This window comes from Microcoleus sp. FACHB-831, assembly GCF_014695585.1.
Lineage (GTDB): Bacteria > Cyanobacteriota > Cyanobacteriia > Cyanobacteriales > FACHB-T130 > FACHB-831.
Map to the genome: position 1 here is coordinate 57672 of NZ_JACJON010000025.1, position 57671 is coordinate 115342.

Sequence of the window (57671 nt, forward strand, 5' to 3'; positions counted from 1 at the left end):
ACCGCCGGGAAGCGGATCGGAGAAGAAGGGCGGATTCCCAATTACCCAATCAAACCCCCCAGTCATGCTCACTATAGACTGCCATGACTGGTGCAAAGTCATATCAAAGTGAAAATCAGCCTGCTGCTGGGCGTCAATGTCGTTGGTAAATACTTGGATGTTATTCGAGAAATCCTTGATGACCTTGGCGATCGCATTGTCTTGAGCGCAGGGTTCCAGAATCACATCCCCATTTTCTAGCGGCAGTCTGGGGAGAAGCTCTGCTGTTGCCCATTCAGGAGTCGGGTAAAACCACAGATGTCCTGATGGTCTCACAACCCTTAGCTGCTCCGTCATAACCATATTATTAACCATGAGATTTTCACGCGCGAGGTGTCACATACCTCTACCAGTATCAGTTCACTGGTTAGAAAATCAATCTGGGGTGGATCGGGGGTGTTTTCTCCCGATGCGCGTCAAGATCGTTGAAAATAGAAAATGGGTGCATTTGTTATGTTCTTTAGTTTTAATGTATATAGTCTTACTCCCCCACCTGCCCTCATCGAGACCGCTGGCAACCTAGTTGCATCTACTTCAGTTTCCACCAATAAGGCTCTTGTAGCCAAAGGATGCAGCGAAGTCAAAAGATGGTATGCGTGGACACGATGCGGTACTGTGACGTGTTGCAAACTATTCATTGCTTGCTCAGATGGGACAATAGTTACTCAAACGGCAGACGCCACCAGGTGCAAATAACGTCTGCCGTACCGGGGATCATCCTCAAACTGGTATCAATAGCTCTACTGCTGGTAACTTCTATGCCGAAAGAACAATCACCAGAGGTTCGCCTCACTGCAATATTGCAGGAACAGCAGAGATTAGTAACCGAGCTAAAGGATGCCTCCCCCGCAAGACAGCTACAAATCCAGGCTGAGATTGTGGCGCTCTCTGAAGAGCAGTCGCACTTGCTTCAGGAAGCTGGGGCAGTTACCTGCTTCATTTTTAGTACCTCTGGGGTACGCGGAACTGGCTGGATAGAAGAAGAGCGAAACTTCGACGGTTCAGTTAGACAGTATCGATACGGTTATTACCGCAGTGGCAAAAGTAACCGCCGATACGTGCCAAAATTGCTGGTGGGCGACGTGCAGCGGATGATTGCATCTGGTGCTAAACCTCCTTCGATTCTTGAGTTCCTAGAAAAAGCCAAGACGCGCGTGGTTACGTCTTAATTTATCAATGGGTGCATCCACTAAACAAAAATATGTCTGGAGACAGAGGAAGCCTGTCAATTTTTCAACAAGCTCTAGACATACACACTAGGAGACATTTTACCCGCGTCTTTAGTTCCTATTACCGTTAAAAAAGCTATGGGCTGCTTTAGTGGGGGGCGATCGCCATACATTAAGTAATAACTCGAATATCTTTATATAAATTTATACAATTAGCCTAATTAAAAAAATTCTTAGCTCAGATGCAATCGTGCCAGAAGCATAAAATCTGTGTATGCCCCTTGAGCAGGCGCATACACAGGTGTGATGCTCCCAGCATTAATAAACGTAGAAGTTATCCTTGATAATTCATAAGAGCATACATTTATGTAAAACTACCCTAAACGACATACAGAAACTGATGCTGATGGATGCAGATGAACTGCTAACGCGCTACGGAGCAGGCGATCGCGATTTTAAAGGGGCAGACTTGATTGGAATGTCCCTCAAGGGAGCGAATTTGAGTGGGGCAAACTTTAGGGAGGGCGCTTTTAGCGAAGCCGATCTAAGTGGAGCCAATCTCAGCGAAGCATTCTTGAATGAGGCATCTCTAAGCGCGGCAAATCTCACGGGGGCTAATCTCAGAGCAGCCAACTTAAATGGAGCGAATCTGTTTAAAGCAAAGCTAAGGGAGGCTGACTTGCGCGGAGCAAATCTAAAAATGGCAGACCTCACCCAGGCAGACCTTACTAACGCTAACTTGGAAGGCGCAAATCTCTGGGGTGCTTCTCTCACGGGAGCAAAACTCGAAGGTACGGTGATGCCTGAACAAGCGGAATGATCTGCACAAATCCACGCCGCTGAAAACTCTACTGTACCAGTGGAATCTCGATAACAAATTCTGTTCCCTGTTCTGGTACAGAATTACACCTGAGATTGCCGTGATGTTTTTCCACAACAATTTGATAACTGATTGCCAGACCTAGACCTGTACCTTTGCCTACAGGTTTGGTGGTAAAGAAGGGGTCAAATATCCGCCCCTTGACTTCTTCACACATCCCAGGCCCATTATCAACAATCCGGATAGCCACCCAGTCGCGGTCTATAACTTCGGTGATAATCCGGATTGTGCTGGGATGTTGTTGCATTTCTGCGGGTGTTATCCCATTTCCTCCACAGCAGTTTCGCTCATTGTTGTAATCATCCAAGGCCTCAATCGCATTAGACAAAAGATTCATGAAAACTTGATTGAGGAGTCCTGCATAACACTCCACCTTGGGCAAATCGCCGTACTCTTTGATCACGCAAATCCCCGGATTTGCAATTCCTTTGGGTTTAATCCGGCTGTGCAGAATTAGCAGCGTACTATCAATACCTTCATGAATATCAACGGGCTTCATCTGAGCCTCGTCAATCCGCGAGAAGTTCCGCAGCGACTGGACAATTTGCCGGATGCGGTCGGCTCCCACTTGCATCGAAGATAGGGTTTTAGGAAAGTCTTCTTTGAGGAAATCGAAATCTATGTTTTCGGCTTCTTCCTCAATCTCAGATATGGGATTGGGGTAGTGTTGCTGGTAGAGCTGTATGAGGTTTAGCAGATCCTGGCCATATTGGCTGGCATGGATGAGATTGCCGCAAACAAAGTTGACGGGGTTATTAATTTCGTGGGCGACACCCGCAACCAGTTGACCCAGACTGGACATTTTTTCGCTCTGAATTAGCTGCCCTTGGGTTTGTTGAAGTTCGTGCAGGGTGTGTTCTAGCTGTTCTGCTTGTTGTTTGAATTTTGCTTCCGATTGGCGCAAGGTGTCCTCAACGGATTTGCGCTTGGTGATGTCGGTGACGAAACCTTCGGAGTAAAGCAGTTTGCCTGTGCGATCGCGCACTGCCCGCGCATTCTCAGAAATCCAGATTATGCTGCCGTCTTTGCGATATACCTGAGACTCGAATTCAGACACTCGATCGTTTTCTTCTAGCAGGCGCAAGAACTCCTCTCGCCGTTTCGGATCGACGTAAAGCTGCCGCCCGATATCTTGTAGATTCTCGCTAAGTTCCTCTGGGGAATCATAGCCGTAGATGCGTGCCAGGGCTGGATTAGCGCTGATATAGTTCCCAGCAGGCGTACTTTGGAAGATACCCTCTACGGCATTCTCAAAAATGCTGCGATACTTTTCTTCCGCTTGCCGCAAAGCAGACTCCATCAATTGCCGTTCGGCAATTTGTTTGGCTAAATCTCGGTTGGCAAGTTGCAACTCTTGGGTGCGGTTGATGAGGTTTCGCTGGACTTTTTCAAAGCGCTCTACCCAGCTGGAAGCCTCAGCTGGCAAACTGTTACGGCTTAGGAACATGGGATTTCTCAGTATTTAGTCGCCCAACTGCCAGTATTGCACTTTCCGTGTTTTTACTGGGTGATGCCCCTATCTTTAGTATTGTGATCTCTAAGTAATTACTCAGTGACCTTAGTCCGCGTGTTTTGCGATCGCATAGGCAAAATGTTGCGATCGCGATCGCTGACGTAGCTAAAATTACTGATAAAATATCCAGCGCATGCATCCGCATTACCTAGCGTTCTGGGATGGGTAACGGCAGATTGCGAACAATTATGAAACTCTTAATTCATTCATCATTACTTATTCATATTTAGCCCGTCCCTAGCCAAAGCCCTACTTAGCAATATTTAACTCTTCGCAATCAAGGGCAAACGATCTCAGAATTTAGACACAAATAAAGGGCAAACATCATAGCGGGTTTCATACACACCGCAGCTAACGAGGCAGATAAACGTGCATCGTGAGGAAAATTATCGATTTCCCAATTGCTCAAGCTTTTATAATTGCGCTCAGGCAGTACGATTATCGTGAAGTCAGGTTTGATTGCAACTTTTACTTTAAAAGCGATGAGGCCAGAAAAATTGGTATTGCGAATTCGGCCTAGTGTGGGTATCTTGGCAACTCTTGCTACAGCCAGCGCGATCGCAGGGGTAGCAGCGATCTCCAATCCACACCTTGGAGCGATCGCCAAATTCAAGTTAGCGGCGACTGGGACGCAGCTGACTGACTGGCGATTTGACCCAGCCGCAAGTCAGTTGGAAATAAATTTAAATAAACAAAGTACCCCCCGCTACTTCCTGCTCTCTCAACCACCTCGCATTGTTCTGGATTTACCCAATACCCAGATGGCAAGCGTTGACAAGCAAGAAAGTTACGCTGGTATTGTTCAACAAATTCGGGTATCGCAGTTTCAGCCCGATGTGACGCGGATTGTATTAGAACTATCCCCAGAAGTGCTTTTGGGCGACGTACTGGTGCAACTGCAACCGTCAGAAACTACATCTGTGGGGAATCGGTGGATCTTGCGATCGCTAATTGCCGATTCCAGGACATCAGCAGCACCCGATTTTTCAACAACATTACCACCAGCCAATTTCCGCACCCCCCAGACATCCCGCGTGCAGGTTCCCCCTATCAGTACAGGCGATCGCCCTACCGGGGGACAAGAGGGAGAAAATTCTCAAGTCCCACTAAGCACTCTTCCCCAAACCGCAACCGCCTCCACGCTACCCCCAGCTACTTTTAAGACTAATCGCACAGCAAGCATCAGCGTCCCTCCCCTGAAAACCGCCACAGCCACGACGCGAGTTATTGAATTTGGCCAACCCCTGCCTGGTGGGGAGAATACCCCAGTAGTTCCAGCAGTCGTTAGTAGAGTCTCCAACTCCCAGCCAGTGGTAGAACGGCAGGCTCTCCCCAGTTCCGAGTCCTCAATATCCAAACCTCAAGGAGTTGCCGTAGTAGTGCCTCGGCTTGTTCCAAGGGTTGCCCCACTTCCTACCGTTACGGCGGCGGCAGCAAGTATAGAGCCTGCATTGCCATCCTTGCAACGTCCGAGCAGCGTCTCGCCCGTCAGACAACAACCGACAGTGGCGGTAGCGCCGCTTGGATCGAGAGTTGCCCCCCGCGCTAGTGTTACGGCGACGATGGCAAGTATAGAGTTTGGAGTCCCGCTTCCATCGTCGCCGCGTCCGGGCGGCGTCTCATCGCGCCGACAAAGACCGACTGTGGTGGTTCCTCCGCTTGCGCCAAAGGTTGCTGCTGTTAGAGAACGGCAAAGCAGTAGGTCAAGTATAGACTTTGAAGCCCCAGTTCAGCCCAAGAGAGGCGCTGCGTCGGCGCGGCAAAGAGCTAGCGTGGTGGTTCCGCCGCTTGGATCTAGGGTTTCCACTCGGCGCAAGGTTACGGCGGCGCAAAGAAGTAGGACAAGGGTAGCAGTTGGCTCCCCAAAAAGGCAGTCAGTCGCCAAACGCCGACGCGCAAAATTGGTGGCTCAAAGGAGTAGGTCGAGGGTGACGCCACAAGCGAGGTCGATCGCGCGATCGCGCCCAGGTGCGGAGGCACTTTTGCTGCGTCAGACTAATGCAATTTCCACCGCTACTTTATTTAAAGCAGAATTTCCAGATGTGTTGCTGCCAGAGGGGGCTGTGCTGAGCTTGATCTATCCCGGTAAAAAGCCTCTAACTATGAAAGCGGGTACTCAGAGGCAAGAAGTGTTGCTGCTTACTGAGGCAATACGCGATCGCTCAGGTCAAATTGTCGTCCCAGCAGGCTCCCACATCATCGGACGCTTTGAAACAAATTCTCGCGGCAGTCGCTTTATTGCCCAAGCGATCGCCCTCGGTAGCCGCAATGTTCCTATATCAGCCGAGTCAGAAGTTCTAAAACGCAAGCGGCGGCTCTCACCAAATCAAATTCTACAAGTTCAGCTCAAAGAGGATTTACGCTAACAATGCATTACGAATGATGAATGTTAAATTGCCTCATTCATCATTCATCATTTATTTAGAATTTATCCGTTTCTGGCGGCGGTGCGCCAACCCCCGGTTGATTGATGAAGAAGTTCTTGGCAGCTTCGTTTTGATAGACGCAATTAATCTCCGGTTTGCTCTCAAGCGTGCCAGTGAAGCCAAATGTGTTCATCCGGTTTTTGCACTCGTTAACCTGGTCTGAAGTTACAAGTTTTTGTTGCTCTAAAACCGCCCAGTTATTGGTACGCAATACACAACCAGGGCGCATAGTTGGCTGAGATACATACACGTTGAAAGGATTCAGCGTCACGTAGATGCGGGCGTCCGTAACCATAGCGCTGGCTCCATACTGAACGCAAAGCTCTGGATTCGGCGCAGCCCTATCAATGAAATCGCGGGATGCGACGTTTTGCGGGCTAAAAGTTGCCGTCGAGCTAAAGCCAATTCCAACCCCAACCCCCAGAATAAACACGCCTGCTAAGATTGCTATGGAGGTGTAGTTAAAGGGGGAAGATTTAGAGCCGGAGGATTTAGAGGCTGAGGGTCTAGATTTATTTCTCATCGTTGCTTAGTCACTTTCACCACAATCGCGGACAGTCTCCTTCTCCTAGTATGACGATACTAGCTCCCAACTGGGTATTACAGAACGAGCAGTTTTACTTTCCAGGTTATAACTGAGTGTTTTTGCTCTCGTTGAGTAGTTGGAAATAGGCACTAGCAACTTCTTTCATATTTTGATACTCTTCTTTGGCGTGCCGATACTGCCAATCAAAATCACCCTCTAGAACCTTAGCACTTTCAGGATTGTAATCGGCAATCATGACGCCAATGAGTACTTCTCGAATTAGGCAAACATAAACGTTTTCTAATTTGCCAGCTTTTCTTACTAAATTCTTTATTTGTGCTAATCCTTGTTCGTAAGTATCTACATTGGCAGCATAGATATGCGATTTTGCAACTAATTTTGCAAGTTTATCAATTTGACGGTATTGGTCTTTAAGCGCTGAAACGTTCGGCTCAATTTGCAAATGGTATTTGATCAGCGGAGCTAGCTCTAAAATAGTGTTTAGCTTGGTATCTCTTGGGTTTAATCCCCGATTTGGTACTTCTAGATCGCTGATATCGTGCCAGGAATATATATATTCAACATCTCCTGATTCTGTCAGCTTAGGAAATATAACTTGAGCTAGACTTCGCTGCTTAATTTTTATGGGAATGCCATAATTTTTTAATGGCAAACTATCATAGCGAGCTGGGGCATTATATACACAAACAACAGGGCTGCTTTTGATCAGCCGAACCTTGCTGCTGCGTTGTTCAATGAAGGTAAATGCCACTAACAACGATACAGCTATAAAAGTGAGTCCTAGAAATGCCAGCACTTGAGAAACTCCAGAGATTCCAGAGCAGGAATTGTCTTGATTTATTTTGACCGATTTTGCTAGGCTTGGCGAGAGGGGAGCGGGGAAGGCGAGAAATTGCTAATTTACAATTTACAATTGGCTATCTGTCCTTGCCCATGACCGATCCCTAGCATCGGTCGGCGATCGCGTTGATCTCATTTATTTGTAATATTGCACTTAATATCAACCTCTCCTAACGTATCCTCAGTAGGCGAATGGGGTAGTAAGTGCGAAGTTACCGCCCGTCTAACCAATGATTTGTCACTTTTACTAATAGAGACGCGATCGCTCGCGTCTCTACAACTTGGCTCAGGATAACATCTTGGGTGGAACTTTCTCAGCTACTTAATTCCAATCCCACATAACAGGATTATCATCTATACTGTCGGTGACAGTCCTGCCTATTGCGTCAATTTCTTTTAGTTCATCGACAGACAATTTAACATCGCCTGCTTTGGCGTTATCTACAGCTTGTTGGGCATTTCTTGCACCCGCGATCGCATTAGCTTGTGGCTGGGCAATTAACCACGCTAACGCCAACTGCGCTAAAGTACAGTCATGGCGTTCTGCAATCGGTCGCAACTGGTTTAAAGCTTCCTGCGCTCGTTGGTAATTTTCTCCTTGAAATAGTTTATTTTTAGCGCGGTTATCGGCTGGGTCAAATTTATGACCAGGTTGAAATTTACCAGTCAACAATCCTTGTGCTAAAGGAGAATAAGCAATGATTGAGATCTTGTTATCTACGCAATAAGACATCGCTTCTTTTTCTACCCAACGCCAAAATAAAGAATAGGGCGGCTGCAAACTATCAATACGCCCGTATTGGGATGCTTCTTCTAATTGGGCGCGGTTGAAATTAGAAACGCCAATTGCTCGAATTTTACCTTGTCTTTGCAGATAATTTAGAGCTTTCATTGTCTCCTCAATGGGGACAAGTTCAGTTTTGAAAGTACCAGAAGGCCAGTGAATTTGGTATAAATCGATATAGTCAGTTTTCAAGTTTTTGAGGGAGCGATCGCATGCCTCAATTACTTGGTCATACTTGAGATGGTTGGCAAACACTTTTGTTGCATAAACAACTTTGTCACGAATATCTGACAATGCATCAGCAACAATCTGCTCAGAGTGTCCATCACCATAAACTTCAGCGGTATCAATTGTAGTTATACCCGCATCAACAGCCGCCCGTATTGCCTTGATAGTGTCGGAGTCTTCAATTCCCACCCACATTTTTTTCCCAGCTTGCCAAGTACCCATGATGATGGGCGTGATTTGAATTCCAGAATTACCGAGCGATCGCGTTTCCATTTTTAGCTCCTGACTTTATTTGATTCATCTTAAATTGTGGCGTTTTTTAACCTTATGTGGTTAAACTTTCGAGCTTATAGTCATATCATCCGCAAGAGAGTTGATAACGCTTGACTATCCTGATATTTTCGAGCATTCTAAATTACAGCAACCTATAACGGGGAAACAAAGAATGAGCCAGCATGAAAGCAAAGATCGCCCCTTATGGCAGCGGATTCCGCTATACTTGCAGATTGCGATCGCTCTCGTTATTGCAGTAGTGGTAGGAGTTCTTCTTGGTGCTGGCAACCCTAACCCGAATAACGTTGACACAATAAAGAACCTGGCAATCCCCTGTAACCTAATACTCAAGGCTTTAAAAGCCCTCGCCACCCCTTTAATTCTGCTGGCAGTACTCCACTCATTTATGACTGCCACAATTCCCGGAAGATCGGGGCGTCGTCTGGCTATTTTGCTGCTTACAAATACCCTAGTAGCTATCCTTATCGGCCTTTTGGTTGCCAATGTCTTGCAACCAGGTAAATGGGGTAGCTTCGGTGACGCCGCCTTAAGCACGGGGGAAGTCAAAAAAACTCTCGATCCTTGGGGATTGCTGCAAGATGCTGTGCCAGCATCTATTCTCCAGCCTCTGGTTGATAATAATGTCATTCAACTAATTGTTGTTGCCCTTTCTTTTGGGATTGTGCTGCGTGCATTGAAATCAGAGCAAACTGCTGAAGGGAAAACAGATTATTTGCCAATTCAGCAGCTAATTACTATTTTGTTTGAAGCAGTAATCCGCATCTTGCACTGGGTTATCGCTTTAGTGCCGCTGGCAGTATTTGGCATTGTCGCCAGTACGGTTGCTCTTAAAGGCTTCGCACCGTTTAAATCTTTGGGTGCGTTCATCATTGCTGTCTTAGTGGCTTTGTTACTGCAATCTTGCTATTACCTAACTCGCGTATATTTCGGTTCGTGGGTGAAACCGAAGAATTTCTTAATTGGAGGTTCTGACGCGCTATTTACAGCATTCTCCTCGGCTTCTTCAACAGCCACTATGCCTATAACTTTTGAGGCTTTAATTCAAAAAATAGGGTTGCGGGAATCTTCTGCTTCTTTAGGCGCTTTAGTCGGCAGCAATTTTAACAACGATGGTACGGCTCTTTATGAGGCTATGTCTGCTTTGTTTGTTGCCCAAGTGCTTAATTTGAATCTTTCTTTGCCACAGCAGTTAATCGTTATTCTTACTTCCATCGTCGCGTCTGTTGGTGCTGCGGGTATCCCGGAAGCGGGTTTGGTGACGATGACACTGGTGTTCACTTCAGTTGGCTTGCCTACTCAGTACATCGCTTTGCTGGTAACTGTTGATTGGTTCCTCGATCGCTGTCGCACTGCTATTAATGTAATGGGAGATATGACTGTTAGTGCTTTGATCGATGGCAAGCAACGGCAATCTCAAGCTGAAGAATTAGCAATAGAGTCGATTATTGAAGAATAGTGGAAATTTAACCCTCCTTTTGAGGGTTAAGTGTATCAACAATTACTCCAGTTTTGTTATGATAGGTATAAAATTAAAGCATACAAATTTATTCACAAGCTTGATTTCCTAGTAGCTAGTCTTTGTCGGTTTAAATATAGCAGTAGAGAAACTTAGGATGTAAAGATAATATCAACATTTGGTATATTAAATTTAAATTATAGAGAATATTACTGACAGTCATACGCTTGCTCGGTAGGGAGCCAAGGTGTGTGCCTATACAAATGTGTTCCAGCGAATTGAAAATGGCGATCGCTTGTTATCTTTTAATTAAAAAACTGGTGATTTATGGAATCAACAACTACTCACGCGCTAAAAGAATGGGCTGTTGCTGTGGATGCCTTAAACGAAGGCAAAACTATCCTGTTGCTGCGTAAGGGCGGTATCAAGGAGGAGGGAAACCGATTCCAAGTGGCTTATGAAAAGATTTTGCTTTATCCGACTTACGAACATCAACAGCCGAATTTGCTAAAGTCTGAGTATGCGGAAAAAGTGACAACTGTAGAATCAGGCTGGCATCCAGAAACCATCAAAATTGGGGCTTATGCTGAGATTACAGATGTTTTGGCAGTCAGCGAGGAATCAGCGGTGAAAGCGCTGCTACCTTATCATATTTGGAACGAGAAATTTGCGAGCGATCGCCTGAAATGGAAGCCGCGCCAGCCAATTTATTTACTACTCTTACGCACTTACAAACTCGCCCAAACTCACGCCATTTCCTACCGTGCGGAATATGGCGGCTGTAAATCTTGGATTGATTTAGCAGAACCAATTTCAATTGCGGGTGCAGAACCAGTTTTGGATGACAAAGACTACGCCCAGCAGGTAGGTGCAATCCGTAAAATTTGTGATGCAAGTTCGCTGGTTACTAAGGGATGATGGCGAGACACGATTAGGAATTAGCAATAGTTTAGTGGACGGGAAGTTTCATAGGTAACTCGACAGTAAAAACAGTCAGGTTAGAACCACTATCTACTTCAATAGTGCCTCCCAAATGTTGTGCGAGTTTCTTCACTAGAGCCAATCCTAAACCCGTCCCGCCCTGCTTCCAACGGTCAGCACGGGGAATGCGATAAAACTTTTCAAAAATGCGCGACATCTCGCTGGCGGCAATTTCAACACCAGAATTGCTCACCTGCAATTGTATTTTTTCCTCCTTGGCACTTGCTGTCAGCGCGATTTGTTCTCCTGCTGGGGTGTATTTGCAGGCATTGTTTAGTAACTCAGCGAGGACTCGCTCTAGACTTGCTGAATCAGAGATTATGGGGGGCAAATCGTTAGGGATGTCAACCTTTAAGAGTTGCTGGCGTTGCTGAATGCGGGATCGGAATGGATCGATGATTTTAGGCAACCGTTCTAGCAGGTTAATCGACTCAGCCAGAAAGGTAGGATAAGAGGCAGCTTCTAGGCGTTGTAAGTCTAGCAGATCGTTGATTAGCTCAGTTTCTCGGCTGCACTCAGCTTGTAATATTTCCAGATAGCGCTGAGTTTTTTCCGGCGATCCAGCAGCAACTTTTAGCATCTGGATTGCCATTTTCATGTTAGCCACAGGCGTCCGTAATTCGTGGGAAACCGTACTTAGAAAGTCATCTTTGAGGCGATTGAGCGTTTCCAATTGCTCGACTTGCGCTTGCACAGCTTGGTAGAGTCGAGCTTGACGAAGGGCGATCGCGCATTGATTTGCCACCTGCTGCACCAATCGGATCTCTAGATTGTTAAAAGCATAAGTTGTCCGATGCAGCAACCACAGATCCCCTAGCAATCCTCGATCGTCAGACATCGGACAAACCAGCATAGCCGCTTGTCCGCCCATAGGGTTAGAAGCAAGCGGGCAAAATTGGAAACACTGGCTTTGCAACAAACGAGCGTAGAGTTCGGGGAATTCTGCCATCTGCAACACGCGACCGTCAGAAGAGGGCATTGCGGTGGTGTGTTCATAGCAGACAGTAGCAGTATCTTGTTCCAGGTTGTATAGCGATGCATGGCAACTGCCCACATTTAGCGAGAGCGCTAATTCGCGGACTGCGGTTTGTAAAATTTGCTTCTCATCAAGGCTATCGCGCACTTTGTCGGCGATGCGTTTCAAGACGGCTTCAAAGCCGAGAGATTTTTGTAACTGGGTGGTACGCTCTTGCACTTGGCGTTCCAGATCGGTATTGAGTCTAGCAAGTTGTTGAACCAGCTTTTCGCGTTCCTCTTCCGCCTGCAAGCGCTTGGTAATATCCCTGAACACAAAAACCACACCTTTGGTGTTTCCTTGTTCATCTTTAATGGGTGCAGACTGGTTTTCAATTGGTATTTCTACACCATTTTTACTAACCAGCGCGGTTTGTTCTTCTAAACCAACACTAACGCCTGAGTTAAGAACTTGCGTTATAATTCTTTCGCTCAAGGCTATATTGAATACTTCTGTTACAGCGCTACCTAATGCATCTGCCTGTTGCCATCCAGTGAGCGCTTCGGCAACAGTATTCATAAATGTCACTTTACCGTTGCTATCTGTAGTAATTACAGCATCGCCGATGCTTTTTAGGACTGTAGTCAGCCATTGTTGGTTTTCTTTTAATTTCCTTTCCATTTCATGTCTGGAAAGGGTTATTTCAATAGTAGTTTGTAATTCTCGTTCTTTAAAAGGTTTAAGTATGTAACCAAATGGCTGCGTTACTTTGGCTCGCGCTAAGGTATTAGCATCGGCATAGGCAGTGAGATAAATTATCGGCACGTTGAAACGTTCGTGGATTTCTTTAGCAGCTTCCACGCCGTCCATGTCACCTTTGATTCTAATATCCATCAGCACCAAGTCTGGATGATTCTCTGCTACTTTATTAATCGCTTCTTCTCCGGTCGATGCGATCGCAGGAACGTAATAGCCAAATTTTCTCAGTCTGCTTTGTATGTCCTTGGCGACGATGCTTTCATCCTCGACAACTAGAATATTTGCATTCTTCATTGTCCGCTCCACCTTGAGGGAATTGAATTTTGGAGATTTTCTGGAAATTTCAGCTTAAACTCTGTTCCTATATCTCTATTAAGCTCAATATTACCGTCTAGCTGATTGGTTAATGCAATTACTAATTGTAACCCTAATGATTCGGTATTTTTGAAATCTACATTTTGGGGGAACCCAATGCCGTTGTCGCTGACGCTAAGTATCAATTCTGTGTCATCTTCCCAATGCAAATCGATGATAATCTCCCCCGAACGTCCTGAAGGGAAAGCATATTTTAATGAATTAGAAACCAGTTCATTGATAATCAAGCCGCATGGAATGGCTGTATCAATACCCAGTTGAACGTTATCAACATTTATGGTGAGAACGATATCTTTTGAACCAGCTTCATAGGAATAATATAAATTAGAGGCTAATTCTTGGATGTATTCACAAAATTCAACTCGATCTAAATTCTCAGATTGATACAGTTTTTCATGGATAAGAGCCATTGAGTCTATACGGTTCTGGCCTTCTTTAAATATATCCAGAATTCGGCTATCTTTGATAGATTCCGATTGCAAGTTGAGCAGGCTGGAAATAATTTGCAAATTATTTTTGACCCGGTGGTGAATTTCTTTTAAGAGAACTTCTTTCTCTTTGAGGGATGCTTTAATTTGCTCCTCCGTCCGCTTGCGATCGCTAATGTCTGCGATCGCAGAAATGAAGTATTTCGGTTCGCCCAAACCATTACTCCCTAAAGAATCGGTACTTCTTACCAGCGACACCGTTAAATTAATCCAGATGTAAGAACCATTTTTGTGCAAATAGCGCTTCTCAATTGAGTGCGTTTGAATTTCCGATGCCAACATTTGGCGGACGTACTCACGATCTGCATCAAGGTCATCGGGGTGAGTAATATCTTGGAAAGTTAACAGTTCGAGTTCTTCGGGCGTGTAACCCACAATATCGCAGAGTTTTTGGTTGACTAATAGCCACTTTCCATCGAGTCCTATGTGGGCGATGCCAACAGCAGCCTGATTGAATGTAGCCCGGAATCTCTCTTCGCTCTCTTGGATAGACGCGAGCAATCGCGTCTTTTCCTCCTCTGCTCGCTTGCGCTCGGAAACGTCAACTATGACACCCATGCTGCCGTATACATTGCCTTTGGCGTCGCGCAATGGTGCGGTGGAGAGGCTAACGTCAATTAGTGAACCATCTTTCTTTTGGCGACGTGTTTCCACGCTAGAATTTGCTTTACCCTCTAACGAATCTTTGAGTAAAGCAACCATCTCAGCTTGTTTGTCTATAGGAACTATAGTAATCGGGCGATTTAGCACCTCATCCTCAGTCCAACCAAACATCCTCTCAGCCGCCTGGTTCCACATTTTTACGTTTTGCTGAAGATCCAGAGTAATAATAGGCAGCGGTGAAGCTTCAACCATCGTTTTAAGCCTTTCGCTAGTTTCTTGCAAGCCCTCTTCCGCTCGCTTGCGATCTGTACTATCGAAGCGGATCGCTAAATATTGAAATGGTTTTCCTTGCTCGTTTACAAAAGGAACAATGGTGGTATCCACCCAGTAATAACTTCCATCCTTGGCTCTGTTCTTAATTTCTCCCCGCCAAACTTCTCCCCTAGAAATTGTTGACCAAAGATTTTTAAAGAATTCTGGTGGATGATAACCTGCATTGATGATGCGATGTGTTTGACCTATCAGTTCTTCTCTGGAATATTGAGATAGTTTGCAAAATTTATTATTAACATAAGTAATTACTCCTCGCGCATCTGTTATCGCCACAATCGCCGATTGATCTAGAGCAAATTTGATGTCTGATAATTCTTTAAGCGATTTGCGTAGCGTGTCGAATGCTTTGCGTATTGCGTCCTCGGTTTGTTTGCGATCGCTTATGTCGCGCGTTACGTTCGAGAAGCCTTGTAGATTGCCCTCCTTGTCTCGCAATGCGGTAATGACAACATTAGCCCAGAACCACGAGCCATCTTTGCGGACGCGCCAGCCTTCTTCTTCATACCGCCCTTGAGAACAAGCGACTTGCAATTCTCGCTCTGGTTTGCCATCTTCTATGTCTTGAGCGGTGTAAAAGCGGGAGAAATGCGATCCCACGATCTCTTTTTCACGATAACCTTTAAGTCTTTCCGCCCCTGAGTTCCAACTGGCTATATGCCCGCTAGGGTCGAGCATGAAGATCCCATAGTCTTTCACACCGTCGATCAGCAAGCGGAAGCGCTCTTCACTAAATCGCAGACTGGTTTCCGCTTTCTTACGGGCTGCGTTGAGCCAACTGATCAGGAGCGATACTAAGGTGAATACGGTTGTCAGCAACAGTTCGGGGAAACCAAAGCTCAATGTATAGGTCGGCGCCTGAAAGAAGTAGTTAATGCACAAAGCAGATAATATAGTGGCTAGCAGACCTGGCTTAGTGCCGCCATACCAAGAACTGAGCATTACAGCGGCAAAAAAAAGCGGCGTAGGGGTACGAGCGAGCAGTGGCGATAGCAGCATTGTCAACAGGAGGGCGATCGCTACTGTTAATAAAGCCAAGCCGTAGTTTTGCAAGTGCGATCGCTTTGCATCTCTTTTGGAGAATCGCATAGTTTCTGCGCTCTTAGCTCCCAGCATCAGATCGAGCCTCCTCACATAGTTCCTGGTTAAAAATTAAATATACTTGCTACATTTTGTTAATTGAAATTCATCTTCGCTCCTTATTCATAACATGGGTTAGCCATTAGGATTCGCCCTCTTCAAATTGGAATAATATTGGTATTAGCAAACATATATTTGCAATTACGGTTGGCAAACAAGGCAGCAGCTATCACTTGCGACCTAATAAGTTTTGCTTTATAAGGTAACTTATCACCCATATTTAGATAAATTATTGCTTAATTCACCTACAGCCCTAGTTTCCTAAACTAAAAACTAGATAGCAAGTTCCGGCGCGATGCTACGCCAGAAAGCGCGATCGCCATGCAGCACCTACACTCCAGGGAGGTTAACGCCCTAGCGTTTGGCTCCTTATAAGTATTAACTCCTACTATAGGTTGATATCTAAAGTTGTAGGGTCTACCACAAATTTACCCTCTCGGACGGATGTAAATATTGACAAAGCTTTGCCATGATGCAGATAAGTTGAGCGGTTTAAAAACAAGGCTAGAGAGACGCTAACCAATCGCCTCTTAACAAGTAATAACCCCGCGCGGCGTAAACATTTTCAACAACTTACGGCCTGCCTAAACGAGCCAAAAGATTGCACAAACTGAGTAAGTTGCGATCGCATTACCACTCGCTTTTCTGCAAGCGAACTGGCATCCATTTACTCAAAAGCAATTCTTGGTTGCAGAAGCAGCTAATTTTAAAACATTTAGCAATTATAACAATTTTTTGGAGGTAGATTATGGAGTCCGGTCAACCAATCGAACTTTCATACGAGCAGGAATTTCACCTCAAATCTTTTGAGTATCAAATTCAACCAATCAACCTGGAACAATCGCGGGAACTTCTGGTTGAATTGTATAGACAATTGTTGCTAAGGGAGTCTTACTGTAAAGAAGTTTTAAAACAAAATCTGCTTGGCGAAAACTCACCCTTTTTATTTGAATAGAGGAGTTGGCAATGCTGAGACAAATGTGCTGGTTATCAAAGTTTGGTGGTGATGGCGAAAAGATGTTGCATTTGCAGACTGCAAGCCATGAACCTTGGAGACCATACACCGCTTTTCCGCAATATGCCGTACCAGACTACCGCGAACCTGGCGGTTCTAAAGGTTGGGCAACTTACCAAAAACTATTGAAAGCAGGCTGGACTTTAATACCTAGCGCACGGGCACAGGAGTTTGTCACAGCAGGTGCCCAGACGGAGGTAGTTAAGTAAGTGGTTAGTTGTTAGTAATTAGGCGCAGACAGTTGAGCGGTCACAATAATAGCTCATTGCCTATTTCTCTGACTTAAATCGACTATTAATCTTTTGCGCCTAGTTCTACTAAAAATAAATTAATAACCATTAGGGGAACCTTCGCCGCGTGCGTCAGCCGCACCTTCTAAAAAGCCATCCGGTGTAACTACTATTGCATTAGCATTACCCCAAGGATTTGTTTCTTCTATTTTGTGTCCTCGGCGTCGGAGTTCTTCAATTGTTGCAGCGTCAAAGCCAAATTTATCCATTCTCGATTGGTCGGGAAGCCATTGGTGATGCAGGCGCGGCGCAGATACGGCAGAACTGGCATCCATGCCATATTCTAAGACATTAAGAACAACCTGCAATACTGTTGTAATGATGGTGCTGCCCCCAGGCGAACCAGCAGCCATACGCAGCTTGCCATTTTCAGTCACAATTACTGGCGTCATGCTGGATAGGGGAATTTTAGCAGGAGCGATCGCATTCGCTTCTCCTCCTACTAATCCAAACACATTTGGTACTCCGGGTGCAGCGGCAAAATCGTCCATCTCGTCATTTAATAGAATCCCCGTACCCGGTACAACCACGCCCGAACCAAAGCCATAATTTACAGTAAAAGTTAGGCTAACAGTGTTGCGTTGTTCATCAACGACAGTTAGGTGAGTTGTATCTTGAGATTCTTTGCTATTAGCAAAACGCTGTATAATTTCCCTAGTGCCTGCTTTTACTTCGCTTGATTGCCGCGCCCTTTGCATATTGATTTCCTGGCGTCTGTTGGCGGCGTAGGCAGGGCTGATGAGTGCGTTAACAGGTACTTTAACAAAATCTGGGTCGCCCAAATAGACGGCACGATCGGCATAAGCAATCCGCATCGCTTCTATCATTAAATGCAGCGTGTCGGGGTGATGCCAGCCCTTAGATTTTAGATCCGTATTACCAATAATATTTAATATTTGTAGCAGGTGAACTCCACCAGAAGAAGGCGGCGGCATGGAACAAATTTTAGCTTTACGGAAGTTGCCGCAGACGGGTTCGCGCCAAGTTGTTTTATAAGATTTGAGATCTTCAAGAGTAATTATGCCGCCATTTTTAGCCATATCATCAGCAATGGCACGGGCGATATTTCCAGTGTAGAAGTTTTGGGGGTCGCGAGCGATCGCCTGCAATGTCTTGGCTAAATCTTTTTGTACCAGCCTATCTCCCCCTTGAAACATAGCGCCGTTGCGGGTAAAAATTTGCCGCGCTGCTGGGTTTTTCAGGAGGGCATCTTTGCGTTGTTCAACTCTAGAGACAAAGCGATCGCTAATAATAAAACCTTCGTCTGCTAACTTAATCGCAGGTGCGATAACTTCTTGCCAAGGTAACTTGCCGTACTTGCGATGTATTTCGTAAAGTCCCGCAACCGTTCCCGGAACCGCAACAGAAAGATGCCCATCCACGCTAACATTTGGGCGCACCTTTCCAGTTGCATCTAGATACATATTGCGCGTCGCTTTAAGCGGTGCGCGTTCGCGGAAGTCGAGGGCTTTCATCTCGCCAGTTTGCGGCAAGTGCAACAGCAAAAAGCCACCGCCGCCGATGCCAGCCGAGAAAGGTTCTACAACTGAAATAGCAAAAGTTGTCGCAACTGCTGCATCTACAGCATTACCACCCTTGCGTAACATCGCCACCCCGGCTTCGCTGCCGAGGGGATGGGCAGATACAACCATACCCTTTTTAGTTCTGAGGGGTTGAACAAATGCTGCTGGTGCTTTGTTGCACCAATATACAGAAATAGAGACAACAATTGTGACAAATGCTAGGGAGAAATGTTTATATCTGTGAAAGTTACGCATAGTTTCACGACGCTTGCTAGCAAACAACCCTAGCACATATTAACTAGCAACTAAGTATCCGCAACAGCTTTAACAAAGGGTATTTTAATTGCTGCAAACTTAGGGATTACCGCTTCGTCCGACAAGGTTGGCAACGACGGCGGCTAACTCGGCTGGATTAACTGGTTTGGGGACGTGTAGCTGAAAGCCTGACAGCAAAGCCTGCGTTCTGTCTTCAGCCCTAGCATAGGCTGTCAGCGCCACAGCCGGAATCCGCCCTCCTTGCGCTGCATTCAGCATCCTCACTTTGCGAATTAAGCTGTAGCCATCTTCTTGTGGCATTCCGATATCGCTCACCAGTACATTCGGGTTTAACTGTTGCAGTGCCTCAAGTGCTGCTGCGGCGGAATCAACAGCAGTAACATCGGCTCCATACTGTGCCAACATCGTAGCGATTAATTCACGCGCATCAGGCTCATCATCGACCACAAGCACCCGCAAACCCTCAAGGGAAGGGGGGGAGATTTCACGCGCTTCGTCCTCGACTGTCGGTTGCGCTTGATGAGGCTCGCTAGTCTGCGGACGAACAGCCATGAGCGGCAGAGTTACAATAAATGTCGCTCCCTTTCCTTCGCCCTCGCTCTCGGCGCGGACTGTACCACCGTGCAGTTCTACCAAGTGACGGACAATAGCCAAGCCTAAGCCTAGTCCGCCATGCGATCGCGTCGTTGCTCCATCTGCTTGACGGAAGCGTTCAAAGACATAAGGTAGAAAGTCGGGGCTGATTCCTTGTCCCGTGTCGCTAACTTTAATTTGGATCTGGGAATTACTGCGCTCCAGTATTATCGCAACGCGCCCCCCTTTGGGCGTGAACTTAACTGCATTCGAGAGTAAATTCCATACAACCTGCTGCAATCGGTTCGCATCGCCCAAGACCGCTCCTGCTGAATGGTCTAGTATAGGCTCGATTTGAATGTTTTTAGCCTCAGATGCGGGTGCGACAGTTTCAATAGCCGCCTCAATAACTGAAACAAGGGCGACAGGACGAACGTTAAGACGCAGTTTGCCTGTAATAATCCGCGAAACGTCTAGGACATCCTCAATTAGTTGCGCTAGCGACTTAGTATTGCGATCGATTGTCTCCAACGCCCTTTGGCTCGTAGTTTCATCAAATTTTCGGGTGCGGAGTAGCTGAGTCCACCCCAGCATGGCATTAAGGGGGGTGCGAAGTTCGTGGGAAAGGGTGGCGAGGAATTCATCCTTCATGCGGTTTGCTGCTTCTGCTTCAGCCCGCGCAGCCTGCTCCCTGGCAAGTAGCTGTTCGCGTTCTGACTCTGCCCGCTTGCGTTCGGTAATGTCAATCATGAATCCACGCAACAGCTTTGGCCCATCCTCATCGCGAACAACATTCACGAGGTCATACAACCACAGAGTTTGTCCATCGGCTTTCAGCATTCTGTATTCAAATTCATAGTTATCTAGATGAGCCGAGGAGTCTTTACAGAATTGGACGACCCACTCGCGGTCTTCTGGATGGATGCGATCTTCCCAGAAGTTATCGGCGTACCAGTCTTCTAGCGGATAGCCAAGTAAATCGACGCTTTGCGGGCCGACATAGCTGAATCGCCCGCTCATAGGATCTGACTCCCAAGGAATGACGCGCACCTTTTCGCTGAGTTTGCGAAAGCGTTCCTCGCTTTCTCTTAATGCTTTTTCCGCTTGCTTACGCTCCGTCGCGTCGCGGGAAACAACCACCACCCCCTCGATGCTTTTATCCCGATTGTAGAGCGGGGACATGATGTATTCATAGTATTTAACGCCACTGAAACTTAAGAATTCGTTGTCATTTCGTACTGGTTCGCCAGCGGCGATTACATCTTTTTTGTGGGTTTCAAATCGTTCTATAGTTTCTTCGGGCAATCCTACATCCCGCCATGTTTTTCCAACGAGATCGCTAGGATTAAAACCTATGACTTTTGCACCGCCAGCACTCACATATTTATACCGACCTTCACGGTCAAAAATATAGATATGATCTACAGATGCCGAAAGAATAGCCTCAAGTGTATTGGCTTGTTCTTGAACTTGTTTAGCCAGTTGGCGAGAGTTTTCCTCGGCTTGTTTGCGTAAGCGAAGCTCGGTGTAGGCATCGCTTAAGTCCAGTACAAAACCTACACCCGTGTCTTGCGGTTCGCCCAGATACGCAGTCCCCACCAATACTGGTACGCGGGAGCCGTCTTTGCGTATGTATTCTTTTTCAAACGGGGTATGGGTTCCTGTCAGTAGCATCTCCTTCATCGCCTGTCGATCGAGATAACGCTGCTCTGGTGGTGTTATTTCTATCCAGTTCACCTTTCCTGATAGCAGATCTTCTCGCGTATAGCCGATAATCTTTAAAAAGGCGTCATTTACTTCAACGATATTGCCACTAAAGTCCCCGAAGATAACTCCAATAATATTAGAATCTACCAACCGCCTCGCCCGTTCTTGACTTTCCCGTAACGCCTTTTCTGCTAGTTTGCGATCGGTGATGTCGCGTTGACTCCCCCACGCTCTTATTAAAAGATTATTTTCAATAATTCCTACCAGGTTATTCAAGAAATATTTAGAATTTCCCAACTTATCTATTTCCTGAGATTCTGCATCGTTCATGCGGTAGCCAGAACGGATAAAGGCACGCAGGTATTCAATATTATTTGTATTTGACCTAACTAGGAAGTCTCCTAGCCTTGCTCCTACAATATCTTCGGCACGTTCAAAGCCATACATTTGTGCCATTGCATTGTTGCATTCAGCGAGGTAGCCATACTGATAACAATGATCTATTTGTTCATCTTCTGGACGGTCTAGCGAGAGCGATCGCTCAAGTTCAAAGCGCCAAATTCCTTCGGAACTTTGTTCAATAAACGCCCGGTAGCGCTCCTCGCTTTCTCGTAGTGCGACTAATGCTTGCTTTCGCAATGTAATATCGCGAATAATACTTAAAATAACTCTTTCGTTGCCAATCGTAGAACCTTTTGCACTTACTTCTACAGGAAATAAGGTTCCATCTTGGCGGCGATGAATTGTTTCAAATAAAATGCCCTGAGCGTCGGCTTGCTTCATTTGTTCGGCTATCAACGCATGAGTTGGCGGCTCCCGCAGAGCGTCAATTTTTAAGGAAAGCAACTCTGCCTTATCGTAACCATAAGCTTTAATGGCAGCATTATTAGCTTCGATGATTTGACCATCACAGCGCAGAAATAAAACAATGTCACGACTATTTTCGGAAAGCAGTTGATACCTTTTTAATTCTTCTTCTGTCTGCTTGCGCGAGGTGACATCAGTGAGCATGGCGATCGCGCCTTTAAACTCACCCTGTTCGCCCATAATTGGATTGGCGGAGACAATCACCCACAGATCGGAACCATCTTTGCAGCGGTAACGGAAGTCAAATTGCTCTTTAATTCCTTGCTTCCATCGCTCGATTAGTTGCTCTGCGGCGATACGCTCCTCGCTATTAACAAACTCAAAAATAGAGCGTTCGGCCATTTCTTCTACTCTGTAACCCAACATCTCAGCCATGCGCTGGTTTACATAGTCAGTCTTTCCTTCGGCGTCAATTATCCAGATACCTTCATAGGCAGTTTCTATAATGCGACGATATCGCTCCTCGCTCGCTCGTAACTTTAATAAACTTACTTCGGCTCGCTCTTTGGCGGCGCGTGACTCGGCGCTGAGTGAGGTAATTACCAGTGTCACGAAGAGGAACACGCCCAACCTTACCAAGGTACTCACGCCAGTCATAGCCAGCGAACCTTGGGGAGCCATGAAGAAGTAGTTGATGGCTAAAGTAGACAAAGCGGTAGCTAACAACCCTGGCTTCATACCGCCATACCAGCTACTCAACGCTACGGCGGCATAAAACAGCGCGAAAATAGCTGGAGACAAAACTTGATCTAGCAACCAAGTATTTAGCAATGCGATCGCCACAGCCATGACTGCGACAACATAGGGCTTCAGGTGGGCGCGTATTCCTCTAGTGGACATCTTCCGTTTTCCTTTGGGGCAGTCAGTAGGACTGATTTGTCTGGGTTATAGAAGGCGATCGCCTGCTTTTCTATATATTCTGGTAATGCCACCTAATAAAGCATTTATACCTAGATTCAGCGATTGAGCTATTTATATTGCCAGGACTCTTCTAAAATTATCGTGTCAATCCAAAATTTGACTAACTAATGGCTCGTACCCCCACTTTATCCTTTGACCGGGGCACTTTAATTTTGCATCCGCCACCCAGAGGCAAAGCTTGGGTGGAATACGCTACTTGGGATGACAGGGTAGAAAAATTCCGCATTCTGGCTATTCACTATCGCCAACTGGTGGAAGCACTGCAAGCAGAAGAAACAAATTTTATAGACGAGGCGAAGGCATTTCAACCGCTGGAACTTGTCCCTAGTTTGGAAATGGAACCTTACCCACATCAAAGCGAGGCGCTGCTAGCTTGGAAGCAGGCGCGAAGGCAAGGGGTTGTCGTGTTACCAACTGCGGCGGGTAAGACTTATCTAGCACAATTGGCTATGCAATCGACTCCCCGCAGTACCCTGATTGTAGTTCCAACTCTAGATTTGATGCATCAGTGGTACGCTCATCTTAAGGCGGCTTTTCCTGATGCTGATGTGGGTTTGTTGGGAGGCGGTTCGTGGGATAAAACGCAAATTCTTATCGCTACTTATGATAGTGCGGCAATTCATGCAGAAACTTTAGGCAACCGCTACGCTTTGGTAGTTTTTGATGAGTGCCATCATTTACCTACTGATTTTAATCGCGTTATTGCTGAATATGCGATCGCTCCCTATCGTCTCGGTTTAAGTGCTACGCCGGAACGTTCTGATGGCAAGCATGCTGACTTAGATACTTTAATTGGTTCTACAGTTTATAGTAAGACGGCTGAGGAATTAGCAGGAAAGGCGCTAGCCCAGCATGAGATAGTTCAAATTAAAGTTAAACTATCGCAACAAGAGCGCGATCGCTATGCGGAATTAATTAAACAGCGCAACGATTTTTTGAGACTATCTAATATTACTTTAGGCAGCATTCAAGGTTGGCAGATGTTTGTCCAAGCAAGTGCGCGATCGCCCGCGGGACGTAGAGCTATGTTAGCGCATCGAGAAGCTAAGGCGATCGCCCTCGGTACAGATGGCAAACTTCGCATTCTTGCTGACATTCTCAGCCAACATTCCCCCGAACGCACCCTTATCTTTACCGCCGATAACGCAACAGTCTACCGCATTTCTCAAGATTTACTAATACCAGCAATTACTCATCAAACTCCAGTTAAAGAACGTCACGAAATACTAACTCGATTTCGTGAAGGTGAATATAAAACTCTAATCGCCTCCCACGTTCTTAATGAAGGTGTTGATGTACCAGATGCTAGAGTTGCTATTCTGCTATCAGGTACTGGTTCCCAGCGCGAGTTTATTCAGCGTTTAGGTAGAGTCCTCCGCCAAGGTAAGGATAAAGATAAGTATGCGATTCTCTACGAAGTGATAGCCGAGGATACGAGTGAGGAAGGTACTTCTGTGCGGCGGCGTGGGTTGGAGAAGAAAAGCGAACCCACTTCGCGCACGACGCGCCAGGGAAGAGAGGAGGAGAAAGAACGTCAGTTAGAGATTATTCCCTCTCCACCAAAGCCAAATCGCAAGTCTAAAAATCCTCCCAAGCCTATTTACGAGTTTCCTAGTAATACTAAACGCGCTGCTGAGTCGCCTGCAAAATGGCGAGGGGATGATGAGGATATTCCTGAAGATCGCTCGCATTAGCTAAATTGGCAGTTTTACAGGGTAAAACTGCCAAAAACTAAATTCTGCCCTATTTTAGGGTTAAGCAGTAAACACCACTCTAAAATCCCAACTTGAGAGCCTAGCTTCCTCCAGCAATATCTGTAATAAAAGTTAATTAATTAGCAACCTTAATATTAAGAAATATTGTTTAAGTAATATTGCGTATATTCACTATTAAAGTTACAAATATACAAAGTTGAACCCTGTGTAAAGTTACGATAAAAGTAAGATGGGCTTTAGTCAAGTGTGTGTAAAAATTACGATATTTTGCTAAAGCAATGAAAATTTATTAGTATTAAATGTACTATTACTGATAGTAGAGACCAAAAAGTTTTGAGAAACGATTTTGGATATTCGCTGTTATCAAAAGCGATCGCATTAGTAGGTGTGTCTCACAGTTGCCCTTATGGGGTATATAAATACGGCCTTGCTAAATAATGCTGAGGCTGTACAAAGCAGAGCATTTCAGCCAAAAATTTGGAGGATATAAAGTATGTTAGTATCGCTTGGTTGCTCGGTTGTGGTTTTTTACCTGAGTATGATGATAGTTGCCAATTTTGGCGATATGGGGATGTAATTCCAGGTGAATCACTTGTGTCTGAAGGGACTTAGGCATAAATTGCGGACAATTATCTATGCGTAAGTCCCGAACGAGGAAAAAGCCAAGAATTTAAGAGAGAACCTTTTCTTTTGGCTGTTCTCGCTGGAATCTAGGCTTCCTAATTTTTTTCTTACCTTTAGGGAATCCAGGTAATTCGTGGAACAAGGTATAGAAACAGGGAATAATAAACAGAGCTAGTACTGTTGCTACCGACATACCAAAAAACACTACGATTCCTAGCGGTTGCAAGAACTCCGAACCTTCGCCAAGTCCTAACGCTAGAGGGAATAAGCCTAAAACCGTAGTGATGGTAGTCATCATAATCGGTCGCAGGCGTTGGGGAGCCGCTTTGAGAATAGCGGTTTTGCGGTCAACTTCCTCGCGTTCGCGGATTTGGTTGGCGAGTTCTATCATAATGATGGCGATATTAACTACAATCCCCACCAGCAGTACGGCACCTACTAGAACGGTTGCGCCAATAGCTGTCTTAGTGATGTAAAGCCCAAAAATTCCCCCAGCCAATGCTAACGGGACGGTGAGAATAATTACGAGTGGGTCAATTACAGAGTTGTATTGTAAAGCCATCACCACAAATACTAGGAAGGCTGATAATCCTCCTAACACCTTGAGGGAGTCTTGCAATTGTTTATTCGTTTGGGCGGCAGCACTGGGAAGGATGCTAACGCCTTGAGGCAATTTAACTTCAGCTAACACTTGGTTAACCTGTGTAAGGGCATCGCTAAGGTTGGCTCCCTTGTTCAAATTACCAGCGATCAAGAAAACGGTTCGCTGGTTAATGCGCTGCACTTCGCCTGGGGCTTGACCCTCATTAATGCTAGCGACATCAGCTAAACGAATCGAGCGATTATTGTTGGTAAATATGGGTAGTTGCTTTAATTGAGAAGCCCGCGATCGCGATTCTTCATCCAATTGCACTCGCACATCAATTAAGCGTTCTCCCCTTTGCAACTGTGTCGGTACGGAACCCTCAATCGCTGTTTTGACCGTATCGCCAATATCTTGAGTATTCAATCCAAACTCAGAAAGGCGTTCCCAATCAGGTCTAATTTGTACTTCTGGTTGCCTCTGATCGGCATCAGGTCGGAAACTGGCGCTTGGAACTTTCTCCTCTAACGCAGCCAAGATTTGCCTTCCCGCTTGTTGCAGCGTCTTCTCGTCATTGCCTTGCAGGATGATATCAACATCAGCCCCCCGCACTGGGGAGTTTGTAAGGATAATCCCCCGCACCTGACCAGGATTTAGCCGCAGACGAATTCCAGCGAGGTTGAGGGTGTCAAGTTCTTTAGTAACCCGTTGCACGTAAGATTGGACATCAGTACCTTGCTTGAGGTTAATTGTGCTGGAAGCACGCAGCGGGTTAGAAGTGGTAGCGCTACCGAATAGAAAACCTCCAGCCGTTGTAAATACCGATTCTGTTTCTGGCTGTTTGATGAGGATTTCGTCAACAATTTTCATTACTTGACGGTTGGTATCCACGCTGATGCCGGGAGGAAATTGGGCAATCAGGTTTGCTTGACCCGTGTTGATGCGGGGGAGAATTTCTTGAGGAATTTGACCAACCATCCACAGACTGCCACCACCGAGAATTAACAGCGCCGCAGCGATCGCAATTATCCTAAAACGCAGTACAAAGGCTAACGTGCGGGTGTAACTGCCAGTCCCCGCCTCAAACATTTGGTTAAATTTCCGCAGCAGCCAAAAATTACCTATTCCACTCGACCAACGAATAGCCAGCAAGCGAGAAGTTAACATCGGCACAATTGTCAGCGCCACTAACAAAGAAGCTGCAACTGCAAAACAGATTGTGAGAATTAATTCATTAAATAAGAGGGAGAAAAAACCACCAATCAGCACGAATGGCAGGACTGATACTAAGTTAGCGCCCGTCGAAGCAACCATCGCGCCTTCCACTTCCTGACCGCTGGTAATAGACTGGTCGATCATCTCCTTTGTAGTCTGCGGTCGCTGGCGATGGTTTCCTGGTGTCATGCCAGCACCTTCGGCTATGTTCTCCAAGATGACTACGCTGGTGTCAATTGCTTGACCAATTCCCAATGTTAGACCTGCCAAACTGAAGACATTGAGTGAGAAGCCAGAAAACTTCATCAAAATCAAAGCGGTCAAAGTACAAAGGGGAATAGTCAGGGAGATGATGAAAGTTTGCCGCAGCGAACCTAGAAAGAAGAGTACGGCGATCGCAGCTAATAATGCTCCAGAAACCCCCGAACTAATAACATCGTTTACAGAATTACGAATAAACCGCGATTCGTCTGAAGTTGCAACCAGTTTCATATCTTCGGGAATCACTCCCGACTGCTTCAGTTGCTCGATCCGGTTTTTAACACCTTCCACCACACTGATGGTATTTGCATCCGGCTGTTTCTGAACGCTGAGTTTAACCGCCTGTTCCCCGTTGAGTGACACGAAGACTCGCTGATTTTCCGTGCCATCTATTATTTCAGCTACATCTCGCAGGTATATGCGGCGCTGCGGCCCCCCTGTACTCCCCGTTTGGGAGGAGGAAGAAGATGCCCCCTCTTGGGCAGGGGAAGGCGAAGAAGCGACGGTAAGGGAGATATTACGAATTTCTTCTGCATTCCTCAAGCGTCCCACCGTGCGGGTTAGCGGTTCTGATTCGTTACCTTGCAGGCGACCGCCCGAAATGTCTTGGTTACGTTCTCTCAACGCATTCAACACATCTGTTAAACCTATGCCCAATGCTTGCAAGCGCCTCAAGTCAATTTCAACTTGCACTTCTTCTCGCAAACCACCTGCAACATCGACAGAGGCGACACCTGGAACCACGCCGAGTTCGCGGGATAGTTCTTCATCGGCAAATACGCGCAAATCTACATCTTTCAAGGAGGCAGATTGTAGCGCTACTTCGTAGACGGGTAACTGCGAGGGGTCTACTTTAAAAAGGCGCGGCTCTTCGACGATATCGGGGAGGTTGGCTCTAGCACGGTTAAATGCGGCGGTGGCATCGTTTAGTGCTTGGTCGATGTCGCCCCCTGGTTCAAAGAATAAGTCTAAACTGACTTGTCCTTCGCGGGTTTGAGAATAAACTTGAACAACTCCCTCGGTTGCGCTTAAGGCTTCTTCCAATGGTCTGGTAACTTCATCAACTGCTACCTCTGGGGAGACTCCAGGAGCATTGACGCGCACGCCGATGCGGGGATAGGTGATGGAGGGTAGCAAATCTACTTGGAGTTGTGTGAGGAAGAAGATACCCAGCACCAAAACGGTGAGGGTAAGCATGAGCGTACCGACGTGACGGCGAATAGCGATCGCGCTTAAGCTAAACCCAGATGTCTGCATCACTGCTGTCCCTTTTGCTGGTTTTGCTGATTTTGTCTATTTGTTTGCGAGAGAACGCTCACTCGGACTTGTTCTCCATCTTTGAGGGGTTTGCCACTGCGAGTAACAAATCTTTCACCGGGCTGTAACCCTGATAATACTTCTACTTTGCCAGACACGCGCTCGCCAACGGTCACTTGCCGTGCTGCCACTTTAGCTTCTTTCCCTTCACCCGTCACTACGAAAACCACAGAAGGTTCTGGGGTTTGGGTTTTGGGGCTTGGAGATTCCGGACTCCTGACTCCGGCCTCCTGACTCCTCTTCTCCCCCGCTTCTTGCAACGCCGTTTGCGGTATTATTACGCGGGGCGCTTCTGTGGTTGCAAAGCTAACTCGCGCAAACAGTCCGCTGCCAATTCGCCCGTTACTGTTGGGAATTGTAACTTCTACGGGAATTTGACGAGCTGTTGCATCGGCTGCTGGGTTAATGCTAGTCACTTGGCCGGTAAAAGTCTGATTTTCAAAAGCGTCTAACCGCACTTGTACCGCTTGCCCGATTCGCACATCAGACAATTCCAACTCAGAAACAGGAACCTTTACTTTGACGCGGCTAAAGTCTCCTAGCTTTAATATTTCACCTCCAGGTTGCACTAAGTTGCCCGGTTCGGTAATTTTCTGCGTGACAACGCCATTAATGGGGGAACTAATCAACGAGTATGACTTACGCTCCAGACTTTGGGCAATAGCTGCCTGTTGCGCCGCAACCCTTGCTTGTGCGGCGGCGACTGCTTGCTGTTCGGTACGGATTTGTTCTTCAGCTGCTCGCAGAGTTTGTTGGGCTGTTCTGGCGGCTGTTTCGGCTAGTTCTGCGTCTTGCTTTGCTATAGCACCTTGTTGAAAAAGTTGAGTCCGCCTAGCTGCGTCTCGCTGTGCTTGCTGAAATTCCAGGCGTGCTTCTTCGGCTTTCGCCCGCGCATTGCTAACCTGGGTTTGGGCGCGTGCTACTTCCGATTTACGACTTTCTAGTTCGGCTTGCGCTTCGGTGACAGCTGTCTGCAACAAGGCATTATCTAGTTGGGCGAGTATTTGCCCTCTAGTAACTTTTTCGCCGACATCAGTATTCAACTTTAGCAAGCGTCCTTCGACTTGGGAACGGACGGACACTGCCCGCGCTGGTTCAGTATTGCCGACGAATTCTATCTTTTCTTGTAGCAACCCAGTACTAGCGATCGCTACATCTACCGCAGTTAGTCCTCCACCTGCTTGCCCTCTGGCGGCTTTAGATTGCGCCTCGGCTTCGGCTTTGGGAACAACGTCACACCCGCTCAAGGCGAGCAGGCACAAAGCAACGGCCAAATAATGAACTTTCACTGTTTATTTTTAATTTTAGAATTGACTTATTACAAAGCTTAATATTTATCATTATAGAGCGATCGCTCCACCTGTAATATCTGTCTCCCGTAGTAAGTCACCATTATCCAAATGGTCTCCCCAGAGCAATTTATATCTGCCTCTACATTCTGCTTGCGACTTAAACTTTAAGCTAATGGTTCAATTAATTGAAAAAAATTTATGTAAGGGCGATAATTAGCCCTTTTTAAGAGGCTTTAGCTATCAGACAAGGAATTTATTGCCTGACCTGGTGCCAGCGCAGGCGCTGGTTTGAGCAGATATCGTGTTGGGAATTTTGCATTCAGGCCAAAAGCCCAGCCCAATTCCTTGCTAGAAACATACAGAAAAGAAATTATGTAACTATAAATACTTTTATCCAGCCTTGATTAATTTTATAATTACAAAGAATATTAATAATATTCTTTGTAATTATTATTTAGTTTGTTACCTTTTTCAAATACGAATCCGTAGTGATTTTTAAGATAAATAAAAAACTAATTTTAATTTGTTATCTGCCTTTTTTATATTATTGCTTAAGCTAAGTAAGCTTAAAATTTCATATTTTTATTGTCAGTATGAAAGCCTATCATTAGGAGTATAAATAATTCTTATAACGTTTTAATTCATAGCCTTAATTGTTTCCAATCAGCTAATACTGTTAAATTTCCAGCTACCCTATAAACTTTTTTAGCCAGCAACCGATAAAACAGATGCAAAGTCATTGGCTGGGTTTGTTTGCAAAACTGAAAGCCCTAAGCCTTGACTAAACCTGGAGATACACCCTCGTGTTGCTTGAGAGACAGCTTAAAGATTGAGCGATCGCGGATAATTATAGCAAACGTAATAGCACACCCAAGTATCTACATAACCTACCAATCAATTCGAGAATTAGATATTTCAGCATTGGCAGATCTGGCAATAGGTCTGCAAATTTGGGGGTATTGGGTAAATATGCCTAATTAATACCTAATTTACCTATACAGCTAACAGTTTTCGTTTATTTTTGCTTCCTAGCTTAGCGGAGTCCCGCCGCTTTATCAAAAACTTACAACAAAATATATCTGTAGACATACCTCTCTAGAGGAGTAGCATATTTTTAACTAGCCAGAGTTTAACTTTAGACGTACATCTTTCTTTATCAAAACTTCACTTTGGGTATAAACCTTTATAAAATCTTTGCATTTTAATTTGGAGAGGTCTAAACCCAATAACAGCAAGTGGGCAAACCAATGTTAAAAAGTAAGCTTCCCGAAAAATCGCATATGAGAGTATTGCTTTTTGCTTATGCCTGTGAGCCTCATTGCGGTTCCGAAGCAGGAATAGGCTGGAACTGGGCATGGAATCTAGCGGAATTGGGTCACGAAGTTTGGGTATTGACTCGATTTGATGGCAAGAATGCAATTGAACGGGAACTGGCATCGAACCCGATGCCCAATCTACACATTATTTATGTTGATGTTCCTAATTGGATAAAGCGTTACGTTAGAGGCCGCTTCATTGAACTCTACGCATATTACGCACACTATTTGGGATGGCAGAAAGCAGCTTACGATATGGCATTGAGCCTAGATCGAAAATATGATTTGGATCTCGTCCATCATGTAAGTTGGAGTGGGTTAAACACTGGCTCTTGGCTTTCTAAGTTCAATAAACCATTTATTTTTGGGCCAATTGGCGGCGGCCAAATCGCTCCTTCAGGTTTCAAAAAATACTTCCTGAACAATTGGAAGCATGAATTTATACGCTCTTCTATGGTGAAGCTGATAACATTAAACCGCTTCGTGTGCAACACTGTTAGGCGGGCTGATTTAGTATTGGCAACAAACCGCGACACGTTGAATCTAACCAAGGAACTTGGGGCAAAGCGGGTAGAAATGTTTCTGGATGTTGGTATACCGGAAGACTATTTTCCCGAGCAACCTCCAATCCGGCCAAGTTCGGAAGAGTTGCGGCTGATTTGGGTTGGTGGTATATACCCAAGAAAGGGTTTACGTCTTGCCCTCGAAGCTCTTTCCCAAGTTAAGGATATAGTTCCTTTTAAAATGACCATTTTAGGTGGTGGTCAGTTAAGCGATTGCGTACCTGGCTGGATAGAAGAATTTGGGTTAGAAGATCGCGTTATATATCGCGGTAGAGTCTCCTGGATGGAAGTAAAGCAGGAATATCTAAACAGCGATGCTTTCCTGTTTACGAGTTTACGCGATTCTTTTGGTATGCAATTAATCGAGGCAATGGGCTTGGCGCTACCAATAATCACGCTAGATCATCATGGAGCAAAAGATTTTGTTCCCCAGAAAGCTGGAATTAAAGTTCCTGTGACAAGTCCTACTGAGGTAGTAAAGGGGCTGGCTCAAGCAATCCAATATATGTTTGAACATCCCCAAGAACGTTTACAAATGGGTCGAGTTGGCTATGAGTTCGCCAAGACGGAAAGCTGGAAACAGAAAGCGATAAGAATGTCTCAGTTGTATAAGAAAGTTGTAGTTGGGGAACAGGTGACTGCACGAGAACCAGGGAAAGTACCGCAACTCAGCAATACATTGGCAGCTGCCGATGCGGCTCAATAGGCTATCCACTTGTAGCTAATGAAGAATACTGTTTTAGCCTGTAAAATTCAGTATCTCTTGCTTGCATATGCTGTGTAAGCACTAATTACCTAAACCCTTAGATTGCAAAAATTCACGCGCTACGTCTTCTACCTTGCGAAACTCACCAACTACCTGAAAGTTTAAACGTTGCATTTCTTTTTCAGAAATTAATCCCCCCAGTTGCTCGAATACTTGGCGTAGCTGGGGGTATTTTTTCAATATTTCTTGACGAACTATAGGTGCAGCTTCGTAGGGGGGAAAATATTTTTTGTCATCTTTTAACACCACTAGATTGAGTTTTTCAATCAATCCATCCGTTGAATTTCCTGCCACCATATCGACTTTATTTTCAGCTAACGCCCGATACATTAGCCCTAAATTCATAGGTTGGGGTGGTTTTCCAAACTGGAAGCCATAAGCCTTGACTAAACCGGGAAAGCCATCTTCGCGTTCGATAAATTCATAGCCAACACCAGCTTGCCATTGCGGGGTATATTTTGCAGCTTGGGATAGAGTTTGTATATTGAGCGATCGCGCATCGCTACCGCGTATAATCATTGCAAAGGTATTTTCAAAACCTAATGGTTTTGTCACCTCAAGTTTGAACTTATCGGCATATTGTTGTTTAACTTGTCGATAAACTTCTTTAGCATCAGTAATTGGTTTTTCTTTCAAAATAGCAGTGAAAGAAGTACCAGTATATTCAACATAAGCGTCAACCTTACCAGCTACGATAGATTGGTGGCAAAGGGAACCCGCTAAACCGAGGCTGCGGTTTACTTTTAACTTAGTTGTCGCTTCGATGTGCTGCGATAGAAGTTCTCCAAGGATGAGTTGCTCGGTAAAGTTTTTCGAGCATATAATAATATCGCCGCTGCCAGCTTGTTGTGTAGTTTGGCAGGATGCGATCGCTACTGTCAATAGTAAACTAAAAAAGAATACGCCCAAAGCGCGAGAATGATGTTTTGCCCTAGCTATTTGATTTTTGTATATCTGCTCATATTTTAATAAAAACGAACCTACCCCCCGCAGAGAATGCAGAGAGAAAAAAATAGGAAAGGCAAAAAACAATAAGAAATTTTTCCCGGTATGATTTTTTATGTTTGGCTTATTCATTTGCGGTTTTTCCTAAGTCCAATTGGTGTGAGGGAATTTTCAAGCAAACCAATACCGAAATCTGCAAGTAAAGCCATCACCGCCGCAGGTACTGCACCAGCAAGAATTAGCTGATTGTTCACCGTCTCCACGCCCCTAAAAATTAGCACGCCCAATCCACCAGCGCCAATTTCAGCTGCAATTGTAGCAACGCCAATTCCAATAACTGCTGCTACACGCACCCCACCCAGAATAACTCCCAAGGCGAGAGGCATTTCAACTTGAAATAACAACTCATTATCTGTCATGCCCATACCGCGCCCAGCTTCGCGGATAGATGGTTCAACCCCAGAAATGCCAAGGTAGGTATTGCGAATAATCGGCAGCAAGGAATATAAAGTCAGGGCGATAATAGCTGGTGTATTGCCAATTCCTCCCAGAAAAGGTACAGAAATTAGAAAGCCCAATAGCGCCAAGCTGGGAATAGTTTGCACGATATTTGCAAAACCCAAAATACCCTTAGTTAGTCGCGGTTGGCGGGTAATTACAATGCCAAGAGGAATCCCTATAAGGGTGGCAATACCAATAGAAATCAACACCAGCAGCAAGTGTTCTAAACTGCGCCCTGCTATTTCCGGGGCATAGCGAAATAAGAAAAAATCATTCATGTAAAACTATGAATTAGGAATTTTGAAGGATGAATATTGAGCGAGATATGGTATAGCTTATTTACAATATCATAATTTTTATTAAGGAACCGCGAAGAAAGAAGAACGCGAAGAAAGAAAGGAGAAGAAAGAGGTAGTTTTGTAGCAGGAATAAAGTAAGCTTGTTAGTCGTGTAATTTATTTAAATTCATAATTTCTCGTCTGTAGGCATTGTAGGAAAGCACGCGCTTCTGGTTCTTGAGATTGCAAAAATTCATCGGGCGTCCCTAAAAAGATTAACTTTCCGTCATGCATTAAGCCAATTCTCGATGCTAAATTCAAGGCTTCTTGAATATCATGGGTAACAAAAATCACGGTTTTACCTAATTCTTCTTGCAAGCGGCGAAACTCGCGTTGAATGTCGAGGCGGGTGATGGGATCTAGTGCCCCAAAAGGTTCATCCATTAACATAATAGGAGGGTCGGCTGCTAGTGCGCGGGCAACACCAACTCGCTGCCGTTGTCCGCCAGAAAGTTCGTGCGGATATCTCTGTGCAAATTGCTCTGGATTTAAGCCTACTAGCTGTAGAAGTTCATAAACGCGGGTTTTAATCTGCAAAGGTTTCCAACCTTCTAGTGCTGGCACTATTCCCACATTGCGTTCAATAGTGAAATGGGGAAACAAGCCAATTTCTTGAATAACATAACCAATCCGCCGCCGCAATTCGATGGGGTTCCATTGAATAGTTGATTTTCCTGCAACTTTTACCTCCCCACCAGTTGGTGTTAGCAGGCGATTTATTAATTTCATTGTTGTTGTCTTGCCGCTACCGCTACGCCCTAGCAATATCAGCGCTTCTCCCTGTCGAACTGTGAAATTTAAACCTGAAACTAAGGGGCGATTGTTTGGATTATATCTAAGTTCAACGTTACTAAATTCGACAGCAATTTGATTATCCTGCGGCATAATTTACTCTTCTCTTCCTTCTCTTCTCTGCTTCCTATTGGCGGGGCGGGTTCGTTCTTCTCTCTCCTTTCCTATCGGCGGGGCGGTTCATTTCTACCTTAAACTTAACGAGATATTGGGTATTAGACAAAAATATGTTACCGACAGACTTGTTAATTCACCGACAAACTGGAGAAGCGATCGCACCTAAACGACTAGATATAGATGATAAGATGCGTGCGATCGCCACTCAACTCATCACCTGTTTCCAAGAATGCCTCGGCAATACCCAAGGCGAACTAGACCGCCAACTCTTAGAATTAGAAGGCGACAGTCCCGATTATCGCCTCAAACGGGGACTCGCCCACATCCTCAAAGGCTTATCTACGTTTGAAATCGTCAGTCCCCTAGAACCGCCAGATTTGCGAAAACGAGTTTTTGCTTTATCTGCTGAGTCTGTTCCCAGTACCCGTGCATCTATTGCAACTCTCGATAAGTTAGCAATGCAACTAACTGAGGAACTAAATCGCGAAGTTTTGCCAGTAGAAATTCGCACTGGGCTATATGCAGATTTAGCCGAGAATCGCATACTGACGCAATTTGATATACCGACGCCGGAAGAGTTATTGCATAGATACAACTTGGCGCAAGTACAAGGCGTTTTTTACCGCGCCAGCAGCATCACTCTTAACGCACATCGCAACGTGCCGGGGGAGTACAAACTTTTATTTCGCTATCTCAAACTGTTTCAGTTGATGGCGTATATCGAAGGCGACGCAGATCACGGGTTCACTATTACTGTAGATGGCCCGACGAGTTTGTTTAAGGCTAGCACGCGATATGGATTGGCGATCGCCAAACTCCTCCCAGCTTTATTGCACGTCACTAAATGGAGTCTCAGTGCAACCTTACATTGGAAAGACGAGTACGCGAAAACCTATAAAAACGGACGCTTCACCCTCAACTCAGAGTGCGGCTTGGTGTCTCACTACCCACCAGGTAAACCTTACGACAGCATGCTAGAGGCGTCTTTTGCCGATAGGTGGGATTCGCTGAAAAGCGAGTGGGTGTTAGAACGCGAAGTTGACCTTATCCCAATTCCAGGCAGCGTGATGATTCCCGACTTTCGCCTGGTACATCCCGATGGTCGCAACTTCCTGTTAGAGATTGTAGGCTACTGGCGACCGGAATACTTGCAAAAGAAGTTTTCCCAGGTGCGACGCGCCGAATGCGACAACCTAATTTTAGCGATTTCCGAGCGCCTAAATCTGGAAAAGGCAGGCGTGAAGGTGAAGGATATACCAGGGCGGCTTATCTGGTTTAAGGATAAACTTTCGCCCAAAGCCGTCCTAGAGGCGCTAGAGCAGCCTTGACAATCGCAGAGTGGTTCAGTATAGTGTACTAGAACAAATGTACTATCCGCTTCAGACGTTCCCTTTCCTACTCTATTTGCAATATTGACAAATTTAGAAATCCGTTTTCTTAAGAGTTAACGGATTTCTGACAGCGTAGCTTTGCCCATTTAAGGAGAATAAGCATGAATAAACTTGCGCCCAAAGACAGTAAAGAGCAGATTATTGCAACGTTTCAGCAACTACTTGCTCAAAAGAAGAAAATAGAGTCTAAGATAGCAACAAAAGAAGAGGAAGCAGAGAAGGCGAAGAATAAGCAAATTCTCGAAACAGCCTCTACATATACTATCGATAGTATTGTTAAAGGTCTGGCTGACTTGCAATTGGAAGTTGGCGGTATTGTAGGCGGATTATCTGAAAAATTAACAGCAGAAGCTAACAAGTTAGACGAACTTAAGCGCGGCATAGAGATTGAAAAGGATCATTTGCAAGAGCTTAAGGAAATCAGGATAGTAGCCGATGCTCTATATATCTTAAATCAAGAACACCAGGAAAATTTAAAGTTTGTTGAGCAAGAAGCAGCCAATCAACGCGAAGCCGTTGATAAAGATATGGCTGATAAGCGCAAACTTTGGCAACGAGAGCAGGCGGAGTATGAAATTGCCATCCGCGAACAAACGGAAGTAACAACAAGAGAACGCCAACAGGAACAAGACGAGCATCGATATAAGTTAGAACGTACTCGCAAAATAGAAGCGGATGAGTACGAAGAGAAGAAGCGGAAATTAGAACGCGAACTGCAAGAAGCCAATCAAGAAAAGGGCAAACAATGGGCAGAACGCGAGAAGATTCTTACAGAGAATCAAGCAAAGTTTGAAGAGAATCAAAAGAAAGTGGAAGCGTTCCCTGCGGAGTTGGAAACAGAAGTTAAGAAAGCCAGGGAAGAGGCAATTAAGGAAGCGACTAATGAAGCTAAGGTGAAGGCTGATTTAGCCGAGAAAGAGTGGGAAGGTACTAAACAGGGTTATGAAATGAGAATTCTATCCCTGGAGGCAACAATTCAGCGACAAGTTGAACAAATTACAGACTTGTCTACACAGTTGCAAGCTGCGATGAAGCAAGCACAATCTTTGGCAATGAGAGCTTTTGAAAGTTCTAATGGAACTTCTCCGGCAAAATCAAATAATTAGAAACGTAGGGTGGGCAATGCCCACCTGACTAGCCTGGGTTACGAAAACGAGAAACTAGAAGTTTATTAGGAGGTTAGTAATGGTAAAAAAACCAGGTGAAAGAGCTACAAAGGCTCAAATATTTGAAGCTTTCGATGAATTAATGGAAGAGAAGAAAGCTGTAGAGACGCAGCTTAAGCAAATACAGAAAGAAGCACAAGCAAAGCCATCTGTCGCAGTTAAAGAAAAGCAACCAGTAGTAGAGGCAACTAAGGTGATGAGCCAGACTCAAATTATTGAGAATAAAATGAATTATACGCTGGAAAGCCTGGCGAAGCTGCAAGCTGGCTTTGGCAGTACTGTCAGCGAGTTATCGGAAAAACTGACATCGGAAGCATCTAAATTACAAGAACTCAGGGGGTTTGTAGCTACTGAAATCCAAGCCTTAAAAGAACTGCACGATTTAGAAGTTGCAGAAGGGATGGTTGATACGCTGATAGAAACTTATGAAACAAGTTCTAAGGCGTTTAAGGAAGAGTTTACCGACAGAAAGGAAACTTTAGAACAACAAACGCAAGATCGCCGCAAGGCTTGGGAGAAGGAGCAGGAAGAACACAAGCGCACGATAAAAGAGCGCAATGATACGCAGGCAAAAACTCGCCAGCGCGATGTTGATGAGTATAAGTATGAGTTGCAACTGACACGCAAATTAGATGCAGATGAATATAGTCAAACGCAAAACGCTTTATATAAGGAACTGGAAGAGTTAAGACAAGCACAAGAGAAAGAATGGACTGAACGAGAGAAAGCGATCGCAGAACGCGAGAAGCAACACGAGGAAGCTAAGACTAAGGTAGAAGCCTTTCCTCAAGAGAAGGAAGCTGCTATTAAGAAAGCGAAGGACGAAGGCAAGGGAATTGGCAATTATAATGCCAAGATTAAGTCGGATATGTTTGCCAAGGAAGTGGAAGGACAAAAGCGGTTGTACGAACAGCGCTTGCAGTCGTTAGAAAATACGATTCAAACTCAGGAATCGCGACTTCAAAATTTAGCGAAGCAATTGGATGCGGCGCAGAAGCAGGTGCAAGATTTGGCGGTGAAGGCGATAGAAGGCGCGGCGAATATGAGTTCGTTGCAGACTTTCAAGGATTTGGCTATGGAGCAAGCAAAGTCTCAAAGTAAGACGAAGTAATTTTGGTGAATTGCCCCTGGTTGGAATAAGGGAGATATTAGAAAAAAGCCTGCGATCGCAGGCTTTTTTTTGGGCATTTTTCCGATTAAAAGCGCGATCGCATTCTGTATTTGCTGGCGGAGTTAGGGGCAATTCATCAACTGCCCCTACAGGTTTATTCAGGGCGATCGCTCGGATGATCTTCCAGAAATTCCCAAGCGAAGATAAGCGCACCAATCAGGAAGCCCAAGTTAGAATTAATCCGTCCCACCAAGATGGGAATAGCAAATTTGATGGTTAGGTTTCTTTGTCTCTTAACTCTTTTGGCGTTGCTAGGAGTTGTCATTGATTTAGCCTCTATTGATGTAGTTTTTAGGACTAAACTCATCAAACTCGGCTGATATATGCGTTTGAGGCTAAATACTATATGCGTTTATATGACTTGTAACTAAGTTGTGGCTAACATTCTAAAAAAGTCGATATATTTGAAAAACCTTCCAATGAGTGGGCTATGTCGCGATCGCTCAAAGTTGCCCCAGAGTTTATTTCCCAAGTTAAGCTAGCGCTTCAGCGTAATCGCTTTCCCAGCCAAAAAGCTCTGGCTGAGGAGTTAGGCTTTGCTTATGCTACTGTCAGCAAGTTCTTTAATGGCAAAGGTATTGATTATCGGAACTTTGTCGAAATTACTCAGAAATTGGGGTTAGACTGGCGAGCGATCGCTCATGTAGAAGAAGATCCACCCACGCCGCCACAACTTAGCCCGCCCCCTGAAACGCCCCAAGATGCTGAACCCCTTCTTGTAGGAACTTCAATCGCGTCTCCCCCCACCGCATCGCCAGCACCGACACGTTACGAGAATTTGGGGCGCAAAGGCGTTAAGCGAGAGGAATTTATTGGTCGTGACGAAAAACTGAAAGAACTGCATAAGTTGTTGCAGCAAAATGCCCAGGTAGCGATCGCAGCCGCCGTTACTGGTATGGGGGGAGTCGGCAAAACTGAACTGGCAATTCAGTATGCACGCGAGAAATTATCCACCTATCAGGGCGGTGTTTGCTGGTTGCCAGCGGGGGATTTTGCACTCAAGCTGGTGGAATTTGCCCGTCCGCGTTTCTTCCCGAATATCAAATTTGAGGGATTCTCACTCTCTGAACAAGTGGCGTATTGCTGGCAGCACTGGGCTGAAGGTGATGTTTTGCTAGTGCTGGATGATGTTACGGAATACAAGCAGCAGGTGCAGCCTTACTTGCCGGAATCGCCCCGGTTTAAAGTGCTGATTACGACGCGGGAACGGTTGGGTAAGCCAATTGTACTTCTAGACTTGGATGTGCTTGCACCAGCCGATGCGCTGAAATTATTAAAATCCCTGTTGGGTAATGAACGGGTTGAACGAGAATTAGATATTGCCGCTGAACTCTGTGAGTGGCTGGGCTATTTACCTTTGGGGTTGGAGTTGGTGGGGCGATATCTAGAGGAGGAGCCGTTATCTTTAGCACAAATGCTAGAACGGTTGAAACAGAAACGGCTCAGACACCCAGCCCTAAACGAAGCCGACACGATGATGACTGCTCAACTCGGTGTGGCAGATGCTTTTGAGTTGAGTTGGGAACGCTTGGATGAAAATGCCCAACAGGTAGGATGTCTGCTCTCGTTGTTTGCCTTAGCTTCCATTCCTTGGGAACTGGTTGAAGGGGTATACCACTCTTTGCGGGGTGATGCGTTCCAATGTGAAGACCTGGAAAAACCTAGAAGGGATTTAATTAAACTGCACTTGCTTAAAATTGATAAAGAAAACTACAGCCTGCATCAGTTAATTAGGGAATTTTTTAAGGAGAAGTTGGAAAAGTTAGAGCAGGCGGATGAAATGAAACAAGCTTTTGTAACGACAATGGCAGCAGTGGCAAAGCAACTTCCTTATCAAGCTAATCGTGATTTAATTGTTGCTTTCAATCACAACGTCCCGCATCTGATAGAAGTGGCTAAACATCTAACTGCGTATCTTAGCGATGACGATTTACCCTCACCTTTTACAGCCTTGGCCAGGTTCTATAGAGATCAAGGATTCTATGATTTAGCAGCACCTTGGCTTGAGGAGCGCCTAGCTGTCACTAAAGACCGCTTCGGCTGCGAGCATCCTTTTGTGGCAGGTTTCGTCAACAATCTAGCTATGCTTTACCAGATTCAATACCGTTACAGCGAGGCGGAAACGTTGTTTGTACAAGCCTTGGAACTAAACAAACGCCTGCTAGGTTATGAGCATAGAGAAGTAGCAAATTGCCTAAATAACCTGGCCGCTCTCTACAAATTGCAAGATCGTTATGAGGAAGCAGAACCGTTGTTTATACAAGCTTTGGAGCTGAATAAACGTCTGCTAGGTGACGAACATCTAGAAGTGGCAAAAAGCCTCAACAATTTGGGAGTATGGTACGATTCTCAAGCTCGCTACATTGAAGCGGAACCATTGTTGGTGCAAGCTTTGGAACTTTTTAAACGTCTGCTAGGTGACGAGCATCGTAATGTAGCAACTTGCCTAAACAATCTAGCTTTCCTATACCAACATAGAGATCGCTACGACGAAGCGGAATCATTCTATTTACAAGCCTTGGAACTTTTTAAACGCCTGCTGGGAGAGGAGCATCCCGATGCAGCAATGAGCCTTAATAATTTGGCAAGGCTATACCAATCTCAAGGAAGGTACAGCAAAGCGCAACCATTGTATGTGCAGGCTTTGACCATTCGCGATCGCCGTTTAGGGTCGGCTCATCCCGATACAATTAATGTTCGGGAAAATTTTGCAAATTTCTTGAGGCAGGCGATTCCGGAAAGCGGTGCTAATTTAGAGCTGTTGCGGGATAATCCTGTGGTTTGTGAAATTTTAGAGGAAGTTTTAGCAGAGGTTAAGTGATCGCAGAATGCAACCAATGATTGAAGCCGATTTGAGGCGGGCGATCGCTTTATTGAATGCGATCGCTTCAAACAATTTAAAATAAAAAAGTTCCTTACAAATCCCAATTATGAATATAAAAGTCGTATTAGAACCCAGTGATGAAGGTGGATATACAGTCTATGTTCCCTCTCTTCCGGGATGTATCAGCGAAGGCGAAAGTATTGACGAAGCATTAGCAAACATCCAAGAAGCTATAGAGATTTACCTTGAGCCAGTAGAAGATGATTTGATTATTGAAGAAGGTGCATTAATTAGGGAATTGGCATTGTGACCATAGTTCCCAGTTTGCCTTATACTCAGGTTATCGCTGCTTTACAAAGGGATGGATGGACGGTTGTCCGCCAGCGCGGTAGCCACATCAGATTGCAAAAGCACATGGTAGATGAAGTATTGAAACTGACGGTTCCTGCTCATCGACCAGTTAAGCGTTCAACTCTAGCTAAGATTTTAAAACAGGCTCGTTTAGATTTAGAGCAATTTTTAGAGTTGCTGTAATTAGAAATGACTGGGTTTGGATGCGATCGCACATCACCAATTCCAAAAGCGATCGCACATCAATTCCCAGCATAGAGTAGACTGTACAACTGTCTACCTTGATACTAAATCGCCAACTATGACTAGAACGTTGTACTATGCACAGCGATCGCCCTATGCGCGGAAGGTGCGGATCTTGCTAGCTGAGAAGAATTTGCCTTGCGAACTCAAAGAAACCGACTTTGCTAACAAATCCCCGGACTTCCTCGACATTTCTCCTATTGGCAAAGTCCCCGTGCTAGTTGATGAAGATGGCACTACGATTTGGGATTCTACACTGATTATTGAGTATCTGGACGAAACTTATCCGCAACCTAGTTTTTATCCTAGCGATCGCAAACAACGGCTTGAGTGTCGGAAATGGGAAGATTTAGCAGATACTTTGGCTGATAATATTGTCGCTTTGTGGTTGCAAAATCGCAAAGGTGATAAAGCTGATGCTAGCGATAAAGCTAAATATCAAGCAGCAATCGATCGCCTTTTACCAATTCTGGATAAACAACTATCCGCCTCTCCCTATCTGTTGGGAGAAAACTGGACAGCGGCAGATGTTGCAGCAGTGTCTACCCTCGGTTATTACAGTCTGCGCTTTGGTAGCGATTGGCAACAAAAATACCTCAGACTAGGACAATTGTTTAATAACCTCCACGAACGCGAATCAGTTAAATCAAGTATTCCTCAAGGTTGATATTTCTTCTCGTTCAAAGGGGCGATCGCGCTTTATATGGAGAGTGCGATCGCTAATTTCGTTGGTATTCATATCTACTTGTGATATGTTTTTTAACTTATAGCAATCGCTAAACATTTGAAGGTGCGTTGGGAACTTTTTAAACTACAGTTCGTCGCACAATCAACCCTTTAATTAGCCCAAATGGGCGATGATGATTGGGATACAATCTTTGTAAAGTGTCAATAGCAACTTGGAAAAGGTTCTAATTATGCGTCGATTACTCGGTACTCTATCTTTATTAGCACTTCTGCAAGCGTTTCCAGCAGTAGTTTACGCTCAAAATCAACCCGCTACACAACAACCAAATGACCCGATATCGCAGGTTGTTGCTGCTAAATTGATGACGCCTTATCCTGATGGAAAATTTCGGCCAGAACAGGTCATCAGTCGTGCGGACTTAGCCTCTATTTTGGTGAAAACTTTTCAGCTTGATAAACGAGTAGCTGCCCAACAAAGAATTTTAGTTCAAGTTCCAGATGTACCTACAACTCACTGGGCTTATAACGATATTCAGACAGTCCTCAAAACTGGAATTATGAAGGGCTATCGCGGCAATCTCTTCTTTCCGAATCAGAAAATAAATCGCGCCGAAGCTTTTTCTATCATTGCTCAAGCTTATGGTGTATTTCAGTTCCCCGATCAAACAGTGCAACAAATTCTTGCTAGATATCCCGATTCAGCACAACTGCCTGGTTGGGCTAAAAAATCTATGGCAACTGCACTCTATGAGGGATTTGTAAACACCGATCAAAACGGCAATCTTGCCCCAAACAATCCCATGACAAGAGGGGATATGGCTTACGCTTTGAGCCAATATTTGGCACGACAACAGACACCAGCGACGAATTTAGATCAAGATTACACTCCCCCAGTTAGTGTGCAAGCGCAATAACTTCTTAAAAACCCGTTTTGTTAGAGAAAACGGGTTTTTCTGCTTATAACCGCGATCGCTTGTTACACTCAATAAGTTCATGCGATCGCCAGCTTATGTCCGCAAACAACAACGATATGCAACGTGACTTCCAAAGTCGCGACGAACTAATTGCCTACCTGCGCGAACAGTTCCCAGAAGCCGCAGAACGCGAGCCACATATCAGCGATACACTGGGGGGACGCAAAGCTGCTGAAGCCGCGCTCAACAAGGTAGATCCACCCAACTACGCCAAAACCCGCAATTTCCTCACTGGCGCAGTCACGCGGCTATCACCCTATCTGCGCTACGGCGTACTGAGTTTGGCAGAAGTGCGCGACGCCGTGCTAGACAAGGTGGAGAACCGAGACGACGCTGAAAAGCTGATCAACGAACTCGGCTGGCGCGACTACTGGCAGCGGCTTTATGAAAAGCTAGGCGACGATATTTGGAAAGACCAAGAGCCATACAAGACGGGCTACACACTTAAAGATTATGCCCCAGAGCTACTTGAAGATGTTGATAAAGGTACTACTGGGATGGTGTGTATCGACAGCTTTAGCCGCGATATGCGCGAGACGGGCTACCTGCATAATCACGGGCGTATGTGGATGGCAGCTTACCTCGTCCACTGGCGGCGGATTCGTTGGCAAGCGGGAGCAAAATGGTTTCTGGAGCATTTGCTAGATGGCGATCCTGCCAGCAACAATTTATCATGGCAGTGGGTTGCCAGCACGTTTAGCCACAAGCCGTATTTCTTCAACCGCGAGAATTTAGAACGCTACACAAATGGCGTTTATTGTAGCAAATGTCCCCTTTACGGTCATTGTGATTTTGAGGGCAGTTATGAGGAAATTGAGAAGCGATTATTTCCCAAAGCTGAGTCAATAAATCGCGATCGCGGTAGCCAAAGTTTCCAACGTCCAAAAAAGCGGCGGTAGTTTTAAAGCGTGTTTGTAAAGTACCCGGCGATTAGAAATCGCGGCTATAAAAACAAAGTCCGCCTACGCGGACTCAAGAAATTAAAACCCGCGCAGGCGGGTTTCGTCTGTGTAGCCGCGAATTCCATTCGCCAGGTTAATTAATAAGAGCCACTAGGTTAAATTGATGAAAAAGCCAATTATTTGGGTGCATGGAGATTGTTTGAGTCCCGATAATCCTGCATTAAAATCGCACCCCGATGCGCCTTCAATATGGGTTTGGGATGAAGCGCTGTTGCAAGAATGGCAGATTAGTCTTAAGCGCATAACTTTTATCTATGAGTGTTTGTTAGAATTGCCAGTAACAATCCGGCGCGGTAATGTTGCGGCTGAAGTTGTAGCATTTGCTAAAGAGCATAATGCTGATGGTGTTGTGACGGCAGAAAGTCCGACTCCGAGGTTTGATGATATATGCGATGAGATAGAGCGATCGCTTCCTATAGAAGTGTTAGAAATTGAGCAATTTGTGAAGTATGACGGTTATATTGATTTGAAGCGGTTTTCACGCTACTGGCGCGTTGCAGAACGATATGTATTTGATTAAGACTGGGAGACTAATGTGAATAATAGAAGTATTGGAAGTTGCGTAGCGATCGCTCTTGTTTTCTCCTCAAACACTGCGGCTTATTCCTCGGAGCAACCATCGAAAACCCAGACAGCAATTCCGCCAATGCAGCAGCAAGTTGGAGAGGTAGTATCGCATTTAGTAGGAATGATGAGTACCTACGCACAAGCGCGAGCTAACCCTAAAGCGCCTGATGTTACAATGAGAACTTGCAAGATCGCGGTAGAGAATACTGAGGCGTTGAAAAATAATTCCCAAGCAGTTTTTCTCTATCAAGAACAAGCCATGTCTAACAATCTTGCTAAACCCTATCGGCAAAGATTTTTGCGGATTGCTCCCACAGCCGATAACCAAAGTATAGAATCCCAATCATTTAAACCTCCAACTCCAGAAGCTTGGATTGGGTTGTGCAGCCAGCCAGAAGCTAAGCGTGTTGTCAAATTAAATAACATTGGATCGGCAAAATGCAGCGTATTCTTAAAGCGCGAAGGTGAAAATTACATTGGCGAGACTCCAGCCGAGGGTTGTCCGAGTGACTACAAAGGCGCTGTTAAAGTAACAAATAAAATTGTCTTGCATAAAACAGGCATGGACACTTTAGATCGTGCTTTTGATGCTGCTGGAAATCAAGTTTGGGGTTCAAAAGGCGAGCCTTATCAGTTTCGCTGGATTAACTTTGACTTCAGTTGGTGAAATAATTTTATTTCACTAATTGTCGTAAGGCCTTAACAACTTCCGCGAAATTATCTAATGAAATTGGCTGGCGATGTTCTACGCATATCACTTATGGCAGTTGTGGAAGACATTCCAGCCATGTTTCTACTGGCATTGAAATAGGTGGAGGTGCTGACAGCAATCCTTTAAGTTGTAGTTCTTCAATCGGGCGATTCCAACTACGAAAGAACGAGTCTAATTCAATACCAGAATCAAGTAGATGCCCTGTATCGAGCATAATAGAAAAAACACTAGGATCGTCTAGGATTTCAACCATACGAGCAATATCATCTGGATGAGTAAGTGCGCCTGCTCTTTTGGGACTCAAAGGCTCTATCATAATGCGAACGCCTAATGCTTTTGCGGCGATCGCTAGGGAGGCGAAAAACTCCAAACAACGCTCAAACGGACTATCTACTAAATCGTAACCAAATCCGCATACAGTGACGATGCGAGGTACGTTTAAAATGGCTGCAATTTCAAGAGTTTCTTTAACGTGACGAAAAGCTTCTTCTCGGCGATCGCGATCGCGGTGTATCGGGTGAAACTCATGCATTGCGTAAGCTTGCAATGCACTAATCCTACAGTGTCGATATAATTCAACTTCAAAGTTACCCTTGTTAGCTACTTCTAAAGCAAGGTTTTCCCTATTAGCTAACTCAAGCCTCTCTGACAAAGATGTGCCTGGAATTGAACTTTCGTTATATGCAAGTATAGGATATATAGTCACGGAGAAAGTAAAAACTATGGATAAACAACAAGGAAGCTTACCAGAGTGGACGCATATCAGCTATGAAAAAATACCCGAAAACGACAATAGCTGGAATCTCACCCCCTCAGATTATCGCGCTTTCAAGAAAACTGACTGGGTGGTGACAGAAAAAATTCATGGAGCAAATTTTTGTATAACAACAGATGGCTCAGACGTTCGTTTTTCTAAAAGAAAAGAGTTCTTGCAGCCAGACGAAGACTTTTTTGGATATCACTCCATTCAACCTAAATTAGCTAATCAAGTCAAAGAAATATTTACCCTTATCCAGGCTGAACGTCCTCGCACGTTCAAAGTTTCTGTATATGGTGAATTGTTTGGTGGAGAATATCCTCATCCTGATGTAGCTGCTGTTCCTAACGTCCAGGCTATCCAAACAGGCGTTTATTATTCACCTACAATCGAATTCTGTGCTTTTGATATTGCTTTTGAAGAAAATGGCAATCCTATCAAACGAGATTATATAGATTATGACAAAGCGCTAAAGCTATTTCAGCAAGTAGGTATGCTGCGTGCAGAACCATTATTTATCGGTAAATATGAACAAGCGATCGCGCAACCTATAGACTTTGATTCTACTATCCCCGCTTTGTTAGGATTACCGCAATTGCCATCTAGCAATAAAGCTGAAGGCGTTGTCATTAAACCTGTTAAATCCATCTACCTAGATACTCCAAAGGGAAGGATCAGACCGATTCTAAAGAGAAAAATAGCAGAGTTTGCCGAAGATAACCGATTTCATCAAGCTACAAAATGGGATAACCAAAAAGCTTATAGTAATGAAGACTGGTTAACTCAAGCAATGCTGGCGCTTGTCACAGAAAATAGGTTGCTCAATGTCATCTCGAAAATAGGCCGAGTTTCTGCTAAAGACCAAAAAATGAGACAGTACCTTACAGAGTTATTGGTGAATGATGTATTAGAAACATTCAATGAAGCTTATCAAAGCATTTTCAGCGCCTTACCAAGTGCAAGTCAACAAACTATGCTCCAACAACTAAAACAGGAGTCGCAAAATTTAGTTGACAATTACTTTAAGAAATAAATAGCCCGCGTATATGCTTAGCCCAGGATTCTACCATTACCCACATATCCCTCAAACGATGACAAATATGACTTTTATGTGGAGGGGGTTTGGGGGACGCACCCGTCCCCCAACGGGGGTTTGGGGGAGACCCCCAAATCCTGGTTTTTCTGGGTAAATGTAGGTAAAAACAAGGCTTCTAAAGTGCGGGGCAAAATCACAACGCGATCGCTACCCTGGAATTAGAGTTCCCTAATTCTTGCCATGAAACCCCTGCAATTCTTACTGTTGCTTCTCCTAATTACCACAACAGCAGCGTGTGACTCAACTCGCGCCTCAAGCGAAAATCAACCCGCCGACGCAGCAACTCAACCCAAACAACAGACTAAAAATGTAATAAAAACTCAGCCACTCACACCCCAACCCATCCGCATCAGCCTTAACAACCTACCCAAACCCTACGCCAGCGATAGCGCCTCCAAATCTCCTGACGTAGTATCCATTCCGCAAAACCCCACACTGCGAGTCCCCGCTGGCTTCACTGTCACCGTCTTTGCTGAAAATCTCAACAAACCCCGCTGGCTGGCTCTCACACCAGCGGGAGACGTGCTAGTTACCGAAACGCCCCAAAACCGCATCACGTTGCTCCGAGACACTAACGGCGATGGCGTCGCTGATGTCCGCAAAGCTTTCGCAACTTCCCAAAACGGGGTAAATATCCCCTTTGGCATGGCTTTTGCAGACGGCGCCTTCTTCGTTGCCAACACTGGCGAAGTCCTGCGTTTTCCCTACACCAAAGGCCAACAGCAAATAACTGGAAGTGGCAAAAAAATCGCTACCCTAACCCCCGGCGGCTACAACCAGCACTGGACGCGCAACGTCGTAGCCTCACCAGATGGGAAAAAGCTCTACGTCTCCATTGGCTCGCGCTCCAACGTCGATGAAGAACCGCTACCACGCGCCTCAGTCCAGGTAATGAATCCAGACGGTTCCAATCAGCAGACCTTTGCATACGGCTTGCGTAACCCAGTTGGACTCGACTTTCACCCCACAACGGGAGAACTGTACGCAACAGTCAACGAACGGGATGGAATCGGCGACGATTTAGTGCCAGATTATTTTACTCGCATCAAGCAGGGAGAATTTTACGGCTGGCCTTATGCATACTTGGCACCAAATCTCATCGAACCGCGTCAAACGAGCAATGGAAAGAGCAAACGTCCCGACTTGGTAGCGAAGACAAAGACGCCTGATGTCCTCTTCCAAGCGCACTCAGCGGCTCTGGGATTGCAGTTCTACGACGGCAAGACATTTCCAGAAAAATATCGCAACGGTGCATTTGCAGCCTTTCGCGGCTCTTGGAACCGCAACCAAGGTACGGGTTACAAAGTAGTTTTTGTTCCCTTCACTAACGGGCGTCCCCAAGGGTATTATGAAGACTTCCTCACTGGTTTTTTGCTCAACCCAGCGGGTCCAACGACTTGGGGGCGTCCGGTGGGTTTACTCGTCCTTCCTGACGGGAGTTTGCTGGTGACAGAAGAAGCCAATAACCGAATTTACCGCATTCAATATCGTGGTTAAAAAATTCGTGGATATTAGAAGGTTAAGGAAAATTAGAACCGAGGCTCTGCCTCGATATTCTCGTTCCCAGGCTCCAGCCTGGGAACGAGTAGCCTGGAGGCTCTGCCTTCCTAGCGCCGAGAGTATCTTTCTTTGCCTCGTTCCGTGTGTGGCGATCGCAATGGGTTTTACTTCTTCAGCAACAGCGGCGAATCCCAAAGACGTTGAAAAGTTGCTGACAACAAAAGCCTGTCCCAAGTGCGACTTGAAGGATGCTCAACTGGCTGGTTCTCAACTTGAGGGTGCAAACCTCGAAGGTGCAAACCTTGAAGGTGCCGACCTCACCAGTGCTAACCTCACCCGCGCCAACCTTACAAGTGCCAACCTGACTGGCGTCAAGTTACTTGTTGCCAACTTGGAAAAAGCCACCTTGAAAGAGGCAAAATTGTTTGCAATACAGCGCCGTATTGACAACAAAAAGACTGAAAGCGTGCCCGCAGATTTGCGGGATGCCAACCTCAAAGGTGCCGATTTATTTGGCGCTAACTTAAATAGCGCTTTAATTAGCGGTGCCAATTTGAGAGAGGCGCAACTGCGTTATGCTCAGCTCACTTATGCAGATTTGGCAAAGGCTAAACTGACTAATGCTAACCTTAGTGGTGCTAATCTAACAGGGGCAATCCTGATAGAAGCTGAACTTAAGATAGCGAACTTGAACGGCGCAAACCTTAGTTCGGCAAGGCTCAATAGTGCCACGTTGGATAATGCCAAGCTAGTTAGTGCCAACTTGACCAGTGCAGATTTGAGTAAGGCTTATGTAGGCGCTGCTGATTTGAATGGTGCGATTCTAATCGGGGCAAAGCTTGTGGGGACAACACTGGCAGATACTAACCTGCAAAGTGCTGACTTAAGCGGTGCTGACCTGACTGACGCTATTTTAAAAGGGGCAGGTTTCAATCGTGCCAATCTCAGCGGTGCAAACCTGACGAGGGCTGACCTAACGAATGCCAAACTGTCGCTTGTCAACCTGAAGGGCGCTGACCTAACGGGTGCTAATCTGAATTTTGCTTACCTGCACACGGCCAATTTAGAGACGGCCAACCTCAGCGGTGTGGATTTGCGCGAGGCTCAGATGCGGGAAGCTAATTTAACGGGTACTACCTTGATAGGTGCTAACCTTTCAGGTGCTAATCTTATTAGTGCCAAATTGACTGGTGCTAACTTGACTTACACTAACTTCAGCACGGCTGACTTGAGGCTGGCTAATTTTGGTGGGGCTAACCTGAGTTATGCCAATTTGAATCAGGCAAATTTGGGTGAGGCAAATTTTGCTGATGCCAAACTTACTGGTGCCAACTTGAAGGAGGCCAAGCTGACTGGTGCAATTGGTCTGAATAGATAATCTATTCGCATCCCTACAAATCTTCTGGCAAGGGGGCTGATAAAAATTATTCCGAGTTCAAAGAACCCGGTTTATCAGCAAAACCTCTTTTTTGAACTGAGTACCCACGCCAAGAGCCTGGTTTTTGTAAGTTGGGTTGCGTAATTCGTGAGAGTGATAGACCTGCCAAATGTGATACTATCCCTCTGACCTTGTTGTTATCAGCCGTCTTCATCTGCCCACCACTGGATTTTCTTCAATGCAACTGCGAAATTCCCTGCGCCGGACAAAGATTGTAGCTACGATTGGCCCCGCTACCAGTAGCCCAGAAGTTCTCCGTGAATTGATTGAAGCGGGTGCGACAACTCTGCGCCTCAATTTTTCTCACGGAACCCATGATGACCATCAGCGTAGTATTCGCCTAATTCGGCAAACAGCTTTTGAACTGAATCAGCCAGTGGGCATTTTGCAAGATTTGCAAGGCCCAAAAATTCGGCTGGGAAAGTTTGAGAATGGTTCTATAGTGGTGAATAAGGGCGATCGCTTCACTTTAACCAGCCACCAAGTCCCCGGCTGTCAAGAAATTAGTTCTGTCACTTACGATCCTCTGGCTGATGAAGTCCCTCCTGGAGCCACTATTCTCCTCGACGATGGCAAAGTGGAAATGATTGTCGAGGAAGTTGACCGAGTTTCAAGAGAATTGCGCTGTCGCGTTGTTGTGGGCGGGCCACTTTCTAATAACAAAGGCGTTAATTTCCCCGGCGTCTACCTCTCCATCAAGGCGCTAACTGACAAAGACCGCAAAGACTTGATGTTTGGTCTTGACCAAGGCGTTGACTGGGTGGCTCTTAGTTTCGTTCGCAACCCCCAGGATATGCTGGAAATTAAAGAGCTAATTGCTAATGCTGGCAAGCAAGTCCCGGTAATTGCCAAGATTGAAAAGCACGAAGCCATCGAACAAATGGAGGCAATCCTCAGCCTGTGCGATGGTGTCATGGTGGCGCGTGGTGACTTGGGTGTTGAATTGCCAGCAGAGGATGTTCCCATCCTACAAAAGCGGCTTATCGCTACGGCTAACCGTCTGGGCATTCCAATCATCACGGCAACTCAGATGTTGGACAGCATGGTGAGCAATCCCCGACCAACTAGAGCCGAAATTTCTGATGTTGCCAATGCCATTCTCGATGGTACGGATGCGGTGATGCTCTCTAATGAAACAGCGGTGGGCAAATACCCAGTCGAAGCTGTGGCGACGATGGCGCGAATCGCTGTGCGGATTGAGAAAGAAAAAGCGATGCGTCAGATGGAAGACACCAAACGGTCTATCCCTAATGCGATTAGTCAGGCGGTTGGGCAAATTGCCGAGCAGCTACAGGCAGCGGCAATTATGTCTTTAACGAAAAGTGGTGCAACTGCCCGTAACGTGTCCAAGTTTCGCCCAAAAACGCCTATTTTGGCAGTAACACCTCATGTGGACGTGGCACGGCAGCTACAGATGGTGTGGGGAGTGAAGCCGTTGTTGGTGTTGGATTTGCCCTCAACTGGTCAAACTTCCCAGGCGGCAATTAATGTGGCGCTGGAGAATCAGTTGCTGTGCGAAGGGGATTTGGTGGTATTGACTGCTGGTACTCTCCAAGGCGTTTCTGGCTCAACTGACCTGATTAAGGTCGAGGTGGTGACAGCGATTCTGGGTAAGGGGATTGGCATTGGTCAGGGTTCGGTAAGCGGTCTAGCGCGGGTTGCTCGCAACGCCAGAGATGTAGGGAACTTCAATCATGGAGAGATTCTGGTAGCTTCCTCTACCAGCGCCGAGTTTGTGGAGGTAATTCGCAAGGCTGCTGGAATTATTACCGAAGAAGAGAGTTTGACGAGTCACGCGGCGGTGATTGGTTTGCGTCTGGGTGTCCCTGTGATTGTCGGGGTGAAGGATGCAACTAAGGTAATTCGGGATGGGGCAATTTTGACGTTAGATACTCAGCGGGGTTTGATTTTCTCGGGTGCGCTGGGAGGTTAAAGTTTTGAGTTTTGGAGAGGCGCGATGAATCGCGTCTGAGTTTTGAGTTCAGGACTTAAGCCTCTATCCCCCAACCCCCCTTAAAAAGGGGGGCTTTTATAAAAGGTAAGATTTCAGTTAGTAGGCAATGCCCGCCTTACAGTTGGCAATCCAAAATCTAAAATTTAGTAAGAGCGCTATCTCTAATTTTTGGGCAAGATAGATAGAGACTATTTGCGCTGTACCATTATGAGCAACTTCCCAGATTTCTCCCCTCATGGCTATGAAGTTGAAAGCGAACTAGGTAACAATCGCTCTGGGGGTCGCGTGACCTACCTAGCAACATCTGCCAGGGATAAACAAAAAGTTGTAATTAAGCAGTTTCAGTTTGCTCAGTCGGGGGCTAGCTGGTCTGAGTATGATGCTTATGAGCGAGAAATTCAAGTGCTGCGATCGCTCCATCACCCCAGTATTCCTCAATACCTCGATTCCTTCCAAACGAATGCTGGTTTCTGCATGGTGCAGGAATACAAACCCGCACCCTCATTGAGAGAAACAACTCGCTTAACTCCTAATGAAGTTAAACAATTAGCAATATCAATTTTAGATATTTTAGTCTATCTGCAAAGTCAGATTACGCCAGTTATCCACCGCGATATTAAACCAGAAAATATCCTCGTGGCGCGTCAACAGCCAATGCAAGTTTACCTAGTCGATTTCGGCTTTGCCCGCATGGGAGGCGGCGAGGTTGCTGTTAGTAGCGTCGTCAAAGGTACGTTAGGGTTTATGCCTCCAGAGCAGATGTTTAACCGCCAGCTAACGCAAGCCTCTGACCTTTATAGTTTAGGCGCAACGCTGATATGTTTGCTAACTGGTACGCCATCAGCAGAAATAGGTAACTTAGTCGATAGTAATTGTCGTATTAACTTCAAGTCGCTAGTATCCCAACTGAATCCGCGCTTTATTGAGTGGCTGCAAAAAATGGTTGCACCAAACCTAAAAGACCGTTATTCTAATGCAGCAGAAGCCTTGAAAGCACTCAATCAGATTGATATTTATGCGACGATACCTAAACGCTGGATTCCAGTTAGTGCCGCACTTGCTACCACCATTGGTTTAGTGGGATTGGGTGCTGGTTTAATGCTTAGAGATGAGGTAGGAAATATAAGCGAACCAGCTAGTAATACAGCCCAATCAACATTAGAACCAGGTTATAAGGTCAGATTTACAACCGAGTTAAATAACAAATACAAACCGACTAAAAATCTCCCAGAAATCTCAATGGCTCAAAAGCGCGTCTATTTTTATGTGGGCTTCGATTTGTTGCCCGATAAAGAATATGACGCCTCGTGTCAAATAATCGATGGGGTAGGAGATATTGTCTATGCAGGTCACTCGACTCTTGTAGCAGAAGGAAATAGTTTGGAAACTTGGTGTTCTCATGATTTTAAGACACAAGTTGATAAGCCTGGTCAGTGGATATTTGAATATTATTTGGATGGGCAAAAAGTGGTAAACAGTAATCTTACGGTCTCACCATAATTATTAACACTGCACCTTTATATGGCGTTGATGTTCAAGAATTAAATAATCTATCTCAATTTACGGGAACCTTTTAGACAGTTAGACTGAACTTGACCAAATTTATCTTGGGTAAAAATTGGCATTGCTGGCGGTATGCGGGAGGGGGATTCGGTTTCGCAAATCACTGCAACTGGATTTTTTTCACCCTTTAATTTAGTTACAAATACCGCGCTAGTATAGCTTTTCATGGCAGGATTAATAGCTTGAGCGGTAATCATCACGCTTTTGTTTAAGGTTAAGGGTTCTGAAAAAACTTTTCCATTTCTACTCTGGAATGGCCCCGTAATAGGTGGCGGCGAAATCCGGTAGCGATAAGTTTCTGTATCTGTTTTAATGGCTAAACCCAACTTTTCAATAGAATCAGCAAAAGTATCTTGCTCTAAAAAGTAGGCTTGTTGGGCACGAGTAATTGAGGCAATATCAGTTAACGCTTGCGGTTGCAGTGCCCTTCTGGGGGAAAATTTTGTTTGAGCGATCGCAACTATACCCAAAGTCAAAAAAACGATAACGATCCAACTTATAAAACCTAAACCCCCCAATTTATTAAATTTATAATTAACTTTGTGTGGGTGTGTCATAAGTGCAACTATTTACTCGTGAAGTTTCCGGCTAGATGTAGCTTACCCATTTTGTCTTTACAATCTTTCAAGTTCAAAACAGAAATCCCGTCGAGACGCGGTGAATCAACCTCTCTAAAAGATGAACTAGGATAAAGGAGCAACGGATGCGATCGCGCGGGCTATACTGCGATCGCGAGGGTAGGCGAAGCGGGCATAGCCTCCTATGCTTCACAATTTGTAAAACAAAGATGCCTCCCAAAAGCTAATGTTCCAGTTTGCTGAACGATCCACCACGTTGCTAGTTGTCTAGAATAGTTGCACCTGCTTTCCTCCTCACACACATGAGCAATTTCCCAGACTTGTCCAGCCAAGGCTATCAGGTAGTCCGAAAATTAGGACACAACAGCGCTGGGGGTCGTGTCACCTATCTGGCTGTCACCCTGAAAACGCGGCAACCCGTAGTTATTAAGCAGTTTCAGTTTGCCAACATTGGTGCTTCGTGGTCAGACTACGACGGCTATCAGCGCGAAATTCAAGTGCTGCGCGGGCTAGATCATCCGGGTATTCCCCGCTACCTTGCCTCTTTCCAAACCAAAGATGGCTTCTGTATGGTGCAGGAATATAAACACGCGCCATCCCTAGCCGTTCCACGCAGTTTTGATGCGGATCAAATTAAAAAGATTGCTGTTTCTTTATTAGAAATACTGGTTTACCTGCAAAATCGTATACCTCCAGTAATCCACCGCGATATTAAACCCGAAAACATCTTAGTTGACGACAACATAAATGTTTATCTAGTGGATTTTGGTCTGGCGAAAATTGGTGAAGGCGAAGTTGCTATGAGCAGCGTTGCTAAAGGTACTCTAGGATTCATGCCCCCAGAGCAACTATTCAACCAGCACCTCAGTGAAGCCTCAGATTTATACGGTCTTGGTACTACTCTAATCTGCTTGCTCACCAACACCAAATCAACTGCAATCAGCCAGTTAATTGATGAAGATTATCGAGTTAATTTCAAACATTTAGTCCCCAAACTCAGCTTGCGGTGGATTGAATGGCTAGAAAAGATAGTAGAACTCAAACCAAAAGACCGCTATCCTAACGCCGCTGCTGCGCTAGAAGCGCTCAAACCCATCTATGTGATGCGCGTTCCAGAAGTTAACCTAAGCCAACCTATATTAGAAGTAGAGGCCAAAAGGCTAGGGGAAAGGTTAACTCAAACCATCACAATTACTAACTCAATTCCTGATACAGTGCTTTCAGGTCAGTGGGAAGTAACGCCGCATCAAAGCGACCCGCCCCATAATCCTGATGAGCATAGCTGGATTGCATTTTCTCCAGCAAAGTTTGAAAGCAATCAATCTGATTGCAAGATCGTGATTAATACGAGCCGTCTGATGGCAGGTAAAACTTACGAACGCGAAGTTCTATTACGAAGCAACTCTCTGCAAGAAAGCCAACCTCTAACTATTAAAGTTAAGACTGCTCGCGTACCCGTAGAAACAAGAAAATTGCCATATATTTCCCTAGCTTTACTCTTGTTAGTTGCGGCGATCGCTGCTTGGTTTGAAACTACAGCTTGGTCTAATATTGTTTCTAATCTTGGCGCAATTGGCCTAGTTATGGGCGTGTTTGTAACTCTGTTTATAGCTGGATTTGGGGTGTTGGCGGCTCTGATGGCTGGTGCAATGTCGCAGTGGGTAGCAAAAATATTGCCCAAGTATGGCATTAACTTAAAGGGGATAAATATTGCCACTATGTTATTGGTGGCTGCTATTGTCGCTACCTTTGTTGCTTGGTTTGGTACTCAGTTTAGGGCAATGGATGCAGCGATCGCTTCTGGGTTTGCAGTTGTTGATGTTGTCTTGTTTATAGCTGCGTTTGAAGCTGAAGGTGTGGCTGAAAGTTGTTCCCAACGAGGCTTTAGTACCAGCCTTGCTGTTGGCATCTCGCTCCTAACAACTGCTTTAGGCATTAGTTTAGGCATCTGGTTCAAGTTGGGATTGCTCAATCCACTCCTAATATCAACAGTTTTAGCCACTGGCGTGCCCTTAGCGGCAATGATTTTTTATCCACCTTTAGAGCGCAAAAGGCTCATTGCTAATTATCGTAAGCTTGAACAGCATCTAATTAAGCCATAGGTTTGGAAGTTGTTTCCAGCTTTTTTACTGCAAAACCCGCCATAAGATTGTGTAGGGTGGGCACTGCCCGCCCTACTTGCTTAAAATAGAGGGCATCTGCCAAACACCCTTTAAGCATGAGCAACTTCCCAGATTTTGCCAATCATGGCTATCAGGTCGTTAGAGAACTGGGTCGCAACCTCGTCGGCGGTCGCATTACCTACCTTGCAAAGAGTATTTCCCCAACCCCCTCCGATCGAGGGGGAGTATCGGTAGTTATTAAACAATTTCACTTTGGCTGGACTAACTCTGATTGGTCTGGTTTCAAAGCT

Annotated in this window: 45 protein-coding genes (2 of these 45 cut by a window edge); 28 read left to right on the forward strand and 17 right to left on the reverse strand. The window is 45.4% G+C overall.

Going from position 1 to position 57671, the window contains the following annotated elements:
* Positions 1-315 carry the 5' portion of a class I SAM-dependent methyltransferase gene (locus H6F77_RS03745; protein ID WP_309228794.1) on the reverse strand. The gene continues 294 nt to the left of window position 1, outside the view, so 315 of the gene's 609 nt are visible here — the first part of the coding sequence; its start codon is at positions 313-315; the stop codon falls past the left edge of the window.
* A gap of 293 nt (positions 316-608) precedes the next feature.
* On the opposite strand from H6F77_RS03745, the gene H6F77_RS03750 reads away from it, so the two are divergent.
* Both H6F77_RS03750 and H6F77_RS03755 read left to right on the forward strand, forming a co-directional pair.
* A complete protein-coding gene (locus H6F77_RS03750) occupies positions 609-1208 on the forward strand; it encodes a hypothetical protein (RefSeq protein ID WP_190485492.1) in 600 nt (199 codons plus the stop codon).
* A 400-nt stretch (positions 1209-1608) separates the two neighbouring features.
* A complete protein-coding gene (locus tag H6F77_RS03755) occupies positions 1609-2028 on the forward strand; it encodes a pentapeptide repeat-containing protein (protein ID WP_242021876.1) in 420 nt (139 codons plus the stop codon).
* A gap of 28 nt (positions 2029-2056) precedes the next feature.
* Here the strand turns inward: H6F77_RS03755 and H6F77_RS03760 are convergent, their stop codons facing one another.
* Positions 2057-3535 carry a sensor histidine kinase gene (locus tag H6F77_RS03760; RefSeq protein WP_190485494.1) on the reverse strand — a complete coding sequence of 493 codons (1479 nt, stop codon included), beginning with the start codon at positions 3533-3535 and terminating at the stop codon, positions 2057-2059.
* Positions 3536-4083: 548 nt separating this feature from the next.
* On the opposite strand from H6F77_RS03760, the gene H6F77_RS03770 reads away from it, so the two are divergent.
* A complete protein-coding gene (locus H6F77_RS03770; protein ID WP_190485498.1) occupies positions 4084-5967 on the forward strand; it encodes an AMIN domain-containing protein in 1884 nt (627 codons plus the stop codon).
* Positions 5968-6022: 55 nt separating this feature from the next.
* On the opposite strand, the gene H6F77_RS03775 is transcribed toward H6F77_RS03770, so the two are convergent.
* The 3 genes from H6F77_RS03775 to H6F77_RS03785 form a co-directional block, all read right to left on the reverse strand.
* Positions 6023-6550: a DUF3172 domain-containing protein gene (locus H6F77_RS03775; RefSeq protein ID WP_190485500.1), complete on the reverse strand. Its 528-nt coding sequence runs from the start codon at positions 6548-6550 to the stop codon at positions 6023-6025.
* A 106-nt stretch (positions 6551-6656) separates the two neighbouring features.
* Positions 6657-7370, reverse strand: a complete 714-nt coding sequence (locus H6F77_RS03780) for a hypothetical protein (protein WP_190485502.1) — start codon at positions 7368-7370, stop codon at positions 6657-6659.
* A gap of 366 nt (positions 7371-7736) precedes the next feature.
* Positions 7737-8699 carry an aldo/keto reductase gene (locus H6F77_RS03785; RefSeq protein WP_190485504.1) on the reverse strand — a complete coding sequence of 321 codons (963 nt, stop codon included), beginning with the start codon at positions 8697-8699 and terminating at the stop codon, positions 7737-7739.
* Between the two features lie 172 nt (positions 8700-8871).
* Here H6F77_RS03785 and H6F77_RS03790 point away from each other — a divergent pair, with 172 nt between their 5' ends.
* Positions 8872-10176 carry a dicarboxylate/amino acid:cation symporter gene (locus H6F77_RS03790; protein ID WP_190485506.1) on the forward strand — a complete coding sequence of 435 codons (1305 nt, stop codon included), beginning with the start codon at positions 8872-8874 and terminating at the stop codon, positions 10174-10176.
* 327 nt (positions 10177-10503) lie between these two features.
* Positions 10504-11094, forward strand: a complete 591-nt coding sequence (locus H6F77_RS03795) for a DUF1802 family protein (RefSeq protein ID WP_190485508.1) — start codon at positions 10504-10506, stop codon at positions 11092-11094.
* A 31-nt stretch (positions 11095-11125) separates the two neighbouring features.
* Here the strand turns inward: H6F77_RS03795 and H6F77_RS03800 are convergent, their stop codons facing one another.
* Entirely contained in the window at positions 11126-13165 is a 2040-nt protein-coding gene (locus H6F77_RS03800) for a hybrid sensor histidine kinase/response regulator (RefSeq protein WP_190485510.1), read from the reverse strand.
* Positions 13162-15756 (reverse strand): PAS domain S-box protein, encoded by a 2595-nt coding sequence (locus H6F77_RS03805; RefSeq protein ID WP_190485512.1) that lies wholly within the window; start codon positions 15754-15756, stop codon positions 13162-13164. The genes H6F77_RS03800 and H6F77_RS03805 overlap by 4 nt, the downstream gene beginning before the upstream one ends.
* Positions 15757-16555: 799 nt before the next feature.
* Between H6F77_RS03805 and H6F77_RS03810 the strand changes: the two genes are divergently transcribed.
* Both H6F77_RS03810 and H6F77_RS03815 read left to right on the forward strand, forming a co-directional pair.
* Entirely contained in the window at positions 16556-16762 is a 207-nt protein-coding gene (locus H6F77_RS03810) for an NblA/ycf18 family protein (RefSeq protein WP_190485514.1), read from the forward strand.
* Between the two features lie 11 nt (positions 16763-16773).
* Entirely contained in the window at positions 16774-17031 is a 258-nt protein-coding gene (locus H6F77_RS03815) for a hypothetical protein (RefSeq protein WP_190485515.1), read from the forward strand.
* Positions 17032-17150: 119 nt separating this feature from the next.
* Here H6F77_RS03815 and ggt read toward each other — a convergent pair whose 3' ends face one another.
* Entirely contained in the window at positions 17151-18890 is a 1740-nt protein-coding gene (gene ggt / locus H6F77_RS03820; protein WP_190485517.1) for a gamma-glutamyltransferase, read from the reverse strand.
* A 99-nt stretch (positions 18891-18989) separates the two neighbouring features.
* The gene (locus H6F77_RS03825) at positions 18990-22898 is read right to left on the reverse strand and encodes a PAS domain S-box protein (RefSeq protein ID WP_190485519.1); all 3909 of its coding nucleotides are present in this window, start codon (positions 22896-22898) and stop codon (positions 18990-18992) included.
* 188 nt (positions 22899-23086) lie between these two features.
* Between H6F77_RS03825 and H6F77_RS03830 the strand changes: the two genes are divergently transcribed.
* Positions 23087-24673: a DEAD/DEAH box helicase gene (locus H6F77_RS03830; RefSeq protein WP_190485521.1), complete on the forward strand. Its 1587-nt coding sequence runs from the start codon at positions 23087-23089 to the stop codon at positions 24671-24673.
* A gap of 691 nt (positions 24674-25364) precedes the next feature.
* Here H6F77_RS03830 and H6F77_RS03835 read toward each other — a convergent pair.
* On the reverse strand, positions 25365-28634 hold the full coding sequence (locus tag H6F77_RS03835; RefSeq protein WP_190485523.1) for an efflux RND transporter permease subunit: 3270 nt from the start codon (positions 28632-28634) through the stop codon (positions 25365-25367).
* Positions 28634-29983, reverse strand: coding sequence for an efflux RND transporter periplasmic adaptor subunit (locus H6F77_RS03840; protein WP_190485524.1), 1350 nt, complete (start codon positions 29981-29983; stop codon positions 28634-28636). The genes H6F77_RS03835 and H6F77_RS03840 overlap by 1 nt, the downstream gene beginning before the upstream one ends.
* A gap of 780 nt (positions 29984-30763) precedes the next feature.
* On the opposite strand from H6F77_RS03840, the gene H6F77_RS03845 reads away from it, so the two are divergent.
* Together H6F77_RS03845 and H6F77_RS03850 are read left to right on the forward strand one after the other, a co-directional pair.
* A complete protein-coding gene (locus H6F77_RS03845) occupies positions 30764-30967 on the forward strand; it encodes a hypothetical protein (RefSeq protein ID WP_190485525.1) in 204 nt (67 codons plus the stop codon).
* Positions 30968-31266: 299 nt separating this feature from the next.
* The gene (locus H6F77_RS03850; protein ID WP_206753442.1) at positions 31267-32571 is read left to right on the forward strand and encodes a glycosyltransferase family 4 protein; all 1305 of its coding nucleotides are present in this window, start codon (positions 31267-31269) and stop codon (positions 32569-32571) included.
* Between the two features lie 81 nt (positions 32572-32652).
* Here the strand turns inward: H6F77_RS03850 and H6F77_RS03855 are convergent, their stop codons facing one another.
* The 3 genes from H6F77_RS03855 to H6F77_RS03865 form a co-directional block, all read right to left on the reverse strand.
* Positions 32653-33708: a glycine betaine ABC transporter substrate-binding protein gene (locus tag H6F77_RS03855; protein ID WP_190485531.1), complete on the reverse strand. Its 1056-nt coding sequence runs from the start codon at positions 33706-33708 to the stop codon at positions 32653-32655.
* Positions 33705-34355 carry an ABC transporter permease gene (locus tag H6F77_RS03860; RefSeq protein WP_190485533.1) on the reverse strand — a complete coding sequence of 217 codons (651 nt, stop codon included), beginning with the start codon at positions 34353-34355 and terminating at the stop codon, positions 33705-33707. The genes H6F77_RS03855 and H6F77_RS03860 overlap by 4 nt, the downstream gene beginning before the upstream one ends.
* A 177-nt stretch (positions 34356-34532) precedes the next feature.
* Complete coding sequence (locus H6F77_RS03865) at positions 34533-35300, reverse strand: ATP-binding cassette domain-containing protein (RefSeq protein ID WP_190485535.1); 768 nt, start codon at positions 35298-35300, stop codon at positions 34533-34535.
* Positions 35301-35434: 134 nt separating this feature from the next.
* Here H6F77_RS03865 and H6F77_RS03870 point away from each other — a divergent pair, with 134 nt between their 5' ends.
* From H6F77_RS03870 to H6F77_RS03880, 3 genes are all read left to right on the forward strand, one after another.
* The gene (locus H6F77_RS03870; RefSeq protein WP_190485538.1) at positions 35435-36652 is read left to right on the forward strand and encodes a DUF790 family protein; all 1218 of its coding nucleotides are present in this window, start codon (positions 35435-35437) and stop codon (positions 36650-36652) included.
* Between the two features lie 164 nt (positions 36653-36816).
* Positions 36817-37821, forward strand: a complete 1005-nt coding sequence (locus tag H6F77_RS03875; protein ID WP_190485540.1) for a coiled-coil domain-containing protein — start codon at positions 36817-36819, stop codon at positions 37819-37821.
* Between the two features lie 79 nt (positions 37822-37900).
* The gene (locus H6F77_RS03880) at positions 37901-38992 is read left to right on the forward strand and encodes a coiled-coil domain-containing protein (protein ID WP_190485542.1); all 1092 of its coding nucleotides are present in this window, start codon (positions 37901-37903) and stop codon (positions 38990-38992) included.
* Positions 38993-39146: 154 nt separating this feature from the next.
* Here H6F77_RS03880 and H6F77_RS03885 read toward each other — a convergent pair whose 3' ends face one another.
* A complete protein-coding gene (locus tag H6F77_RS03885; protein ID WP_190485544.1) occupies positions 39147-39317 on the reverse strand; it encodes a hypothetical protein in 171 nt (56 codons plus the stop codon).
* Positions 39318-39482: 165 nt separating this feature from the next.
* Here H6F77_RS03885 and H6F77_RS03890 point away from each other — a divergent pair, with 165 nt between their 5' ends.
* From H6F77_RS03890 to H6F77_RS03925, 8 genes are all read left to right on the forward strand, one after another.
* Positions 39483-41873, forward strand: coding sequence for a tetratricopeptide repeat protein (locus H6F77_RS03890; RefSeq protein WP_190485546.1), 2391 nt, complete (start codon positions 39483-39485; stop codon positions 41871-41873).
* A 109-nt stretch (positions 41874-41982) separates the two neighbouring features.
* Complete coding sequence (locus tag H6F77_RS03895; RefSeq protein ID WP_190485549.1) at positions 41983-42186, forward strand: type II toxin-antitoxin system HicB family antitoxin; 204 nt, start codon at positions 41983-41985, stop codon at positions 42184-42186.
* On the forward strand, positions 42183-42410 hold the full coding sequence (locus H6F77_RS03900) for a type II toxin-antitoxin system HicA family toxin (protein WP_190485550.1): 228 nt from the start codon (positions 42183-42185) through the stop codon (positions 42408-42410). The genes H6F77_RS03895 and H6F77_RS03900 overlap by 4 nt, the downstream gene beginning before the upstream one ends.
* 118 nt (positions 42411-42528) lie before the next feature.
* Positions 42529-43137 (forward strand): glutathione S-transferase family protein, encoded by a 609-nt coding sequence (locus H6F77_RS03905; RefSeq protein ID WP_190485552.1) that lies wholly within the window; start codon positions 42529-42531, stop codon positions 43135-43137.
* Between the two features lie 250 nt (positions 43138-43387).
* Positions 43388-44071: an S-layer homology domain-containing protein gene (locus tag H6F77_RS03910; RefSeq protein WP_190485554.1), complete on the forward strand. Its 684-nt coding sequence runs from the start codon at positions 43388-43390 to the stop codon at positions 44069-44071.
* A gap of 17 nt (positions 44072-44088) precedes the next feature.
* Positions 44089-45030, forward strand: coding sequence for an FAD-binding domain-containing protein (locus tag H6F77_RS03915; RefSeq protein ID WP_242021878.1), 942 nt, complete (start codon positions 44089-44091; stop codon positions 45028-45030).
* A gap of 166 nt (positions 45031-45196) precedes the next feature.
* Entirely contained in the window at positions 45197-45613 is a 417-nt protein-coding gene (locus H6F77_RS03920; protein ID WP_190485556.1) for a hypothetical protein, read from the forward strand.
* Positions 45614-45628: 15 nt separating this feature from the next.
* On the forward strand, positions 45629-46327 hold the full coding sequence (locus tag H6F77_RS03925) for a chromophore lyase CpcT/CpeT (protein WP_199321166.1): 699 nt from the start codon (positions 45629-45631) through the stop codon (positions 46325-46327).
* A 91-nt stretch (positions 46328-46418) separates the two neighbouring features.
* On the opposite strand, the gene H6F77_RS03930 is transcribed toward H6F77_RS03925, so the two are convergent.
* On the reverse strand, positions 46419-47024 hold the full coding sequence (locus H6F77_RS03930; RefSeq protein WP_199321167.1) for a sugar phosphate isomerase/epimerase family protein: 606 nt from the start codon (positions 47022-47024) through the stop codon (positions 46419-46421).
* A 70-nt stretch (positions 47025-47094) separates the two neighbouring features.
* On the opposite strand from H6F77_RS03930, the gene H6F77_RS03935 reads away from it, so the two are divergent.
* The 5 genes from H6F77_RS03935 to H6F77_RS03955 all read left to right on the forward strand — a co-directional run bounded on the left by H6F77_RS03935 (position 47095) and on the right by H6F77_RS03955 (position 54617).
* Positions 47095-48162, forward strand: a complete 1068-nt coding sequence (locus H6F77_RS03935; RefSeq protein ID WP_190485558.1) for an RNA ligase family protein — start codon at positions 47095-47097, stop codon at positions 48160-48162.
* 243 nt (positions 48163-48405) lie between these two features.
* On the forward strand, positions 48406-49722 hold the full coding sequence (locus tag H6F77_RS03940; protein WP_190485560.1) for a PQQ-dependent sugar dehydrogenase: 1317 nt from the start codon (positions 48406-48408) through the stop codon (positions 49720-49722).
* A complete protein-coding gene (locus H6F77_RS03945; protein ID WP_190485562.1) occupies positions 49715-51103 on the forward strand; it encodes a pentapeptide repeat-containing protein in 1389 nt (462 codons plus the stop codon). The genes H6F77_RS03940 and H6F77_RS03945 overlap by 8 nt, the downstream gene beginning before the upstream one ends.
* 238 nt (positions 51104-51341) lie before the next feature.
* Positions 51342-53096, forward strand: a complete 1755-nt coding sequence (gene pyk, locus H6F77_RS03950) for a pyruvate kinase (protein WP_190485564.1) — start codon at positions 51342-51344, stop codon at positions 53094-53096.
* Between the two features lie 228 nt (positions 53097-53324).
* Positions 53325-54617 carry a serine/threonine protein kinase gene (locus tag H6F77_RS03955; RefSeq protein WP_190485565.1) on the forward strand — a complete coding sequence of 431 codons (1293 nt, stop codon included), beginning with the start codon at positions 53325-53327 and terminating at the stop codon, positions 54615-54617.
* A 50-nt stretch (positions 54618-54667) separates the two neighbouring features.
* Here the strand turns inward: H6F77_RS03955 and H6F77_RS03960 are convergent, their stop codons facing one another.
* A complete protein-coding gene (locus H6F77_RS03960) occupies positions 54668-55237 on the reverse strand; it encodes a type IV pilin-like G/H family protein (RefSeq protein ID WP_190485568.1) in 570 nt (189 codons plus the stop codon).
* Positions 55238-55560: 323 nt separating this feature from the next.
* Here H6F77_RS03960 and H6F77_RS03965 point away from each other — a divergent pair, with 323 nt between their 5' ends.
* Positions 55561-57360 carry a protein kinase domain-containing protein gene (locus tag H6F77_RS03965; RefSeq protein WP_190485570.1) on the forward strand — a complete coding sequence of 600 codons (1800 nt, stop codon included), beginning with the start codon at positions 55561-55563 and terminating at the stop codon, positions 57358-57360.
* Positions 57361-57476: 116 nt separating this feature from the next.
* On the forward strand, positions 57477-57671 hold the 5' end (the start) of the coding sequence (locus tag H6F77_RS03970) for a serine/threonine protein kinase (RefSeq protein WP_190485572.1). It continues 1779 nt past the right edge of the window; 195 of the gene's 1974 nt are visible here — the first part of the coding sequence; the start codon lies at positions 57477-57479; its stop codon lies beyond the right edge, outside the window.

Coding starts and splice junctions, on each gene's coding strand:
- H6F77_RS03800 (WP_190485510.1), bottom strand. CDS start 13,165: ATGAAGAATGCAAATATTCTAGTTGTCGAGGATGAAAGCATCGTCGCC.
- H6F77_RS03750 (WP_190485492.1), top strand. CDS start 609: ATGCAGCGAAGTCAAAAGATGGTATGCGTGGACACGATGCGGTACTGT.
- pyk (WP_190485564.1), top strand. CDS start 51,342: ATGCAACTGCGAAATTCCCTGCGCCGGACAAAGATTGTAGCTACGATT.
- H6F77_RS03835 (WP_190485523.1), bottom strand. CDS start 28,634: ATGCAGACATCTGGGTTTAGCTTAAGCGCGATCGCTATTCGCCGTCAC.
- H6F77_RS03805 (WP_190485512.1), bottom strand. CDS start 15,756: ATGCGATTCTCCAAAAGAGATGCAAAGCGATCGCACTTGCAAAACTAC.
- H6F77_RS03955 (WP_190485565.1), top strand. CDS start 53,325: ATGAGCAACTTCCCAGATTTCTCCCCTCATGGCTATGAAGTTGAAAGC.
- H6F77_RS03755 (WP_242021876.1), top strand. CDS start 1,609: ATGCTGATGGATGCAGATGAACTGCTAACGCGCTACGGAGCAGGCGAT.
- H6F77_RS03860 (WP_190485533.1), bottom strand. CDS start 34,355: ATGAATGATTTTTTCTTATTTCGCTATGCCCCGGAAATAGCAGGGCGC.
- H6F77_RS03890 (WP_190485546.1), top strand. CDS start 39,483: ATGTCGCGATCGCTCAAAGTTGCCCCAGAGTTTATTTCCCAAGTTAAG.
- H6F77_RS03770 (WP_190485498.1), top strand. CDS start 4,084: ATGAGGCCAGAAAAATTGGTATTGCGAATTCGGCCTAGTGTGGGTATC.
- H6F77_RS03825 (WP_190485519.1), bottom strand. CDS start 22,898: ATGTCCACTAGAGGAATACGCGCCCACCTGAAGCCCTATGTTGTCGCA.
- H6F77_RS03865 (WP_190485535.1), bottom strand. CDS start 35,300: ATGCCGCAGGATAATCAAATTGCTGTCGAATTTAGTAACGTTGAACTT.
- H6F77_RS03935 (WP_190485558.1), top strand. CDS start 47,095: ATGGATAAACAACAAGGAAGCTTACCAGAGTGGACGCATATCAGCTAT.
- H6F77_RS03830 (WP_190485521.1), top strand. CDS start 23,087: ATGGCTCGTACCCCCACTTTATCCTTTGACCGGGGCACTTTAATTTTG.
- H6F77_RS03815 (WP_190485515.1), top strand. CDS start 16,774: ATGCTGAGACAAATGTGCTGGTTATCAAAGTTTGGTGGTGATGGCGAA.
- H6F77_RS03940 (WP_190485560.1), top strand. CDS start 48,406: ATGAAACCCCTGCAATTCTTACTGTTGCTTCTCCTAATTACCACAACA.
- H6F77_RS03895 (WP_190485549.1), top strand. CDS start 41,983: ATGAATATAAAAGTCGTATTAGAACCCAGTGATGAAGGTGGATATACA.
- H6F77_RS03810 (WP_190485514.1), top strand. CDS start 16,556: ATGGAGTCCGGTCAACCAATCGAACTTTCATACGAGCAGGAATTTCAC.
- H6F77_RS03885 (WP_190485544.1), bottom strand. CDS start 39,317: ATGACAACTCCTAGCAACGCCAAAAGAGTTAAGAGACAAAGAAACCTA.
- H6F77_RS03785 (WP_190485504.1), bottom strand. CDS start 8,699: ATGGAAACGCGATCGCTCGGTAATTCTGGAATTCAAATCACGCCCATC.
- H6F77_RS03870 (WP_190485538.1), top strand. CDS start 35,435: ATGTTACCGACAGACTTGTTAATTCACCGACAAACTGGAGAAGCGATC.
- H6F77_RS03790 (WP_190485506.1), top strand. CDS start 8,872: ATGAGCCAGCATGAAAGCAAAGATCGCCCCTTATGGCAGCGGATTCCG.
- H6F77_RS03875 (WP_190485540.1), top strand. CDS start 36,817: ATGAATAAACTTGCGCCCAAAGACAGTAAAGAGCAGATTATTGCAACG.
- H6F77_RS03850 (WP_206753442.1), top strand. CDS start 31,267: ATGAGAGTATTGCTTTTTGCTTATGCCTGTGAGCCTCATTGCGGTTCC.
- H6F77_RS03795 (WP_190485508.1), top strand. CDS start 10,504: ATGGAATCAACAACTACTCACGCGCTAAAAGAATGGGCTGTTGCTGTG.
- H6F77_RS03965 (WP_190485570.1), top strand. CDS start 55,561: ATGAGCAATTTCCCAGACTTGTCCAGCCAAGGCTATCAGGTAGTCCGA.
- H6F77_RS03910 (WP_190485554.1), top strand. CDS start 43,388: ATGCGTCGATTACTCGGTACTCTATCTTTATTAGCACTTCTGCAAGCG.
- H6F77_RS03905 (WP_190485552.1), top strand. CDS start 42,529: ATGACTAGAACGTTGTACTATGCACAGCGATCGCCCTATGCGCGGAAG.
- H6F77_RS03775 (WP_190485500.1), bottom strand. CDS start 6,550: ATGAGAAATAAATCTAGACCCTCAGCCTCTAAATCCTCCGGCTCTAAA.
- H6F77_RS03920 (WP_190485556.1), top strand. CDS start 45,197: ATGAAAAAGCCAATTATTTGGGTGCATGGAGATTGTTTGAGTCCCGAT.
- H6F77_RS03760 (WP_190485494.1), bottom strand. CDS start 3,535: ATGTTCCTAAGCCGTAACAGTTTGCCAGCTGAGGCTTCCAGCTGGGTA.
- ggt (WP_190485517.1), bottom strand. CDS start 18,890: ATGCGTAACTTTCACAGATATAAACATTTCTCCCTAGCATTTGTCACA.
- H6F77_RS03960 (WP_190485568.1), bottom strand. CDS start 55,237: ATGACACACCCACACAAAGTTAATTATAAATTTAATAAATTGGGGGGT.
- H6F77_RS03880 (WP_190485542.1), top strand. CDS start 37,901: ATGGTAAAAAAACCAGGTGAAAGAGCTACAAAGGCTCAAATATTTGAA.
- H6F77_RS03855 (WP_190485531.1), bottom strand. CDS start 33,708: ATGAATAAGCCAAACATAAAAAATCATACCGGGAAAAATTTCTTATTG.